The organism is Rhizobium sp. NFR12 (assembly GCF_900108545.1).
Classification (GTDB): Bacteria; Pseudomonadota; Alphaproteobacteria; order Rhizobiales; family Rhizobiaceae; genus Neorhizobium; species Neorhizobium soli.
Genome location: NZ_FNWM01000007.1, coordinates 57,081 through 114,751, shown reverse-complemented (window position 1 = coordinate 114,751; position 57,671 = coordinate 57,081). Strand labels below are relative to the sequence as shown.

Annotated in this window: 50 protein-coding genes (2 of these 50 cut by a window edge); 26 read left to right on the top strand and 24 right to left on the bottom strand. The window is 60.1% G+C overall.

Annotation, left to right across the window (positions count from 1 at the left end):
- The 11 genes from BLW69_RS21635 to trxA all read left to right on the top strand — a co-directional run.
- Nucleotides 1-1,727: the 3' portion of a sensor histidine kinase gene (locus tag BLW69_RS21635; protein ID WP_092665282.1), read on the top strand. 13 nt of this gene lie to the left of the window's left edge; the window shows 1,727 of its 1,740 coding nt (coding positions 14-1,740); its start codon lies off the left edge, out of view; the stop codon is at nt 1,725-1,727.
- Nucleotides 1,724-2,191 (top strand): HPr kinase/phosphorylase, encoded by a 468-nt coding sequence (locus BLW69_RS21630; RefSeq protein WP_062462980.1) that lies wholly within the window; start codon nt 1,724-1,726, stop codon nt 2,189-2,191. Before BLW69_RS21635 ends, BLW69_RS21630 begins: the two co-directional genes overlap by 4 nt.
- Before the next feature lie 127 nt (nt 2,192-2,318).
- The gene (locus tag BLW69_RS21625) at nt 2,319-2,720 is read left to right on the top strand and encodes a PTS sugar transporter subunit IIA (protein WP_062462977.1); all 402 of its coding nucleotides are present in this window, start codon (nt 2,319-2,321) and stop codon (nt 2,718-2,720) included.
- 17 nt (nt 2,721-2,737) lie between these two features.
- Nucleotides 2,738-3,016: an HPr family phosphocarrier protein gene (locus BLW69_RS21620; protein WP_062577136.1), complete on the top strand. Its 279-nt coding sequence runs from the start codon at nt 2,738-2,740 to the stop codon at nt 3,014-3,016.
- Between the two features lie 160 nt (nt 3,017-3,176).
- Nucleotides 3,177-4,577 (top strand): adenosylhomocysteinase, encoded by a 1,401-nt coding sequence (gene ahcY, locus BLW69_RS21615; protein ID WP_062462971.1) that lies wholly within the window; start codon nt 3,177-3,179, stop codon nt 4,575-4,577.
- A gap of 207 nt (nt 4,578-4,784) precedes the next feature.
- A complete protein-coding gene (locus tag BLW69_RS21610) occupies nt 4,785-7,376 on the top strand; it encodes a PAS domain-containing sensor histidine kinase (RefSeq protein WP_062577133.1) in 2,592 nt (863 codons plus the stop codon).
- A complete protein-coding gene (gene tsaE / locus BLW69_RS21605; RefSeq protein WP_092665218.1) occupies nt 7,373-8,890 on the top strand; it encodes a tRNA (adenosine(37)-N6)-threonylcarbamoyltransferase complex ATPase subunit type 1 TsaE in 1,518 nt (505 codons plus the stop codon). Before BLW69_RS21610 ends, tsaE begins: the two co-directional genes overlap by 4 nt.
- 16 nt (nt 8,891-8,906) lie before the next feature.
- Nucleotides 8,907-9,647, top strand: coding sequence for a nucleotidyltransferase family protein (locus BLW69_RS21600; protein ID WP_092665280.1), 741 nt, complete (start codon nt 8,907-8,909; stop codon nt 9,645-9,647).
- Nucleotides 9,648-9,650: 3 nt separating this feature from the next.
- Nucleotides 9,651-12,854: a double-strand break repair protein AddB gene (gene addB / locus BLW69_RS21595; RefSeq protein WP_092665215.1), complete on the top strand. Its 3,204-nt coding sequence runs from the start codon at nt 9,651-9,653 to the stop codon at nt 12,852-12,854.
- The gene (addA, locus tag BLW69_RS21590) at nt 12,847-16,437 is read left to right on the top strand and encodes a double-strand break repair helicase AddA (RefSeq protein WP_092665212.1); all 3,591 of its coding nucleotides are present in this window, start codon (nt 12,847-12,849) and stop codon (nt 16,435-16,437) included. Before addB ends, addA begins: the two co-directional genes overlap by 8 nt.
- A gap of 69 nt (nt 16,438-16,506) precedes the next feature.
- The gene (gene trxA / locus BLW69_RS21585; RefSeq protein WP_062462956.1) at nt 16,507-16,827 is read left to right on the top strand and encodes a thioredoxin; all 321 of its coding nucleotides are present in this window, start codon (nt 16,507-16,509) and stop codon (nt 16,825-16,827) included.
- An 85-nt stretch (nt 16,828-16,912) separates the two neighbouring features.
- Here trxA and BLW69_RS21580 read toward each other — a convergent pair whose 3' ends face one another.
- From BLW69_RS21580 to BLW69_RS21560, 5 genes are read right to left on the bottom strand one after another with little or no spacing between them, the layout of a single operon-like run.
- On the bottom strand, nt 16,913-18,265 hold the full coding sequence (locus BLW69_RS21580) for a bifunctional folylpolyglutamate synthase/dihydrofolate synthase (protein ID WP_244508925.1): 1,353 nt from the start codon (nt 18,263-18,265) through the stop codon (nt 16,913-16,915).
- A 42-nt stretch (nt 18,266-18,307) separates the two neighbouring features.
- Nucleotides 18,308-19,204, bottom strand: a complete 897-nt coding sequence (gene accD / locus BLW69_RS21575; protein ID WP_062462950.1) for an acetyl-CoA carboxylase, carboxyltransferase subunit beta — start codon at nt 19,202-19,204, stop codon at nt 18,308-18,310.
- 44 nt (nt 19,205-19,248) lie between these two features.
- Entirely contained in the window at nt 19,249-20,088 is an 840-nt protein-coding gene (trpA, locus tag BLW69_RS21570) for a tryptophan synthase subunit alpha (RefSeq protein ID WP_062462946.1), read from the bottom strand.
- 2 nt (nt 20,089-20,090) lie between these two features.
- Complete coding sequence (gene trpB, locus BLW69_RS21565; protein WP_092665274.1) at nt 20,091-21,311, bottom strand: tryptophan synthase subunit beta; 1,221 nt, start codon at nt 21,309-21,311, stop codon at nt 20,091-20,093.
- 11 nt (nt 21,312-21,322) lie between these two features.
- Nucleotides 21,323-21,973: a phosphoribosylanthranilate isomerase gene (locus BLW69_RS21560; protein ID WP_062462942.1), complete on the bottom strand. Its 651-nt coding sequence runs from the start codon at nt 21,971-21,973 to the stop codon at nt 21,323-21,325.
- Between the two features lie 306 nt (nt 21,974-22,279).
- Between BLW69_RS21560 and BLW69_RS21555 the strand changes: the two genes are divergently transcribed.
- Entirely contained in the window at nt 22,280-23,257 is a 978-nt protein-coding gene (locus BLW69_RS21555) for a cell wall hydrolase (protein WP_244508923.1), read from the top strand.
- 36 nt (nt 23,258-23,293) lie between these two features.
- On the opposite strand, the gene BLW69_RS21550 is transcribed toward BLW69_RS21555, so the two are convergent.
- The 4 genes from BLW69_RS21550 to BLW69_RS21535 form a co-directional block, all read right to left on the bottom strand.
- Nucleotides 23,294-24,055 (bottom strand): M48 family metallopeptidase, encoded by a 762-nt coding sequence (locus BLW69_RS21550; RefSeq protein ID WP_092665209.1) that lies wholly within the window; start codon nt 24,053-24,055, stop codon nt 23,294-23,296.
- A gap of 98 nt (nt 24,056-24,153) precedes the next feature.
- The gene (locus tag BLW69_RS21545) at nt 24,154-24,594 is read right to left on the bottom strand and encodes a DUF2852 domain-containing protein (RefSeq protein ID WP_092665207.1); all 441 of its coding nucleotides are present in this window, start codon (nt 24,592-24,594) and stop codon (nt 24,154-24,156) included.
- A 163-nt stretch (nt 24,595-24,757) separates the two neighbouring features.
- Nucleotides 24,758-26,050, bottom strand: coding sequence for a polyhydroxyalkanoate depolymerase (gene phaZ / locus BLW69_RS21540; protein WP_092665204.1), 1,293 nt, complete (start codon nt 26,048-26,050; stop codon nt 24,758-24,760).
- Nucleotides 26,051-26,219: 169 nt separating this feature from the next.
- A complete protein-coding gene (locus BLW69_RS21535) occupies nt 26,220-27,062 on the bottom strand; it encodes a fumarylacetoacetate hydrolase family protein (RefSeq protein ID WP_092665201.1) in 843 nt (280 codons plus the stop codon).
- A 140-nt stretch (nt 27,063-27,202) separates the two neighbouring features.
- Between BLW69_RS21535 and BLW69_RS21530 the strand changes: the two genes are divergently transcribed.
- The gene (locus tag BLW69_RS21530) at nt 27,203-27,802 is read left to right on the top strand and encodes a nitroreductase family protein (protein ID WP_092665198.1); all 600 of its coding nucleotides are present in this window, start codon (nt 27,203-27,205) and stop codon (nt 27,800-27,802) included.
- Between the two features lie 113 nt (nt 27,803-27,915).
- Here the strand turns inward: BLW69_RS21530 and gyrB are convergent, their stop codons facing one another.
- From gyrB to BLW69_RS21505, 5 genes are all read right to left on the bottom strand, one after another.
- The gene (gene gyrB / locus BLW69_RS21525) at nt 27,916-30,351 is read right to left on the bottom strand and encodes a DNA topoisomerase (ATP-hydrolyzing) subunit B (RefSeq protein ID WP_062577110.1); all 2,436 of its coding nucleotides are present in this window, start codon (nt 30,349-30,351) and stop codon (nt 27,916-27,918) included.
- A 146-nt stretch (nt 30,352-30,497) separates the two neighbouring features.
- Nucleotides 30,498-30,851: a helix-turn-helix domain-containing protein gene (locus BLW69_RS21520; protein WP_092665195.1), complete on the bottom strand. Its 354-nt coding sequence runs from the start codon at nt 30,849-30,851 to the stop codon at nt 30,498-30,500.
- Nucleotides 30,848-31,429: a Smr/MutS family protein gene (locus BLW69_RS21515; protein WP_082471708.1), complete on the bottom strand. Its 582-nt coding sequence runs from the start codon at nt 31,427-31,429 to the stop codon at nt 30,848-30,850. Before BLW69_RS21515 ends, BLW69_RS21520 begins: the two co-directional genes overlap by 4 nt.
- Before the next feature lie 10 nt (nt 31,430-31,439).
- Nucleotides 31,440-32,576 (bottom strand): murein transglycosylase A, encoded by a 1,137-nt coding sequence (locus BLW69_RS21510; RefSeq protein ID WP_092665192.1) that lies wholly within the window; start codon nt 32,574-32,576, stop codon nt 31,440-31,442.
- Nucleotides 32,573-33,271: a Tim44/TimA family putative adaptor protein gene (locus BLW69_RS21505; RefSeq protein ID WP_062462907.1), complete on the bottom strand. Its 699-nt coding sequence runs from the start codon at nt 33,269-33,271 to the stop codon at nt 32,573-32,575. Before BLW69_RS21505 ends, BLW69_RS21510 begins: the two co-directional genes overlap by 4 nt.
- Before the next feature lie 123 nt (nt 33,272-33,394).
- Here BLW69_RS21505 and BLW69_RS21500 point away from each other — a divergent pair, with 123 nt between their 5' ends.
- Nucleotides 33,395-33,934, top strand: coding sequence for an FxsA family protein (locus tag BLW69_RS21500; RefSeq protein WP_092665268.1), 540 nt, complete (start codon nt 33,395-33,397; stop codon nt 33,932-33,934).
- Between the two features lie 92 nt (nt 33,935-34,026).
- Complete coding sequence (gene secB / locus BLW69_RS21495) at nt 34,027-34,503, top strand: protein-export chaperone SecB (RefSeq protein ID WP_062462904.1); 477 nt, start codon at nt 34,027-34,029, stop codon at nt 34,501-34,503.
- Between the two features lie 71 nt (nt 34,504-34,574).
- Here secB and dnaQ read toward each other — a convergent pair whose 3' ends face one another.
- The 5 genes from dnaQ to BLW69_RS21470 are packed head-to-tail and all read right to left on the bottom strand — an operon-like array spanning nt 34,575 to nt 38,187.
- The gene (dnaQ, locus tag BLW69_RS21490) at nt 34,575-35,279 is read right to left on the bottom strand and encodes a DNA polymerase III subunit epsilon (protein WP_092665189.1); all 705 of its coding nucleotides are present in this window, start codon (nt 35,277-35,279) and stop codon (nt 34,575-34,577) included.
- The gene (coaE, locus tag BLW69_RS21485; RefSeq protein WP_092665186.1) at nt 35,272-35,880 is read right to left on the bottom strand and encodes a dephospho-CoA kinase; all 609 of its coding nucleotides are present in this window, start codon (nt 35,878-35,880) and stop codon (nt 35,272-35,274) included. Before coaE ends, dnaQ begins: the two co-directional genes overlap by 8 nt.
- On the bottom strand, nt 35,877-36,737 hold the full coding sequence (locus BLW69_RS21480; RefSeq protein ID WP_092665183.1) for a shikimate dehydrogenase: 861 nt from the start codon (nt 36,735-36,737) through the stop codon (nt 35,877-35,879). Before BLW69_RS21480 ends, coaE begins: the two co-directional genes overlap by 4 nt.
- The gene (locus BLW69_RS21475; protein WP_092665180.1) at nt 36,730-37,329 is read right to left on the bottom strand and encodes a Maf-like protein; all 600 of its coding nucleotides are present in this window, start codon (nt 37,327-37,329) and stop codon (nt 36,730-36,732) included. The genes BLW69_RS21480 and BLW69_RS21475 overlap by 8 nt, the downstream gene beginning before the upstream one ends.
- Before the next feature lie 36 nt (nt 37,330-37,365).
- Nucleotides 37,366-38,187, bottom strand: coding sequence for a pyruvate, water dikinase regulatory protein (locus BLW69_RS21470; RefSeq protein WP_062462887.1), 822 nt, complete (start codon nt 38,185-38,187; stop codon nt 37,366-37,368).
- A 401-nt stretch (nt 38,188-38,588) separates the two neighbouring features.
- Between BLW69_RS21470 and hemE the strand changes: the two genes are divergently transcribed.
- The 8 genes from hemE to BLW69_RS21430 all read left to right on the top strand — a co-directional run bounded on the left by hemE (nt 38,589) and on the right by BLW69_RS21430 (nt 47,265).
- Nucleotides 38,589-39,623, top strand: a complete 1,035-nt coding sequence (hemE, locus tag BLW69_RS21465; protein WP_092665179.1) for a uroporphyrinogen decarboxylase — start codon at nt 38,589-38,591, stop codon at nt 39,621-39,623.
- Nucleotides 39,620-40,162, top strand: coding sequence for a protoporphyrinogen oxidase HemJ (hemJ, locus tag BLW69_RS21460; protein WP_092665176.1), 543 nt, complete (start codon nt 39,620-39,622; stop codon nt 40,160-40,162). The genes hemE and hemJ overlap by 4 nt, the downstream gene beginning before the upstream one ends.
- A gap of 191 nt (nt 40,163-40,353) precedes the next feature.
- Nucleotides 40,354-41,619 (top strand): transcription termination factor Rho, encoded by a 1,266-nt coding sequence (rho, locus tag BLW69_RS21455; RefSeq protein WP_092665173.1) that lies wholly within the window; start codon nt 40,354-40,356, stop codon nt 41,617-41,619.
- An 88-nt stretch (nt 41,620-41,707) separates the two neighbouring features.
- Complete coding sequence (gene mnmE / locus BLW69_RS21450; protein ID WP_092665170.1) at nt 41,708-43,006, top strand: tRNA uridine-5-carboxymethylaminomethyl(34) synthesis GTPase MnmE; 1,299 nt, start codon at nt 41,708-41,710, stop codon at nt 43,004-43,006.
- A gap of 37 nt (nt 43,007-43,043) precedes the next feature.
- Nucleotides 43,044-44,927: a tRNA uridine-5-carboxymethylaminomethyl(34) synthesis enzyme MnmG gene (gene mnmG, locus BLW69_RS21445; RefSeq protein ID WP_092665266.1), complete on the top strand. Its 1,884-nt coding sequence runs from the start codon at nt 43,044-43,046 to the stop codon at nt 44,925-44,927.
- Nucleotides 44,924-45,541: a 16S rRNA (guanine(527)-N(7))-methyltransferase RsmG gene (rsmG, locus tag BLW69_RS21440; protein WP_092665167.1), complete on the top strand. Its 618-nt coding sequence runs from the start codon at nt 44,924-44,926 to the stop codon at nt 45,539-45,541. The genes mnmG and rsmG overlap by 4 nt, the downstream gene beginning before the upstream one ends.
- 13 nt (nt 45,542-45,554) lie before the next feature.
- Complete coding sequence (locus tag BLW69_RS21435) at nt 45,555-46,346, top strand: ParA family protein (protein WP_092665164.1); 792 nt, start codon at nt 45,555-45,557, stop codon at nt 46,344-46,346.
- A 37-nt stretch (nt 46,347-46,383) separates the two neighbouring features.
- Complete coding sequence (locus BLW69_RS21430; protein ID WP_062462870.1) at nt 46,384-47,265, top strand: ParB/RepB/Spo0J family partition protein; 882 nt, start codon at nt 46,384-46,386, stop codon at nt 47,263-47,265.
- Between the two features lie 18 nt (nt 47,266-47,283).
- Here the strand turns inward: BLW69_RS21430 and holA are convergent, their stop codons facing one another.
- The 3 genes from holA to leuS are packed head-to-tail and all read right to left on the bottom strand — an operon-like array spanning nt 47,284 to nt 51,498.
- Nucleotides 47,284-48,321 carry a DNA polymerase III subunit delta gene (gene holA / locus BLW69_RS21425; protein ID WP_092665161.1) on the bottom strand — a complete coding sequence of 346 codons (1,038 nt, stop codon included), beginning with the start codon at nt 48,319-48,321 and terminating at the stop codon, nt 47,284-47,286.
- Entirely contained in the window at nt 48,309-48,872 is a 564-nt protein-coding gene (locus tag BLW69_RS21420) for a hypothetical protein (RefSeq protein ID WP_092665158.1), read from the bottom strand. Before BLW69_RS21420 ends, holA begins: the two co-directional genes overlap by 13 nt.
- On the bottom strand, nt 48,862-51,498 hold the full coding sequence (gene leuS / locus BLW69_RS21415; RefSeq protein WP_092665263.1) for a leucine--tRNA ligase: 2,637 nt from the start codon (nt 51,496-51,498) through the stop codon (nt 48,862-48,864). Before leuS ends, BLW69_RS21420 begins: the two co-directional genes overlap by 11 nt.
- 179 nt (nt 51,499-51,677) lie before the next feature.
- Between leuS and BLW69_RS21410 the strand changes: the two genes are divergently transcribed.
- Nucleotides 51,678-52,337 carry a YggS family pyridoxal phosphate-dependent enzyme gene (locus BLW69_RS21410; protein ID WP_092665155.1) on the top strand — a complete coding sequence of 220 codons (660 nt, stop codon included), beginning with the start codon at nt 51,678-51,680 and terminating at the stop codon, nt 52,335-52,337.
- 88 nt (nt 52,338-52,425) lie between these two features.
- Nucleotides 52,426-54,363 (top strand): propionyl-CoA synthetase, encoded by a 1,938-nt coding sequence (locus BLW69_RS21405; protein ID WP_092665152.1) that lies wholly within the window; start codon nt 52,426-52,428, stop codon nt 54,361-54,363.
- An 80-nt stretch (nt 54,364-54,443) separates the two neighbouring features.
- Here the strand turns inward: BLW69_RS21405 and BLW69_RS21400 are convergent, their stop codons facing one another.
- Nucleotides 54,444-55,166: a DUF1013 domain-containing protein gene (locus BLW69_RS21400; RefSeq protein WP_062462856.1), complete on the bottom strand. Its 723-nt coding sequence runs from the start codon at nt 55,164-55,166 to the stop codon at nt 54,444-54,446.
- A gap of 183 nt (nt 55,167-55,349) precedes the next feature.
- Between BLW69_RS21400 and acs the strand changes: the two genes are divergently transcribed.
- Nucleotides 55,350-57,302, top strand: a complete 1,953-nt coding sequence (acs, locus tag BLW69_RS21395; protein ID WP_092665149.1) for an acetate--CoA ligase — start codon at nt 55,350-55,352, stop codon at nt 57,300-57,302.
- A 96-nt stretch (nt 57,303-57,398) separates the two neighbouring features.
- Here acs and BLW69_RS21390 read toward each other — a convergent pair whose 3' ends face one another.
- Nucleotides 57,399-57,671, bottom strand: partial view of a thermonuclease family protein gene (locus BLW69_RS21390; RefSeq protein WP_092665147.1) — the 3' portion only. Its footprint extends 171 nt past the window's final position; the window shows 273 of its 444 coding nt (coding positions 172-444); its start codon lies beyond the right edge, outside the window — the gene reads right to left on this strand; the stop codon is at nt 57,399-57,401.

Sequence of the window (57,671 nt, the reverse complement as noted above, 5' to 3'; positions counted from 1 at the left end):
CACGGCGCTTCTGGTCGCGACCGTTCACGCTCATTCGCCGGGTGTTCGGCCACGCGGTGTTTTCCAGCCTCACCCGCCGCATTCTGTTCTTCAACATCGCGGCGACCGTCGTTCTCGTCGCCGGCATCCTCTATCTCAACCAGTTTCGCGAGGGGTTGATCGATGCCCGCGTCGAGAGCCTGCTGACCCAGGGCGAAATCATTGCCGGCGCGATCTCTGCCTCGGCCTCAGTCGATACCAATTCGATCACCATCGATCCGCAGAAGCTTCTCGAACTGCAGGCAGGCCAGAGCATCACGCCGGTGCCGAACGACGAGGACCTCGATTTCCCGATCGACCCCGAGCGGGTCGCGCCCGTGCTGCGGCGGCTGATCTCGCCGACCCGCACCCGCGCCCGACTGTTCGATGCAGACGCAAACCTGCTGCTGGACTCGCGCCACCTCTATTCGCGCGGCCAGGTGCTGCGCTTCGATCTGCCGCCGGTTGAAGATCAGTCGCAGACATGGAGCGAATGGGTTGCCGGCTTGTTCAACCGCATGCTGCAGCCCGGCAACCTGCCGACCTACAAGGAAGCGCCCGGCGGCGATGGCTCGATCTATCCGGAAGTGATGAACGCGCTCACCGGCGTTCGCGGCGCGGTGGTGCGCATTACCGATCGCGGCGAACTGATCGTTTCCGTCGCAGTCCCGGTCCAGCGGTTCCGTGCCGTGCTCGGCGTCCTGCTTCTTTCCACCCAGGCCGGCGATATCGACAAGATCGTGCATGCGGAGCGGCTGGCGATCATGCGCGTCTTCGGTGTGGCGACGCTCGTGAACATTCTCCTGTCGCTGCTTCTGTCCTCCACCATCGCCAATCCGCTGCGCCGGCTTGCGGCCGCTGCCGTTCGGGTGCGTCGCGGCGCCAAGCAGCGTGAAGAGATCCCGGACTTCTCCTACCGCCAGGACGAGATCGGCAACCTTTCGATCGCGGTGCGCGACATGACCAACGCGCTCTACGACCGCATCGACGCGATCGAAAGTTTTGCGGCCGACGTGAGCCACGAGCTGAAGAACCCGCTGACGTCGTTGCGCAGCGCCGTCGAAACGCTGCCGCTCGCCAAGTCCGAGGCCTCGAAACAGAAACTCACCGATATCATTTTCCACGACGTCCGCCGCCTCGACCGGCTGATCAGCGATATCTCCGATGCATCCCGGCTCGACGCGGAGCTTGCCCGGACCGATTCGGCACCTGTCGGCATGGATACGCTGCTGAGCAACCTCGTGGATATTTCCAGACAGATCCGCACCGGCCGCAAACCGGTTGAGATCGATCTGGTCATCGACGCGAAGGGCGGGCAGAAACCAAACTACCTCGTCAACGGCCACGATCTGCGGCTTGGCCAGATCATCACCAACCTTATCGAAAATGCCCGCTCCTTCGTGCCGGAAAAAGGCGGTCGCATTGCCATCCGCCTCGCCCGGGTCAAGGACAAGGTGGTCGTCACCGTGGATGACAACGGTCCGGGCATTCAGGCCGAGAACATCGATCGCATCTTCGAGCGGTTCTACACCGATCGCCCCGATGGCGAGAGCTTCGGCCAGAATTCGGGCCTGGGACTGTCGATCAGCCGTCAGATCGCCGTGGCGCATGGCGGCTCCCTGCAGGCGGAAAACCTTGTCGATCCGCAGACGGAGACGCTTAAGGGCGCGCGCTTCACGCTGTCGCTTCCTTCGGGCGAAGAGCCATGAGCGATACGCAACGGGTCAATATCCATGCCACGGCGATCGTCGTCGGGACCCGCGGCATCCTCTTCACCGGTCCTTCCGGCAGCGGCAAATCCATGCTGGCGTTTGCCTGTCTAAGTGCCGCCAGACGCCAGGGCGTCTTTTCGGCGCTGGTGGCCGACGATCAGGTGTTCGTCTCGCGCGAGAATGATCGCCTCGTCGCACACCGGCCGCAGACGATCGCCGGCCTCATCGAATTGCGCGGCAGTGGCATTATCGAAGTAGACTCCGCCCCGTCAGCTGCCCTCGATCTTGCCGTGCGCGTCCTGTCGTCTCCGAACGACGAACGGTATCCGCCGGACAACGAACGCTTTGCGCTTTTGGGTCTCGGAGACATTCCACTGGTGAGATTATGGTCGCTCTTTCCGGAGCCACTTTCCGCGCTTTCCGGCCTTTTCCCGGCATTTCGAGGGGAGCGACCCTTCTGACCCGATCCGGCTCGCGATTTTTTAACTTGAACTTGATGCGGACATGGCGAAGATGGCTCCCCACCGCTGGACGCCTGTATTGCGTTGCGATATTGGCCGCAAGTTTCCATAGCAGGGGGCAGTTTTCATGATCGGAATTGTGCTTGTCACTCATGGCAAGCTGGCTGAGGAATTTCGACAGGCCGTCGAGCACGTCGTCGGACCTCAGAAATTCATCGAAACCATTTGCATCGGCCCCGAAGACGATATGGACCAGCGGAGGCAGGATATCGTCGATGCGGTCGCCAAGGCCGATGACGGATACGGCGTCATCATCCTCACCGACATGTTCGGCGGTACGCCGTCGAACCTTTCGATCTCAGTGATGGAAAGCGGCAAGACGGAGGTCATCGCCGGCATGAACCTGCCGATGCTGATCAAGCTTGCCGGCGTCCGAAGCGACAACAACATGGAGCGCTCGCTGGTCGAGTCCTCCGAGGCCGGCCGCAAATATATCAACGTCGCAAGCCGCGTGCTCAGCGGAAAATAAGAAAGCACTGCAAACGTATGTCTCCCCTTGCCCCACGGCATTTCACAATCGTCAACAAGCGTGGTCTCCACGCGCGAGCATCGGCCAAGTTCGTGCAGATGGTGGAAAGTTTCGAAGCCGATGTGAGGGTTTCAAGGGATGGATCGACAGTCGGCGGCAATTCCATCATGGGCCTGATGATGCTAGCCGCCAGCACCGGCTGTTCGATCGAGGTTTCCGCAAGCGGCCCGCAGGCTGTTGAAGCGCTCGACGCTCTGGAGGCGCTGGTTGCCAACAAGTTCGGCGAAGAAGCTTGATAACCATAGCAACCGAACGGACATAAACATATAAAGACGTCTTTATGTGTTGGTTGCAAGTCAGCCCCAAGCCTGTTACACCGCTGGCGAGATTTTTCGTCGACGCCCGGATGAACGGAAATCCGTTCCCCTGCCTTCGACACACCACGCGGAGAGCTTTATGAGCACTGACAAGGATTACATCGTCGCGGATATCGAACTTGCTGCCTACGGTCGCAAGGAGCTCGACATCGCCGAAACCGAAATGCCGGGCCTGATGTCGTGCCGCGAGGAATTCGGTGCATCGCAGCCGCTCAAGGGCGCCCGCATCTCCGGTTCGCTGCACATGACGATCCAGACGGCGGTTCTGATCGAGACGCTGAAGGAACTCGGCGCCGACATTCGCTGGGCCTCCTGCAACATCTTCTCGACCCAGGATCATGCCGCTGCTGCAATTGCAGCGTCCGGCATCCCGGTATTTGCCGTGAAGGGTGAATCGCTCACCGAGTACTGGGAATACACCGACAAGATCTTTCAGTGGACCGATGGCGGCTTCTCCAACATGATCCTCGATGATGGTGGCGACGCCACCATGTACATCCTGCTCGGCGCCCGCGCCGAAGCCGGTGAGGACGTTCTTTCCGTGCCCACATCGGAAGAAGAAGAGATCCTGTTCGCGCAGATCAAGAAGCGTCTTGCCGCTTCGCCAGGCTGGTTCACCAAGCAGCGCGATGCGATCAAGGGTGTGACCGAAGAGACCACCACAGGCGTTCACCGCCTTTATGATCTTTCCAAGAAGGGCCTCCTGCCCTTCCCGGCCATCAACGTCAACGACTCCGTCACCAAGTCGAAGTTCGACAACAAATACGGCTGCAAGGAATCGCTGGTCGATGGCATTCGCCGCGGCACCGACGTGATGATGGCCGGCAAGGTCGCCGTCGTCTGCGGTTACGGCGATGTCGGCAAGGGTTCGGCTGCTTCGCTTCAGGGCGCCGGTGCTCGCGTCAAGGTCACGGAAGTCGATCCGATCTGCGCCCTGCAGGCTGCCATGGACGGGTTTGAAGTCGTCGTGCTCGAAGACGTCGTCGCCTCGGCCGATATCTTCATCACCACGACCGGCAACAAGGACGTCATCCGCATCGAGCATATGCGCGAGATGAAGGATATGGCGATCGTCGGCAATATCGGCCATTTCGATAACGAGATCCAGGTTGCGGCGCTCAAGAACCTGAAGTGGACCAACGTGAAGCCACAGGTCGACATGATCGAGTTCCCGAAGGGCAATCGGATGATCCTTCTGTCGGAGGGTCGCCTGCTCAACCTCGGAAATGCTACCGGCCATCCGTCCTTCGTCATGTCCGCCTCGTTCACCAACCAGACGCTGGCCCAGATCGAGTTGTTCACGAAGCAGGGCGAGTACAAGAACGAGGTCTATATCCTGCCCAAGCACCTCGACGAAAAAGTTGCCCGTCTTCACCTCGGAAGGCTCGGCGTGACGCTGACCAAACTTTCTGACGAACAGGCTGCTTATATCGGCGTCTCGTCGCAGGGTCCGTTCAAGGCTGAACACTACCGCTACTGATCCGTAGCCGAACAATCCACAACATCTTGTGGCCGCAGCCTTGACAAAGGCTGCGGCTTCTTTTTTGGCCCCGCGCCTTCCCGCTCTCTGCCGCGGCAGGTATTGTTACAGCTCTTGATTCGTACTCGTTCGAGCCTCCGGCTTCGGGCAAGGTGCGATGTGGTATGTCTTGTCGATAAGCGGCAATTGGACGGAGACAGACCGGTCATGTCGGTAAGAAAAACGAGCCTGCGAAAGCAGGCCGATCTCATTTGTGGCGTGGCGATGAGCTGCGGCCTGGACGCTTGTAAAGAGGCGGCAAATGGGCGGTGGAAGAAAGACCTTGCCCGGCTTGCGCCGGTGAGCTTGGCACGTCCGGCTGCAGCGTTCCTGGCGGGGACGGTGCTCTCAGGCGTGGCTGGGATGGCGCATGCACAGGAGGCCGGCACGGTCGGCCCGCACATGTTCTCGTCGACCCAGGTGATCTGGTCGTCGCTGGTGCTTGGCGCGCTGGGGGCTGCCCTGCTGTCGGCCGTCTGGCTGGTTCGCCAGCGCGGCAACATGGAAGCCGAAACCCAGGATATGCGCAGCGCGCTGTCGGATGCGCAGCAGCGGATTTCCAAGTACGAAGCGCTGATCGCCGACAAGAACCGCCGCATCGTGGTGTGGGAAAGCGGCTACTCCAAACCTGAGTTCCTGGGCCAGCTGCCGGCTGAAACCGGCGCGCCGCAGCAGGATCGCGATTTTCTCGCCTTCGGCCGCTGGCTGCGCTCTTCCTCGGCAATCGAGCTTGAAAAGGCGATCGACGCTCTGCGCGGCGAAGCCCGCAGCTTCGATCTGGTTCTTGAAACCAACCGCGACGAAATCCTTGAGGTGCAGGGCCGCGTTTCGGGCGGAAAGGCGTTTGTCCGCTTTATCGCGCTCAACAACCTGCGCGCCGAGCTTGCCGAACTGAAGATCGAACGCGAACGGCTGACCCACTCCATCTCGCTTTTCCACTCGCTGCTCGACACGATCGAACAGCCGGTCTGGCAGCGCGACGCACAGGGCAGGCTTGCCTGGGTCAACCACGCCTATAGCGATGCCGTCGAAGCCAAGGTTCCGACGCAGGCCGTTGACGAAAGCCGCGAATTCCTGGGCACGATCGCGCGTGAGAAGATCCGCGCCGTCGCAACAGCCAACTCGCCTTTCCACGACCGCATCTCCACTGTCGTGCGGGGCAATCGTACCGTGTTCGACGTTGTCGATGTCGTGGCAACGAACGGTTCCGTCGGCATTGCGATCGATGTGTCGGAAGCCGAATCGGTGCGCGAAGAGCTGAAGCGGACGCTCAACAGCCACGCCGAAACGCTGGACCATCTCGCGACACCCGTCGCGATCTTCGACGGCGAACGGCGGCTGCAATTCTACAACCAGGCCTTCGTCCAGCTGTGGGGCCTTTCCCTGCCCTTCCTCGAATCGCGGCCGGATAATTCCGAACTGCTCGACAAGCTGCGCGCTAACGGCAAGCTGCCGGAAGAGCTCAGCTGGCGCAACTGGAAGGAATCGGCGCTGTCGATCTACCAGGCGCTCGATACCAAGACCGATACCTGGCATCTGCCGAACGGCCAGACGCTGCGCGTCATCGCCACCGCGCACCCTCGCGGCGGCGCCACCTGGGTGTTCGAAAACCTCACCGAACAGGTCGATCTCGAAACCCGTTACAACACGCTGGTTAAGGTTCAGGGCGAAACGATCGACCACCTTGCAGAAGGCGTGGCAGTGTTCGGCCCGGACGGCCGAATCACACTGTCCAACCCCGCTTTCCGTGCGCTCTGGGGCGTGACCGCCGACGAGACCAAGCCGGGCACCCATATCAAGGCGATCGAGAAAGCCTGCGCGCCATCCTATGACGAGCCGGACGGCTGGCGTCATTTCGGGCAGATGCTGACCAATTTCGATGACGAACGGGCCTCGATTCAGGGAACGTTCGAGCTCTATTCCGGCCTGATCCTTGATTATGCCGCGACGCCTTTGCCGAATGCCCAGACGATGTTCACCTTCGTCGACATGACGGCCAGCGCGCGCGCCGAGCGGGCACTCAAGGAAAAGAACGAGGCGCTGCAGAAGGCAGACGAGCTGAAGAACGATTTCGTCCAGCATGTTTCCTACGAGCTGCGCTCGCCGCTGACCAACATCATTGGCTTCACGGATCTCCTGAAGACGCCCGGCATGGGCGAATTGAACGAGCGACAGGCCGAATATATCGACCACATCTCCACGTCCTCGTCGGTGCTTCTCACCATCGTCAACGATATCCTTGATCTTGCGACCGTCGATGCCGGCATCATGCAGCTGAACTATTCGCAGCTGGCCGTGGACGAGCTTTTGGACGACGTGGCGATGCAGATCGCCGACCGGCTCCACGAAAATACGGTGACGCTGGAAATCATTGCGCCGACGGCACTCGGAACCGTGTTTGCCGACGAGCAGCGGCTGAAGCAGATCCTGATCAAGCTTCTGATGAACGCCACCAATTTTGCGCCCGAGGGGTCCGCGATCTCGCTGAATTGCTGGCGCGACGAGGGCAACGTGTTCTTCTCGGTAACTGACAGAGGCCCCGGCATTCCTCCTGACATGCTGAAAACGGTGTTCGACCGGTTCAAGGCAAACGCCAAGGGCGGCAAGCGCAGCGGTGCTGGCCTTGGTCTTTCGATCGTCGAAAGCTTCGTCACCCTCCACAACGGCGACGTCTCGATCGACAGCCGGGCCGGACAGGGAACGGTTGTCACCTGCCGCATTCCGGTTGGATCGCGGGCCCGTTCGGTCGCTGCCGAATGATCGCTGCGCCTGGCGACAGCATTGTCGTGACACTGGCCGACGAGGCAGAGACAATTCTCTTCGGCGAGGATCTGGTGCTGGCGCTGAAGGCCGGCGACTGCCTGGCCCTTTCCGGCGATCTCGGCGCCGGAAAATCGACTCTGGCCCGGGCCTTCCTTCGGGCTATGGCAGACCAGGACGATCTGGAAGTACCGAGCCCCACCTTCACGCTGGCCCAGATATACGACCTGCGCGTTCCCGTGGTGCATTTCGATCTCTACCGGCTGGCCGATCCATCCGAGCTCGACGAGCTTGGTTTCGACGAAGCGCTTTCCTCCGGCATCTGCCTTGTCGAATGGCCGGAAATGGGCGGCGATCTCCTGCCCGCAGATCGCATCACGCTCACGCTCGAGCATGAGACCATTGGCCGGCGGGCGACGATCACGGCACCGGAAGCAGCCTTGGCCCGCATTCGCCGGGTGATCGCCATCCGCGAGTTTCTTCGCGCAAACGGCCACGCCAATGGCCGACGCCGGTTCCTGACCGGCGATGCCTCGATGCGGGCCTATGAAACGGTTCTGAGCGAATCAGGCGAAACGGTGATCCTGATGGACTGGCCGAAGCGGCCCGAGGGTCCGCCGGTTCTCGACGGCAAGCCCTATCCGAAAGTGGCGCATATCGCCGAGGATGCCTATCCGTTCGTGGCGATCTCCGATTACCTGCGCGGCATCGGCCTTTGCGCCCCTGAGGTGCTTGCCGTGGATTACGACCAAGGCATTCTTCTCATCGAGAACCTCGGCCAGGATGGTGTGCTCGACGAAGACGGGCAGCCGATCGGCGAACGCTACCGCGAAAGCGTCGTGGCGCTGGCCTATTTGCACGGCCATGAGATCCGGCAGGACCTTCCCGTCGACGGCTCCCACACGCATCACATCCCGGATTTCGATCCGGTCGCGATGAAGATGGAAGCACGGCTTCTTCTTGACTGGTATCTGCCGTGGAAGCGCGGCGGGCAACCTGGAGCGGACGAGCGAGAGGAGTATCTCTCGATCTGGGACGGGCTGATCGCAGAGCTCGGAAGCGCGGAGAAAAACCTGCTGCTGCGCGATTTTCATTCCCCGAACATCATCTGGCGTAGCCAAGCCTCCGGCGTGCACCAGGTGGGCCTGATCGATTTTCAGGATGCGATGATCGGCCCGACGGCTTACGACCTCGCGTCGCTGGTCCAGGACGCCCGCGTCGATATTCCCAAGGTTCTGGCCGATCAGATGATGATCGACTACCTGACGCTGCGCCGCGCACTGGGCGGATTTGACGAAGCGGGTTTCCTGAAATCCTGGGCGATCATGGCGGCACAGCGCAACTGCAAGCTTGCCGGTCTCTGGGTTCGGCTGCGGGAACGCGACGGCAAGCCGCACTATATGAAGCATATGCCGCGAACATTGCGCCATCTTTCGACGGCACTCGCGCATGAAGCACTCGCGCCCTTGCGCGATTGGTGCCACAGGGCTGGTATAGAGCTTCCCGAATCATAAATACGGTTGCATGGACATGACCAACGCCCCGATCACGCAGGCTATGGTGCTGGCGGCAGGGCTCGGTACCCGGCTTCGCCCGATCACCGATACGATGCCGAAGCCGCTGGTGCCCGTCGCCGGAAAGCCGATGATCGACTACGGGCTCGATGCCCTGGCCGACGTCGGCGTGACCCATGCGGTCGTCAACGTCCATCACTTCGCCGACCGGATGGAAGCGCATCTCGCCGCCTATCCGCGCCTTGAGATCACCGTGTCCGACGAGCGGGCGCAGCTGATGAACTCGGGTGGCGGCTTGAAGCAGGGTCTGTCCCTGCTTCAACCCGGCTTCGTCTTCGTGATGAATGCCGACCTGTTCTGGATCGGCGAAAAGCTGGGCGAGCCCGGCAATCTCAAGCGCCTGGCCGGGTTTTTCGATCCGCAACGCATGGATATGGCGCTGCTCTGCGTGCCGCTGGAGCGCACCACGGGACACAACGGCAAGAAGGATTTCCAGCTGTCGTCCGACGGACGGCTCTCGCGTTACGTCGAGGGCAACGACAACCCGGTCGTCTATGCGGGTGCGATCGTCATGCACACGTCGCTTCTCGACGACGCACCTGACGATGCCTTCAACCTCAACATCTATTTCGACCGTGCGATCCAGAACGATCGGCTGTTCGGCCTTGTGATGGATGGCGAGTGGATCACTGTCGGCACGCCGGAAGCGCTGCCGGAAGCCGAAGCCGTGATCGCCCGCCACAAAGCGGGGGCCTGATCGATGTCGGATGTACGGCCGAACCGCCTCTTCTCCATCCCGTCAGGTGCGCCTTTCCTGAAGACGCTAGCCGCAGCACTCTGCGACGGTCGGCTGAACGAGACGTTTCGCTATAACCCGGACAATCCGCTCTCGCTGGCCGATGTCACCATTTTCGTGCCGACCCGACGTTCGGCCCGCGTGCTGCGCTCGGAATTCGTCGATCTTCTCGGCGGTCGCGCCGCGATCCTGCCGGTCATCCGGCCGCTTGGCGAAACCGACGACGATCAGGGGTTTTTCGATCTCGTGGCGCCCGAGGAAATGGATCTGGCCCTGCCGATCGGCGGCACGGCGCGACTGCTCGAACTCGGCCGGCTGATCCTAGCCTGGCGCAACCAGTTGCCGAAGATCGTGCTGGATGTGCATTCGGAATCGCCGCTTGTCGCGCCCGCAAGTCCTGCGGATGCGATCTGGCTTGCCCGTGCGCTGGCGGAACTGATTGATGCGATCGAAACCGAGGAACGCGACTGGAAGGATCTCGACAATCTCCAGACCGGCGAACATGCGCTGTGGTGGCAGCTGACCGCCGAATTCCTGAAGATCGCCAGCGGCTTCTGGCCGACGCGGCTTGAAGAGCTGAAACGCTCTTCGCCGGCAAAGCATCGCGCTTCGATCCTGCGCGGCGAAGCGCGACGGATTACCGAGCGGGAGCACAAAGGCCCCGTTATCGTTGCCGGCTCCACCGGGTCGGTGCCGGCAGCGGCCGAGCTGATCGCAGCGATCTCCAGGCTTGCCGAAGGTACTGTCGTCCTGCCGGGCCTCGACATGACGATGCCGCAGGACCAGTGGGACATGGTCGGCGAGGAAACCTTCGACGGCAAGCCCGACCCTTCGAGCCGCAGCCATCCGCAATTCGGTTTGTCCCGCCTGTTGAAGAAGATCGGTGCCACGCGCGAGGATGTCACTGTCATCGGCGAGACGCAGGCCGATCTTGCCTTTCGCGCAGAGGCGATCTCGCAGGCGCTGGTGCCTGCAAAGGCGACGGATCGCTGGAGTACGTGGCGCCAGGACGCCGATGCTGAAAGACTGCGCGGCGCCTTTGCCGATGTGGCACTGATCGAAGCTGCAAACGAGCGCGAGGAAGCGGTGGCGATTGCCATCGCCTTGCGGCTGGCGCTGGAAAAACCCGGACGAAACGGTGGCGAGGCCCAGGCAGCGCTGATCACGCCCGACCGCGCGCTTGGCCGCCGCGTCACCGCAGAGCTTGCCCGTTTCGGCATCCTCGCCGACGATTCGGCAGGTTCCGCCCTTTCCGGCACGCCGCAGGGCACGCTGACCCAGCTTCTGCTCGAAGCGACGCTTCGCCCGGGCGACCCTGTGGCAATCGTCGGCCTGCTCAAACATCCGCTGATCCGGCTCGGCCTTCCTCCGGCGGAGTTGCGCGCCGCGATCGATGCGCTGGAAGTGCTGGCACTCCGCGGTGGCGTCGGCGACATGGATATTTCAGCACTCGAGCCGCTTCTCGATGCGCAGCTAACCCTGATCCTTGAAGACCGGCACATGCCGCATTGGCGCAGCTCGTTGCCCGAAGGCGCGGTCGGTCAGGCAAAGGATATCGCAAAGCGGATATCGGCGGCGGTCGAACCGCTGGTCAGCGCCTTTATCCGCCGCCGTCCGGACGGACGCGGGTTGACGGCAAGACTGACGCTGTCCGATTGGGCGACCCGCACGGGGCGCGCGCTCGAAGCGCTGTGCATCGACGAGCGCGGTGATCTCTCGGCGCTCTGGTCGGGTGAGCCGGGCGAACGTCTCTCGGGTCTGCTCGGCGAAGTGATCGAGACCGATGGGCAGATCGAGGCTGACGGGCCGCAGTGGATCGACATCGTCATGGCGCTGACGACAGGCGAAGCGGTCAAGCCACGATCGCTTGCGCATCCTCGGGTGTTTATCTTCGGAACGCTGGAAGCGCGGCTGCAAAGCGTTGATACGATGATCCTCGGCGGTCTCAACGAAGGCTCCTGGCCGGGACAGACAGTCAACAACCCGTTCCTGTCGCGTTCGATGAAGACCGACATGGGTCTGGAACCGCCCGAACGGCGGATCGGCCAGCTGGCGCACGATTTCGAAATGGCCTGCGGCACCCGCAACCTGATCTTTTCCCGCTCCACACGGCAGGGATCGACGCCGACGGTTGCTTCCCGCTGGCTGCAGAGACTGCTGGCACTGGGCGGCAAAAGTTTTGCCGACGAATTGAAGGCGCGCGGCAAGGATATCCTGCATTGGGCATCACTGATCGATCGTGGCGACAACCAGCAGCAGGCCAGGCGCCCTGCCCCCAAACCGCCGGCGGCGCTGCAGCCGGTCAAATATTCGTTCAGCGAAGTCGGACGGCTGCGTCGCGACCCCTATTCGATCTATGCACGGCGTATCCTCAAACTCGATCCGCTGGCGCCGTTCAACGAAGATCCGGGTGCGGCACAGCGCGGCACGCTCTACCACGCCATCATCGATCACTATACGCGCGAAGGACACAAGCCCGGCACACCGGTTTCACGTGAAGCAATGCAGCGCATCACGCGGGAGCTGTTCGACGCCGAACAGCTCCCGCCGCATATCGACCGGGTCTGGCGGCCGCGCTTCGTCGAGGTCGCGCGGGCGTTTCTCGACTGGGAAGAGCGTCGCGCACCGGAAGTCCGCAGCAGCGTTACGGAAGCCGGTGCCGGTTTCGACGTCGAGAGCGCCGGCATCCGGGTCACGGGCATTGCCGACCGGATCGACATCAAGCGGTCCGGCGAGGCCGATATCATCGACTACAAGACCGGCCTCAATCCTTCCATACTGCAGGCCAGGTCGTTACTCGATCCGCAACTTGCCTTGGAGGCAGCGGCGCTGCAGGCAGGCGCCTTCAAGACGATGGGCATCCAGCGGCCCGGCGATCTTCTTTATGTCCGGCTTCGACCCGGCGACCGGTTCAAGGAAGACCGGATCAACAATGAGGGCGCAACCGCGAATGCCAAACGCCAGCCGAAATCGGCGATCGATCTGGCGCAGGAATCGATCGACCAGCTGACCAAGTTCGTCGTCAAGCTGCGTCAGGGCGATGCGGGGTTCGCCTCGCGGCTGGTCCCGTTTGCTCAGGGTGATTTCGGAGGTGAATACGATCACCTCGCCCGCGTTGCCGAGTGGTCGGCCGCGGATGACGACGGAGAGGCAGACGCCGATGAGTGATCTTTTCACGCAACTGCCTGAGAACCCGGCTTCGGATCTGCCAGATGGAGACGACCCGATCCACTGGATCGACTGGACCACGGTTCAGCAATCGCGCGCCTCTGACCCGGCCAGTTCCGCCTGGGTGTCGGCCAATGCCGGCTCCGGCAAGACACATGTTCTGACCCAGCGGGTGATCCGGCTTCTGCTTGCCGGATGCCGCCCCTCCGCCATCCTCTGCCTCACCTATACCAAGGCCGCGGCGTCCGAAATGTCAAACCGTGTGTTTCAGCGGCTGTCGGAATGGACGGTTCTTTCCGACGAGGAGTTGCGCACGCGGATTTCGGCTATCGAGGGTCATGAGCCGGATTCGCTGAAAATTGCCGAGGCGCGGCGGCTGTTTGCGAAGGCGCTGGAAACGCCGGGTGGACTGAAGATCCAGACGATCCACGCCTTCTGCGAAGCCCTGCTGCACCAGTTTCCGCTGGAGGCCAATGTGGCCGGCCATTTCTCCGTGCTCGACGACCGTGCCGCCACTGCTCTCCTCTCAGAGGCGCGGCGTTCGCTGCTGACGGCGACATCTGCTGAAGACGATCCGGATCTGGCGGAAGCCTTTGCCCATGTGCTCGATCTCGGCGACGAGTTCGGGCTGGAGGCGCTGCTGTCCGATATCGTTGCCAGACGCACGGCGATCCGCAAGTTTACCGCGCAGGCGGAGAATAACGGTGGCATCGGCCCGGAACTGAAACGGGTTCTCGGGCTCGACCCAGCCGCTAGCGAAGACAGCATTGCCGCCACCTATTGGCCGCTGCCGCAGCTTTCCGGCATCACGCTCGATCTCTATCTGTCGCTTGCCGACCAGAAAGGCGGCTCGACCGTGCATGAGGTGGCTTATGGTTTGCGCCTGGTCGCCAAGGAGCCGGACGTCTTCAAGCGCGCCGCCTATCTCGATTCCATCTTTCTGACGGCCAAGGGAACGGTGAAGGCGGATCGCAGCCTGATCGCCAGCGCGATGACCAAGATCGCACCGGAGCTTTCCGGCGCGATCGATGCGGCGCGGGAGCATGTTCTGAGCTGCCGCAACCGGTTGCGGCTGTTTCGCCTGTTTGCCGCCACCAAGGCGGCGCTGACGCTCGCCGCACGTCTCACCGACGACTACGAGGATCTGAAAAGGGGCCGCAGCCTGCTCGATTTCGAGGATCTGATCGCTCGCACCGCCGATCTTCTAACTCGCGACGGTGTCGGCGCCTGGGTGCATTACAAGCTCGACCAGGGCATCGATCACATTCTGGTCGACGAGGCGCAGGATACCAGCCCGATCCAGTGGACCGTGATCAAGTCGCTGGCGGAAGATTTTTATTCCGGCAACAGCGCGCGCGATACGCGCCGGACGATGTTTGCGGTCGGTGACGAGAAACAGTCGATCTATTCGTTCCAGGGCGCGCGACCCGAGCGGTTCGCCGAAGAACGCAGCGCGACGCAGCGGCAGGTGGCGGCCAGCGGCCAGCCCTTCCACGCCATCCGTCTGCCGCTCTCCTTCCGGTCGACAGCCGACATTCTTTCTGCCGTCGATCAGGTGTTTTCGATCGAAGAGAACGCCAAGGGCCTGTCTGCGATCGGTGATCCGGTGCAGCACCGTTCTAACCGCATGGGCCATCCCGGCCTAGTCGATCTGTGGGACGTGGTGGCGCCCGAGGTGTCCGAACAGGAAGATGACTGGACCGCGCCGTTCGATTCGACCCCGGACAAGGCACCGGCTGCCATTCTCGCCTCCCGCATCGCTGCCCGGATCGGCGAGATGATCGGCCGCGAGACGGTCATCGAAAAGGGCGTGGAACGGCCGATCGAGCCTGGCGACATTCTCGTTCTCGTGAGAAAGCGCGACGCCTTCGTTAACGCACTGACGCGGGCCCTGAAACGCCGCGACAACATTCCCGTCGCCGGTGCCGACCGGCTGAAGCTGACGAGCCATATCGCGGTGCAGGATCTGCTGGCGCTCGGCCGCTTCCTGCTCCTGCCGCAGGACGACCTGTCGCTCGCGGCGCTGTTGAAAAGCCCGCTATTCGATCTGTCCGAAGAGGATGTCTTCGAGGTTGCGGCGCTCAGATCCGAAGACGACAGCGCCTGGGCGCAGCTCAAGCGTCTTGCCGAGGAACAGCCGCTGCGGTTTCGCGATGCAGCCGAGCGGTTGCAGCATCTGCTGACGCTGTCGCGTTTGCTGAGCCCGCATGATCTCTATGCCCGCATTCTGGGACAATATGGCGGACGGCGGAAGTTTCTCGGACGGCTCGGCACCGAGGCTGGCGATATTCTCGACGAATTCCTGACCTTCGCACTCGATCACGAGACATCCGGCCTGCCCGGCCTGCAGGCTTTCGTATCCACGCTGGAGCTGGAAAGCCCCGAGGTGAAGCGCGAACAGGATGGCGGCCGCAACGAGGTGCGGATCATGACCGTGCATGCCTCCAAGGGGTTGGAAGCGCCGGTCGTGTTTCTGGTCGACAGCAATTCGAAATCCTTCATTCCGTCGCATGTGCCGAAATTCCGGTTGCTGAAGACCGTCCATGGCGATGTTCCGGCCTGGCTTGCAGGCAAGACGCTGTCCAACCCGCTGACGGCAGCGGACGACGAACGGCTGAAGACCTCTGCCGAAGAAGAGTATCGTCGTCTCCTCTATGTGGGCATGACCCGCGCTGCCGATCATTTGGTGATTTGCGGCTATCGCGGCAGCCGCGACAACCCTGATAGCTGGCAGGCGATGATCGCACGTGCCTTGTCGGCGAGCGGTCAGCATTGCAGCCCGGCCACATTCTCCGGCCCCGAGGGCGAGTGGAACGGCCTGTCCTGGCGTCTGCCCGCGGCACCGGGCAAGGCTGCTGCGAAAGCGGACCATACAGGTGCTGGCGGCTCGGAAAGGGAGGCTTCCGCCCCTACCCTGCCCACCGCCCTTTCACGGCCGTTGCCGCCCCGCAAGATTCTGCCGCGGCCACTCAGCCCGTCCGGAGCCGGCACGATGATCGATGACGATGCGGATGATCTGATCGTTACATCGCCGCTGTTCGGCGACAAGGCGACCGGCAGCCTGGCGCTGCAAAAGGGCAAGCTCGTGCATCGGATGCTGCAGATGCTGACCGACTTTCCGGACGGTGAACGCGAGGGTGCAGCCCGGCGTTATGCCGACCGCGCTGCCCGCTTCTGGCCGCCTAGCGAACGCCAGAGCCTGGTTGCAAGTGTCATGTCCGTTCTGTCCCTTCCCGAGCTCGCGCCCGTATTCTCAGCACACAGTCAGTCGGAAGTGTCGATCATGGGGACGCTGACGCTGGAGGACGAGGACTACGCGATTTCCGGTCGGATCGACCGGCTGGTCGAGATGGAGGACCGCGTCGTCATCCTGGATTACAAGACGAACCGCTTTCCGCCCGCGACTGCCGACGACGTGCCATTGACCCATCGCGCGCAGCTTTCCATCTACCGCGAAATCCTCACGCCGCTTTATCCGGGCAAAGCAATAGACTGCGTGCTCGTCTATACGGAGACGGCAAAGGTAATCCCGCTGGGTGTGGAGCTGATGTCCCGTTCGCTTGCAGAACTTAAGACAAAGTGACATGACGGACATTGAAAATAGTGAGTGCCGATCTCACATCTGGGTCAACAAGAATCGAAGGAGAGCCCAATGGCTACCGTGAAAGTCGATACAAACAATTTTCAGGCTGAAGTTCTGGACGCCGTAGAGCCGGTCGTCGTCGATTTCTGGGCCGAATGGTGCGGCCCCTGCAAGATGATCGCTCCGAGCCTTGAAGAAATTTCGACGGAACTCGCTGGCAAGGTGAAAGTCGTCAAGCTGAACATCGACGAGAACCCGGAACTGGCTGCCCAGTTCGGCGTGCGCTCGATCCCGACCCTCGCCATGTTCAAGGGCGGCGAAGTGGCCGACATCAAGGTTGGCGCTGCGCCGAAGACGGCTCTCGCAGCCTGGATCTCCAGCGCCGCTTAAGCGTCTGTTTCACGTGAATCCAAAAACCCGGCTGAGCGATCAGCCGGGTTTTTTGTTATCTGCTGTTGATAGATCCTGTCCGTTATCAGACCGGTGGCGTGCCATTGTCGGCCAGCACATTGCCGGCGAAATAGAGCGAGCCGCCGATCAGGATACGGGGTGGGGGACTGCCGGGCAGCTGGCGGCGGGTGATTTCCTGCAAGGCTTCGATGGTGGAACCCGCGGGCTCGGCCACCAGACCAGCATCGAACGCCGCATTGGCCAGCACGACCGGATCGAGGCCTGCCTCGCTATCGCGGATGCGGACGGTAAAGACGTGTTCGCCGAGATCCGCAAAGGCCCGGAAATAGCCGACGGGATCCTTCGTATTGATCATGCCAGTGACGAGATAGAGCGGCCGGGGCTGGCGTTCCACGAAGGCCGCCATGGCTTCGGCAATCACTTCGCCTCCGGCAGGATTGTGCCCGCCATCGAGCCAGATTTCCGAACCTGGCGGCGCGAATTCGAGCAGTTTGCCTTCGACCAGCTTTTGCAGGCGGGCCGGCCATTCAACCATGCCCATCGCCTTTTCCATGGTCGCATCCGTCACCGTGAAACCGGCGGCCTTGACGGCGCGGATGGCGGCCGCGGCGTTGGCGAACTGGTGGCGGCCAGGAAGGCGCGGCAGCGGCAGGTCCTGCAGGCCGTCTTCGTCCTGGTAGATCAGCCGGCCGAACTCCTCGTGAGCTGAGAAATCCTGGCCATAGATGGAGAGCGGACAGCCCAGCCGTTCGGCAGTCGCAACAAGAACCTCGCGGGCCGCGTCGAATTCCTGGGCGCCGACCACGACCGGGCAGCGGCGTTTCATGATGCCGGCTTTTTCCGCTGCGATCAGTTCGACCTTGTCGCCCAGATAAGCTTGGTGATCGAGCGCGATCGGCATGATCACCGAGACGGCGGGGTCGGTGATGACGTTGGTCGCATCGAAGCGACCGCCTAAGCCCACTTCCAGCACTACGGCATCGGCGGGCTGCTCGGAAAAGATCAGGAAGGTTGCCGCTGTCAGGATCTCGAACACGGTGATCATCTGGCCGGCATTGGCATCGCCGACGCGGCGCAGCGCATCCGCCAGCAGGGCATCGTCGACAAGCTGGCCCCGGCCGCCCTTGACGCCGATGCGAAAGCGTTCGTGCCAGCGCACCAGATGCGGCGATGTGTGGACGTGCACGGCATAGCCACCCGCTTCGAGAAGCGCGCGGCAAAAGGCGGTGCAGGACCCCTTGCCGTTGGTGCCGGCGACATGAATGACCGGCGGCAGTTTCAGATGTGGATTGCCGAGCACCTCAAGGAGGCGGGTAATGCGCTCGAGCGACAGATCGAAACCCTTCGGATGAAGGGTCATCAGCCGCTCGATTTCCTGCTCGGCCGCACTTGCCACGGGCTGGTTCATCGTCGTCATCCCGAAGCTCCGGCTCCGATCACGTTAGGTCAGAACCGGTGTTCAGGCGCTGACGGCGACAGGGGCGGGTAGGAATTCCTGATCGGGCTGTCTCATCAGCATCTTCAGGATCCGCGCCAGCGTTGCCGGGATATCGTGGCGCTTGACGACCATATCCACCATGCCATGCTCAAGCAGGTATTCTGCGGTCTGGAAGCCTTCCGGCAGCTTTTCGCGCAGGGTCTGTTCGATCACGCGCTTGCCGGCAAAGCCGATCTCGGCGCCCGGTTCGGCGATATGGACATCACCCAGCATGGCATAGGAAGCGGTCACGCCGCCGGTGGTCGGGTTGGTCAGCACACAGATATAGGGAAGGCCTGCTTCCTTCAGCATGTCGACGGCAACCGTGGTGCGGGGCAGCTGCATCAGCGACAGGATGCCTTCCTGCATGCGGGCGCCGCCAGAAGCCGGGAAGATCACCAGCGGGCACTTTTCCTTCAGCGCACGCTCGGCCGCCTTGACGATCGCTTCGCCGGCCGCCATGCCGAGCGAACCGCCGATGAAGTTGAATTCGTGCACGACGGCGACGAGTTTAACGCCATGGACGGAACCGAGACCGGCGAGGATAGTGTCCTCCTGATCGGTCTTGATACGGCTGTCCTTCAAGCGGTCAGCATATTTCTTGGAGTCGCGAAACTTGAGCGGATCCTGGGCGACCTTCGGCTGCACCAGCGATTCGAACTCGCCGTCGTCGAACATGTCTCTCAGACGCGCCTTGGCCGGCATCTTCATGTGGAAGCCGGAGGCGGGGATGACCCACTTGTTCTCTTCGAGATCCTTGTGGAAGACCATTTCCCCGGTTTCCGGGCATTTGATCCAGAGATTTTCCGGAACGTCCCGATCGGGACGGCCGAGCATGGAGTTGATGCGCGGCCGGACGTAATTGGTGATCCAGTTCACTGGGCGTACTCCGAGTTTGGACTTGTCAGGCCTATCTGGGCCAGTTATTCGGCGGCAACAAGGCGAGCGGAACGCACGCCGGTGGCCAGGCCGCGGACGAAGGTGGAAACGGCAGATACCGTATCTGGCGTCGCAGCGCCATCCTTGGTGAGGCTGCCGGCAACCTGCGCGACGATCGCGCTGCCGACGACGACACCGTCAGCCGCAGCGCCGATGGCTTGCGCATGGTCAGCGGTCTTGACGCCGAAGCCGACGCAGACCGGCAGGTCGGTATGACCCTTGATACGCGAGACCGCACCCGAGATCAGCGACAGATCCGGCAGAGCGGATCCGGTAATGCCGTTCATCGAGACGTAATAGACGAAGCCCGACGTGTTGTGCAGAACCGTCGGCAGGCGCTTTTCGTCCGTGGTCGGCGTGGTCAGGCGGATGAAGTTGAGCCCCTTGGCGATTGCCGGGATGCAGAGTTCATCATCCATTTCCGGCGGCAGGTCGACGATGATCAGGCCGTCGATGCCGGCTTCCAGCGCGTCATCAACAAACCTGTCGACGCCGTAGATATAGATCGGATTGTAGTAGCCCATCATGACGATCGGCGTCGCGGCATCGGTCTTGCGGAATTCGCGGGCGAGATCCAGCGTCTTGGCGAGCGTCTGGCCGCCCTTCAGCGCGCGCTGCCCGGCCATCTGGATTGCCGGACCATCGGCCATCGGGTCGGAAAAGGGCATGCCGAGTTCGATCACGTCGGCGCCGGCATCCGGCAGGGCCTTCATGATGGCCAGCGACGTGGCAAAATCGGGATCGCCGCCCATGAAGTAGGTGATCAGTGCCGGGCGGCCTTCGGCCTTCAGATCGGCAAAACGCTTGTCCATCCGTGCGGTCATGTTCAGAGCCCCATTCCAAGGATTTTGCCGACAGTGAAGATGTCCTTGTCGCCGCGACCGCACAGGTTCATGACGATAATTTCGTCCTTGGACATCTTTGGTGCGCGCTTCATGACTTCGGCCAGTGCGTGCGAGGGTTCGAGCGCGGGGATGATGCCCTCGGTGCGCGTCAGGAACTGGAAGGCTTCTAGCGCTTCGGTATCCATGATCGGGACGTATTCGACACGTCCCATGTCTTTCAGCCAGGAATGCTCCGGGCCGATGCCGGGATAGTCGAGACCGGCCGAGATCGAATGACCTTCCTTGATCTGGCCATCGCCATCCTGCAGCAGATAGGTGCGGTTGCCATGCAGAACGCCAGGCGAGCCTGCCGTCAGCGAGGCGCAGTGCTCCTCGCCGTTGAGGCCCTTGCCGCCGGCTTCGACGCCGACGATCCTGACGCTGTCATCATCGAGGAACGGATGGAACAGGCCGATCGCATTCGATCCACCGCCAACGGCTGCTACCAGCATGTCGGGCAGACGTCCTTCGGCTTCCAGCATCTGTTCCTTGGTTTCGCGACCGATGACCGACTGGAAGTCGCGGACCATTTCCGGATAGGGATGCGGACCGGCAGCGGTGCCGATCATGTAATAGGTGTCATCGACATTGGTGACCCAGTCGCGCAATGCCTCGTTCATGGCATCCTTGAGCGTGCCGTGGCCTGACGTGACCGGGATCACCTCGGCGCCCAAAAGCTTCATGCGGAAGACATTGGGTGCCTGGCGCTCGACATCTGTCGCGCCCATGTAGACGACGCAGGGCAGGCCGAAGCGGGCAGCGACCGTGGCCGAAGCGACGCCATGCTGGCCAGCACCGGTTTCAGCGATGATGCGGGTCTTGCCCATGCGCTTGGCAAGCAGGATCTGGCCAATGCAGTTGTTGATCTTGTGGGAGCCGGTATGATTGAGCTCGTCGCGCTTGAAATAGATCTTGGCGCCGCCGAGTTCTGCCGTCATGCGCTCGGCGAAATAGAGCGGGCTGGGCCGGCCGACATAGTGTTTGCCGAGATCGGTAAGCTGCTTTTGAAATGCGGGATCGGTCTTCGCCTTTTCCCATTCGCCCTGCAGATCGAGGATCAGGGGCATCAGGGTTTCCGCGACAAAGCGGCCGCCGAAAATACCGAAGAGGCCGTCCTCGTCGGGACCGGAACGGAACGAATTCAGTTTTGGGGTCTCGTTCACTTTCAACTCCTTCAGCGTTTCGTAGCGGCGTCTGCCGCATCGAAGAACGCATCGATCATGCCCAGATCCTTGGCGCCTGGCGCGCTTTCGACACCGGACGATACATCTATGCCGCTTGCCCGCGTCGATGAGAGCGCAGTCGCGACATTATCCTTGTTCAGGCCCCCGGAAAGCATGTAATCCACGCTCTGGTCAAGCGACGCCATGGCCTTCCAGTCGAAGGAAATGCCGTTGCCGCCCGGAAGATCGGAGCCCGCCGGTGCCTTCGCGTCGAACAGAAAACGGTCAGCTACACCTATATAGGCATCGACCCCTGCAAGATCATCCGCGGACTTGACAGAAAACGCCTTCATGACAGGCAGACCGTAGAGCGCCTTGACGTGCAAAATCCGTTCCGGGCTCTCGTGACCGTGGAGCTGAAGCATGTCCGGGCGAAGCAGCGAGACGATATCGTCCAGTTCCTCGTCATCGGCATCCACCGTGACCGCAACGATCTTAGCTCTACCACGCACCCGGTCCGCCAGTTCGCCGGCGATCTCGGGCGCGATGTTACGCGGGCTCTTGGGGAAGAAGATAAAGCCGATATGGGTTGCGCCGCGCGTCACCGCACGATCGACCGCTTCTTCAGTCTTGAGGCCGCAGATCTTGATATCCGGTTTCATGTGCGCGGATTGGCACGAAACGCGCCCGGAGTCGAGCCCTTCAGCGGTTTGGTGGCGTGACAGTTCGGCACGGACTCCTCTTCTCAAGACCTCAGGCAATCTTCCGGGGTGTGATTCGGTTCTCCACCACGATCCTGCACGCGCAAGGACATGCTCGCCGACATCATCACAACCAGAACCTCGGGCAAAAGAGCAGGTTTTTCCGGAAAAATAGACGTTCTCGATTCAGGTTTGATTTATTAGGGTTTTGCCAGTAACTTATTCCACAGCAAATTGTTTCTTGAAATGTTTTCGCAGGGGGTAGTCATGGCGGCAAGAGGTGCGAACTTTGTGCGCGCTGCAATGTGCCTTGCCGCGGTGAGCGCTCTTTCAGCCTGCACTCAGACGACTGCGTCGCTCGATTCCAAGTCTTCGAAGACACGAACTGCCCAGGTCAATATGGGTTCGGCAAAGCAGGTCTACACCTATTCGTCCAGCGACCGCGAATGCCTCAAGCGCGCGATGTATTTCGAATCAAGGCGCAGCAGCCCCGATGGTTTCATGGCTGTCGGCAGCGTCATCATGAACCGCCTGACCTCAGGTCTTTACCCTGAGACGATCTGTGGTGTCGTGGGGCAGGAAAAGCAGTTCGCGCCGGGTGTGATGACCCGCAAGATGGACGAAAACACTGCGCCGCAGCTGAATGAAGCAGCGGAAGCCGTGCTGAAGGGCAAGCGCCACCCCGATGTGAAGGAAGCGATGTTCTTCCACACGAAGGGCCTGCGCTTCCCCTACAAGAACATGCATTACGTGGCTGATGCCGGCGGCAACGTGTTTTACGAAAAGCGCGACGAGGACGGCAACTTGCAGACGCCAGAGCCGAAGCCTGCCGGGGCCTATGTCATGATGGCTGAAGGGACGATCGTACCAACGCCGGGAGCGATGAGCATGATCGCACGGGCCGAGCCTGTTCGTGAACAGACAACAAGCCCCGTTGCCGTTGCGTCCGCAGCAACGCAGCAGCCCTTGCCGGGCGTTGCCGCTGTCACAACGGTTGCCGACACATCTTCCGCCGCTGTCGCAACAGTGCAGCCTGTTTCCCATTCGCCCAGCATGATGCAGGCCTACCAGGCCGGCGCTGGCATGGATGCGGCAAGTGCCGCCATTCTTTCGACTGAAGCCTTGCCCAATAGCGGGCCTCTGCCGAAACGGCGCCCGGCGGGTGCCAAGACCGACACAGCCGGCGACATGGTAATGGTCGCGCCGACTCCGCGTCAGTTCCCGGCTCGCACAGCTACACCTTGATCTCTTCGTCCAGTTTCCGTTTGTTTTAGCTGGGCTTCAGCTGAAATCCAGCGCGTGAAGCTGCGAGCCATTCTGCTTCAGCCATTTGCGCGCCTCTTCCATCCTCGGGCAAAGCTGGTGGCAGAGAGCCCAGAACTTTGGCCCGTGGTTCATTTCCTTCAGATGCGCCACTTCGTGGGCTGCGAGGTAATCGATCACCAGCGGCGGCGCCATGACGATGCGCCAAGAAAAGCTCAGGTTTCCATCCCAGGAACAGGATCCCCACCGGCTTCTCGTGTCTTTCAGCGTGACTGATGCGACCGCCTTGCGGATCGATGCCGCATGGCGAAAAGCCAGCAACTCCATATCTCGACGTGCTTCTTTTTTCAGAAATGTCGCGACCCGACGGCCGAGATGATCCTCCAGCCCGCTTACCCTTACCACCGGCACGCCATCGACCACGGCGATTTCCGTCAGGCCGCGAAGCGTTCCGGTATGGTCGATGCGGTGCTGAACGCCGCGAATCGGCACGAAGCCGCCTGAGCGGATGGGATTGTCGGTGGAGAATTTCGAGAGCTTCGTGAGCAGCCAACCCTGATGGCGCTCGAGAAATTCCTCGATCTCGCTTTTCCGAAGGCCTGCCGGCACAGTGAGATTAAGCGCGCGGCCGCCGGGCTCGATGCGCAGCGTGATACGAGTGGCGCGACTGTTTTCCTTGATCGTCAGCGGCAAAGCGCGGTTTCCGACTTCAAGCGTGCGCTTTACGGTTTCGAGCGGTTTCGAGCGGGCGCGAAGGGGCTTTTTGAGGAGCGCGAACATGTAGCCTTTCTAGCCGATTCGAGAGCACCGTTCTCATGAAAAAGCCGGCGTCGCAAGGACGCCGGCTCGTTACGTTTTCAGAAGATCCGTTTGACCGATCAGACGTCGACGACCGGGTTCTGACCGGAAGCGTTGCTGTTACGGCGCTCGCGCATGAAACGATCGAACTCTTCCTGATCCTTGGCACGGCGAAGCTCGCGGGAATAGTTGTCGAACTCATCGCGCATCTCGTCGAGCTTGCGGCGTTCTTCATCCATGCGGTTGAGTTCGGCCTTGCGCCAATCGTCGAAGGCAACGTTGCCTGTCGAGAAATGCGTGTTGTAGCCAGCGGCGCGGCTTCTGGAAAACCATCGGCTGGTCTTGCCGGCCCATTCGTCGGCGCGATTATTGGCATCGCGCTTGAAGCCGCGAAGCCGATCCCCGAAGATGATATAGGCAAGCATGGCCAAGCCAAGAGGCCAGAAGACCACGAAACCGAGCACCATTAAACCAATGGTGGCCGGCGTCCATTCCGGACGAATCAATGCAGACTGGTTCATGGGTTACACCCTTCAGTTCAATGCGGAGTGGCCTGATGCCAGCCCGATGATATCCGATTTGGTGAGCCTTAGACCCGCCTTCAAGAAGACAGGTCGCTAAATCCAAGAACATGCTGAAATACCTTGGAGAAATCCAGATACCGGCATCGAACCGGATCCACTCTCAGGTCGGCGAATCACCCTTGGTATTACGCTTTCGGGATGCGGGCTTGGCAGTCTTGGTATCGGCAATGGCATGCTTGCGGGTGAATTCGATGATGCGGGGGGCGATTTCACTGCGGAAACGCGAGCCGTTGAAGACGCCGTAATGCCCGACATCGGGCTGCATGTAATGCTGGCGCTTGTCATCCGGGATATTCGGACAAATCGTGTGCGCCGCCTTTGTCTGGCCGACGCCGGAAATATCGTCGTTTTCGCCTTCTACCGTCAGAAGAGCAACGGAACGGATCGCCTTCGTATCGACAGGCATCGCGCGATGCATCATCTCGCCCTTGGGCAAGGAATGACGGATAAACACGGCATCGACGGTCTGCAGATAGAATTCTTCCGTCAGATCCATCACCGCGAGATATTCGTCGTAGAATTCGCGGTGTTTTTCGGCAGGCTCGCCATCGTTCTTGACGAGGTGCTCGTAGAACTCCTTGTGAGCGGTGACGTGGCGGTCAAGATTCATCGACATGAAGCCGGAAAGCTGCAGGAAGCCCGGATAGACACGCCGCATGAAGCCCGGCTGCGGAAACGGTACGCTCATGATGACATTGTCGCGAAACCATTCGAGTGGGTGATCTCCGGCGAGTTTGTTGACGGCCGTCGGATTGCTGCGGGTATCGATCGGTCCACCCATCAGCGTCATCGAGGCGGGCGCCATCCGATCACAGCGGGTCTCCATCACCGCAACGGCGGCAAGCACAGGCACCGACGGCTGGCAGACGCCGACCACGTGGGTGCCGGGACCGATCTGATGCAGCATCTCGATCAGGTAGTCGATGTAATCGTCGAGATCGAAGCTGCCCTCGGTGACCGGAACCATGCGGGCATCGATCCAGTCGGTGATGTAGAGATCCGCATGGGGTAGAAGTGCTTCGACCGTGCCACGCAGCAAGGTGGCATAGTGACCGGACATCGGCGCGACGAGCAGGATCTTCTGGTCGGCCGGGCGCGCGGCGGGCAGATCTCGGCGAAAATGCAGGAGATTGCAAAAGGGCTTTGCCCAGACGATCTCCTCGGTGACCATGACCGGCTTACCGTCGACCACCGTTTCCGGAAGATTGAAGCTTGGCTTCCCATAGCGACGCGTCATCCGCTCGAACACTTCGAGACTGGCCGACATGGAGCGGCCAAGTGCTGTCTGGGCGAACGGGTTCATCGGATTGTCGGACATGAAGCGCATGGCATCCGCGGCGGCCCGGAACGGCGCCATGGCGGCATGGTTCAACTCATAGAGCTGGTAGAACATGAAATCGGGCTCTCCTCATCCCTGGTCCGATATCCGTCAAAGCGGTGGCGGGCAAAACGTTCCGCCATCGGAATGCAGCAAGGCTAGCACTTGTGGAGGGAGTTATGAAAGGGCGGCGGTTTACCACCGCCCTTCCCTCGCTGCAGCACGCCTTGATGCCAGCGATCGATCAGATATCGGCGACGAATGTCTGTTTCTGGGTGCCCAGACCATCGATGCCGAGTTCGACAACGTCGCCGGCTTTCAGGAAGCGCGGGGGCTTGAGGCCAAGGCCGACGCCCGGAGGCGTACCCGTGGAGATGACGTCTCCCGGATGCAGCGACATGAACTGGCTGAGATAAGAGACGAGGAAGGCGACGCCGTAGACCATCGTCTTGGATGAGCCGTTCTGCATCTTTTCACCGTTGACCGTCAGCCACATTCCAAGGTTCTGCGGATCCGCGACCTCGTCCTTGGTGACAAGCCATGGGCCAATCGGTCCGAACGTGTCGCAGGACTTGCCCTTGGTCCACTGGCCCGCGCGTTCTGTCTGGAAGGCGCGCTCGGAGACGTCGTTGGTGAGGCAGTAACCGGCAACGTAATCCAACGCCTCGGCTTCCGACACGTATTTCGCGGTCTTGCCGATGACGACACCGAGTTCAACTTCCCAGTCGGTCTTTTCCGATGTGCGCGGAATGACGACGTCGTCGTTGGGTCCGACGATGGCGGAGGTGGCCTTCATGAAGATGATCGGTTCCGGCGGCACGGTGGCGCCGGTTTCGGCTGCATGGTCGGAATAGTTGAGGCCGATGCAGATGAACTTGCCGGTGCCCGTCACGCAGGCGCCGATCCGATCGCCAGACAGTTCCGGCAATGTCGACGCGTCGATCGCGGCAATCTTCGTCAAACCCTCGGGCGAAATCGCCTCCCCGCCGATATCCGCGACATGGCCAGACAGATCACGGATCTTGCCATCCTGATCGAGCAATGCCGGCTTCTCCTGGCCCACAGGTCCTACACGCATCAATTTCAAGGTCTTATTCCTCCAGTTGTCAGACAAGTGTTTATGCAAAAAAGAGGCGCGATTGTCACCCCTCTTTCTGCCATCTGCGGTTCATTGCAAAGCAGCCCTAACTGCCTAGATTGGGTAAGACCCAAACTTGAGAGGACACTATGACGACCAGCAACAGCCGGACTTCGGAATTTCCAATCGACGCTTTCTTTCTCGATCGCTGGTCGCCGCGGGCCTTCGAGAAGGAAGCCATCGATCGGGAAACGATGCTGACCATTCTGGATGCCGCGCATTGGGCGCCCTCTTCCGGCAACAGCCAGCCTTGGCGCTTTGTCTACGCTTTACATGGTACCGAGGATTTCACCAGACTTGCGGATCTGCTCGTTCCGGGCAATCGGCGCTGGGCAGAAAACGCGGGCGCGCTGGTCTTCTTCGTGTCGAAAACCTATCGCGTTTCCAAGGATGGCGAACGTCGCGAGGGCTATACGCATTCTTTCGACACGGGCGCCGCGTGGTTCTCAATCATCTGCCAGGCGATGAAGCTTGGGTATCATGCGCATGGCATGGAAGGGTTCGACAAGGAAAAGGCTGTTGGCGAACTTGGTTTGCCTGAGGGTTTCAGGGTGGAAGCCGCAGCGGCGATCGGGCGCATGGCAGCCAAGGACACGCTGCCGGAGGACTTGCGCGAGCGTGAGGTTCCAAGCCAGCGCAAGCCTGTATCGGAAGTCGCTTTCGAAGGAAGGTTTGCCGGCGAAGAATAATGTTTCACGTGAATCCTCCATCCACAGGTTAGATTCACGTGAAACAGATTTCTACTGCACAAACAAAAACGGCGGCCGAGAGGCCGCCGTTTTTGCGTTGAGTAGATAATCTCTCAGATATCCAGGTTGGCGACGTTGAGAGCGTTTTCCTGAATGAACTCGCGCCGGGGCTCGACCTCGTCGCCCATCAGACGCGAGAACAGGCCGTCTGCATCCGTCGCATCGGGAACCTTGACCTGAAGCAGCGAGCGAACGTTGGGATCAAGCGTTGTTTCCCACAGCTGCTCGGCATTCATTTCACCAAGTCCCTTATAGCGCTGCATGGACAGGCCCTTGCGTCCCGCCGCAAAGATCGTGTCGAGAAGGGCGCGTGGACCTGAAATATCCTGCTCGCTATCCTTGCGAGCGAGGACTGGCGACGTGCTGTAGATCTCCTGCAGACGCGACGACATCTGGTCGATATGGCGGGCATCGGCAGAGCCGATCAGGGCCACATCGATCACGGCGACTTCCTTGACGCCACGAACCATCCGCTCGAAGCGCATGCCGCCTTCGTCGGTGACGTGACCCGACCAGCCACGCTCGGTTTCCTCGGCGATCATATCGAGACGCTTGGCGACTTCGTTAGCCGTCTGCTGGGCCCGTTCGGGATTGTCCGTCAGATCTGGATGAAGCGCGCCGGCAATGGCTGCCTGCTCGATGATCGAGCGGTTGTAGCGAGAATGCAGTCCCTCGATGATCGAGCGGATGCGCAATGCATCCTGGATGACTTCGCGCATATCCTGGCCGGCACGGACTTCACCGGAGCCGAGGGTCAGGGTCGTATCTTCCAGCCCCATGCCGATCAGATACTCTTCCAGAGCCTGCTCGTTCTTCAGGTACTGGATCGACTTGCCTCGCGTCACCTTATAAAGCGGCGGCTGGGCAATGTAGATGTGGCCACGCTCGATCAGTTCCGGCATCTGACGGAAGAAGAAGGTCAGCAGCAGGGTTCTGATATGGGCGCCATCGACATCGGCGTCCGTCATGATGATGATCTTGTGATAACGCAGCTTGTCAGCGTTGAACTCATCCTTGCCGATCGATGTACCCAGAGCGGTAATCAGCGTGCCGATTTCCTGGCTGGACAGCATCTTGTCGAAACGGGCGCGCTCGACGTTCAGGATCTTGCCGCGGAGCGGTAGGATAGCCTGGGTATCACGCGAACGGCCCTGCTTGGCGGAACCGCCGGCGGAGTCACCCTCGACGAGGAAAACTTCGGACTTGGCCGGATCGCGTTCGGAGCAATCGGCGAGCTTGCCGGGAAGCGAGGCGATATCGAGCACGCCCTTGCGGCGGGTGAGTTCACGAGCCTTGCGGGCCGCTTCGCGGGCAACGGCAGCTTCCACCACCTTGCCGACCAGGATCTTCGCTTCAGCCGGATGTTCTTCAAGCCAGGAGCTCAGCGCTTCGTTGACGAGGCTTTCGACAACCGGGCGCACTTCCGAGGACACGAGTTTGTCCTTGGTCTGCGACGAGAACTTCGGATCCGGCACCTTCACGGAAAGAACTGCGGTCAGGCCTTCTCGGCAGTCGTCACCGGTGAGCGAAACCTTTTCCTTTTTCATGATGCCGGACGAGTCCGCATAGGACGTGATCTGGCGAGTCAGCGCACCACGGAAGCCCGCCATATGCGTGCCGCCATCGCGCTGCGGAATGTTGTTGGTGAAGCAGAGAACGTTCTCGTGGTAGCTGTCATTCCACCACATCGCGACTTCCACCGTCATGCCATCCTTCTCGCCCTTGATGGCGACAGGCTTTTCGACGAGCGGCTTCTTGGAACGGTCGAGATATTTGACGAAAGCCTCGAGGCCGCCGTCATACAGCATTTCCTCTTCCTTCACGTCCGGCTTGCGCCGATCCGTGAGCCGGATTCGAACCCCGGAGTTGAGGAAGGCGAGTTCGCGAAGGCGGTGCTCGAGTGTGCCGTAATCAAACTCAGTCATAGTGAAGGTTTCGGTGCTGGCGAGGAAGGTAACTTCCGTGCCGGAGCGACCTTCATAATCCCCGATGACCTTCAGCGGCGCATCGGCGACGCCGTGCGTGAACGAGATCTCGTGAACCTTGCCTGAGCGACGGATCTTCAGCTTGAGCCAGACCGAAAGTGCATTGACGACCGAGACGCCAACGCCGTGCAGTCCGCCCGAGACCTTGTAGGAATTCTGGTCGAACTTACCGCCAGCGTGGAGCTGGGTCATGATGACCTCAGCTGCCGAGACGCCTTCGCCGGTATGGATATCCGTCGGAATGCCGCGACCGTTGTCGGTGACGCTGACCGAGCCATCCGCATTGAGCGTGACCGTGACGATATCTGCATGGCCGGCCAAGGCTTCGTCGATCGCGTTGTCGACGACCTCGTAGACCATGTGATGCAGACCCGAGCCGTCGTCTGTGTCGCCGATATACATGCCTGGGCGCTTTCGCACCGCATCCAGGCCCTTTAGAACCTTGATGGAATCGGCACCGTATTCGGCACTCGCGCCGTGATCGCTGACGGGTGTGTCGGTCATTCAGTCTCTTCCAGTTGGTTAAAATACCGGCGAGCGAATCACCGGAGTCTCCGCCTTGAATATAGGGAATTCAGGGCGGTTTCTAAAGGTTGGTGCCTCGCAAAATGCCTGGAAAGGCGTGGATGCGCAGAGATTTCCAGGGCAATTCAAGCCTTTTGCAGAAGTCTTCGCATTTCCTCTAGCACGTCCGGCGGCAAAGAGCGAATCCGTGCCGCCAAGGCGTTGGCAAATGCGGTGTATGCAGGCGCCAGGCCTGTCGTGTCGAGGACCACTTTCGGGCGCGAGGCTTCTGCGACCCGAAACAATTCTTCCGCTTCATCCCAGATGATGTTGAAATAGCCGGTGATACGCTGGAGCAGCTCAAATGTGGGCCGGCCCCGTTTGCCATGTTCCAAAGCCGACAGATAGGCAGGCGTAACCCCGATCGCCTCTGCCAGTTGCCTCTGGGTAACTCCCTTTTTGGCGCGCAGCTGTCGAAGCGCTTCACCAAAGGGCGTCACAGGACCGATCCCCGATAATCCGCACGGCTCTTCGAAAGCCGCACGTACATGGCGCCCTCGCCACCATGGTTTTGGGCTGCCCATTCGTAGGACGAGATCAGGAAACGAAATTCGGCCTTCGAGAACCACAGCGGCACCGCACGGCGCAGAACCCCCTCACCGCCGACCGAGCGGCCCTTGCCGGTGATGACGAGAACATGGCGCAGACCGCGATCATGGGCACTGTAGAGAAAATCGAGCAGCAGATCGTGGGCGGCGTCCTGGTAGAGACCATGGAGATCGAGCCGAGCATCGATCGCAAGGCGACCCTTGGCGAGCTTCTTCCGGGTGGGTTTTTCCAGCGGATGATGAATGCCGGCAGGCTTTTTTACCTTCGGCGCGACTGCCGCGAAGGCATCGCTGACACGCTGGGTTGGCGGTACCGGGGGCTTAGAGACTTCATCCTCTGCCGCCAGTCGTGCCGCCATTTCCTCTTCGAAGGCAGCGATCTCTTTCATGCGCCCAGGCAGAGCACGGGCGGATTTCGCCACCTTGCCCCAAAGGATGCGTTCATCTGAACTGAGTTTTCGATCCTTCATGCGCCATATCCTACCCGGCATAACGGCCGGCGGCCGCGTTTGGAACGAGGATATAGAAATCCGCATCGTTTCGCACCGTGCCGGCAAGCTCGCCTGCGTGATAGCCGGAACCGGTGAAGATATCGCCCCTTGCAGCCCCAATAATGGCTGAACCCGTATCGAGCGCCAGCATCAGCCGCGCGAACGGCTTGCCGTCGTCGAGATGTGTCAGCCGTTCCGCACGGATGAAAAAGGGGTAGCCGAATGTGTGAATGGAGCGATCCACGGCGAGCGAGCGTCCCGCGATCAGCGGCACCTTGGCGGCAGCGATAGGACCGAGGTCAGGGTCGCTGACATCGGCCTCACGGAAGAAGATGTAGGACTTGTTGTGCCATAAGACTTCATCAACCTTAGCCGGATTCAACACTAGAGCTTCGGCAAGCCACGCCCGTATGCTCTGCATGGAAATATCTTCGCGAGCGATTTCGCCACGATCGATCAGAAGCTTGCCGATCGGCGAAAACGGATGGCCAGCCTTTGCCGCGTAGGTGATGCGACGGACGCGGCCATCGGGGTAGACCAGCCGAGCTGCGCCCTGAACATGGGCAAAGAAGACGTCGATCCGCGACCGTGCGAAGGCTATCTCCAGCCCCCGGCCGTCGAGACAGCCGCGATCGATTTCACCGCGATCCGGATAAGCGACGATACCATCCGGCGTCTGACGGCCGAACATGTAGCCGGAGTCGAGATCCGCAGGGCGATTGCTTTCGTCGAGATCGACGAGATCGTCAGGCCGGAAATAGAAGGGATGGGTGAAAAGACCTTCGCTCACATCGGAGACGTCGACTTCCGGTTCGTAGAAGGCGGTGACGAATCCTTGTTCGTCATTGTGCTTCAGGATCCGGAAGGGTGTGCAGCGTTGTTCGAAGAAGGTGCGAGCTGCAGAGGCATCGGCAAATGGTGCGGCCTGCTCGAAGAGGTCCGCCAGTTCCATGGCCTCCAGGCCGAGAGAACCCTTGCGATAGGGCTTAACGTTGCGGATATGGGCCGCGCAAGCATGCATCGCCTCATACAGCGGGCTCGGATCGTCGGCAGCCCAACCGGGGAGATCCGCGAAGTCGACCCTCTCGAGGCGGAAGTCAGAGAGGGTCGGAGACGCGGAAATCATTGTTCGGATTCGGTGGCGACCAGCTTCCAGTTCGGGTCGCGGGAGCCGATGTCGCGGGCAAAGGTCCAGATGTCGATGACGTCGGCTACGGTTTCCTGATCGCCGTCGATCAGCGTGCCGGCCTTGTCGAAGGTTGCGGAGATCAACTGGCTGACAATGCGGACGGTAACCTGAGATTCGCCGTCCTTGATCGAAACCTGTGTCATGTCGCATTTGTCGATGCCGACAAAGGTGGACTTGATCACCTCGCCCTTGGCCTCGCGCTCGGCGATCGCCGCTTCGAAGCCGTCATAGACCTCATTGGAGAGAAGCCCCTTCAAGGTCTTCCGATCACCATCGGCAAAAGCCATGACGATCATTTCGTACGCCATCCGCACGCCGTTGAGGAATTCCTTCGGGCGGAACGACGGATCTTCCTTCACGAGGGCACGAAGCGATGCGTTGAGCGGCGTATCAGGCTTTGCGACGGCATCGATATCGGCATTGCGTTGTTCCTCATCGACATTGTCGCGGCGAGGAAGCGTCACTACCTTGCTATCGTCCTCGACGGGACCGCGGGCAACATCGCGAGGGCTGACTGTCTCAGTCGGCGGCTTCTCATGTCCCGTGCGCCGGCCGAGGACGCTGCGCAATTGCAGGAATATCAGCACTGCTGCGACGAGGAAAAACAGTGTTATCAAGTCGTTCGAGCCCATTTTATCCCGCAATTGTCGTTTAAAAGTTCTATGCAGCTTTTCATATAGTCTCCTACCGCCCATCTTCAAATAGCAACGGCGTGAGATGAACCCATATCCGCCAATTAGATACAGGCAATGATTATGCGCTTACCATTCCTTCCGGTTGTTCTCCTGGCTTGGCCGCTGGCCGAAATCGCTGGTTTTGTTTTGGTCGGAAGAGCGATCGGACTTTGGGGAACGCTTGGCCTCGTCCTCGGAACGGGCCTTCTGGGCGCATTGATGATCCGCGGCCAGGGGATGACTATGCTGCGGCGGCTTTCGACAGAAGGGCGCGAAGGTCGGATGCCTGCAGCCGAACTGGTAAGCGGAGCGATGGTCGTGGTGGCTGGCATCCTGCTGATGCTGCCTGGGTTTCTGACCGACATCATTGGTCTCGCGCTGCTTGTGCCCTTTATCCGCAAGCTGATCTGGTCGGCCATCGGCAGCCGCGTGGTTGTCGTGAATTCGGGCGATCGCAGAAGCCCGGGCGGTTTTCGCGCCGGTCCCGGCCCTGGCCCCGGCCCTGAGCCTGTTCATCCGGTTGGATCCGGCCCGGTGGTCGATCTCGATGACGACGATTATCGCCGCGAACCGAACCCGTCCTCGCCTTGGGCGGACAAGGATAAGCGGATCGAACCTTAAGGCTAAGATCTCGCAGGGTTGTAAGCCCCGGAGCGAAATGTTAAGTGCCCCCAACGCTTTTCAGCCACCCTTTCCAGCCTTGAGGAATTTTTATGGCAGACGATAACGAACAGGCTTCCGCCCCCTCGCTCAATATCCTGGCGCAGTACACCAAGGATCTTTCGTTCGAAAATCCCGGCGCGCCGCGCTCGCTGCAGTCGCGCGACAAGGCACCAGCGATCAACATCAGCGTCAACGTCAACGCCAATCCGCTTTCGGAAAACGACTTCGACGTCGTTCTGTCGCTGAGTGCCGAAGCCCGCGAAGACGACAAGATCGTGTTTGCGGCCGAGCTGGTCTACGGCGGCGTTTTCCGCATCACCGGTTTCCCGCAGGAGCACATGCTGCCGCTTCTGTTTATCGAATGCCCGCGTCTTCTCTTCCCGTTCGCACGCCAGATCATTTCCGACGTGACCCGCAACGGTGGCTTCCCGCCGCTGATGATCGATCCGATCGATTTCGGTCAGATGTTCTCGCAGCGTATGGCCGAAGAACAGACCAAGTCGCAGGTTCAGCCGCTCAACAGCTGAGCGAGCAACGGATAGAATATAAAAAGCCCGGTCACAGCCGGGCTTTTTTCATGTCTGGACTTCAGCAGGAATCAGTCGGCTGCATATTTCAGCCAGACGGCCTTATCCTTCAGTCCACTCACCATCGCGGCATGGGCGGCGATGTCGTCTTCGCTAATGCGCGGCGGCAGAGGGCGTGGCCGTGCGGCGATCGCGGTGACCACCACATCCTCGATCTCGATGACATTTCTCGGCTGATCAGCACCGACCAGACCAAGAGCCGCCTGCCGGCCGCCGGTCATTTCGATATAGACTTCCGCCAGGAGTTCGGAGTCGAGCAGCGCGCCGTGCTTGGTGCGATGGCCATTGTCGATGCCGTAGCGACGGCACAGTGCGTCGAGGGAGTTAGGACCCATCGGATGCTTTCGGCGGGCCATCGAAAGCGTATCGACCACGTTTTCCGGTGGGACCGGCGGCAGGCCTATGCGTTCAAATTCGGCATTGATAAAGCCGATATCGAAATTGGCATTGTGGGCGATCCATCGGGCGCCATCGAAGAAGTCGATGATCTGTTGCGCCACCTGGGCGAAGGGCGGCTTGTCTTTCAGCGACTCGTCGGTAATGCCGTGGACAGCCAGCGCATCCGGATGAACCTTGCGATCGCCCGGGTTGATATAGAGGTGCAGCGTTCTTCCCGTCGGGAAGTTGTTGATGAGCTCTATGCCGCCGATTTCGATAATCCGGTCGGCCTTGGATTCAAGGCCCGTGGTTTCGGTATCGAAGATGATTTCACGCATGGGTATTTCCGTTCCTGCTGCCGGCTTTGAGCGTGGCGATGATCTCGCGCACGCTTGATCTGGCTGTCTCCCGTCCGGCGCCGGTGTCGATGACGAAATCGGCACGCGCGCGCTTTTCGGCATCCGGAACCTGCCGCGCCAAGATCATCGACAACTTCTCCTCCGTCATGCCGGGCCGCGCAAGTACCCTCTGGCGCTGCACCTGTGGATCGCAGCTGACGACGACGACAAAATCGACCCTTTTCTCGCCGCCGGTCTCGAACAGCAAGGGAATGTCGAGCACGACGAGCGCTGCGCCGGCGCTTTTGTGTTTATCGAGAAATTCTGCTTCGCGTTTGCGCACCAGCGGGTGGACGATGGATTCCAGCAGTTTGAATTTTTCAGGTGCTACCGAAAGCTGGCGCGACAGTTCCTGTCGGTCGACGACACCGTCTCTGACCGCATTCGGGAACGCCTCCGCGATCGGATCGACCGCTTCACCGTGATAGAGATCGTGGACCACCTGGTCGGCATCGTTGACCGGGATACCCTCTTGCGCAAACATTTCTGCGGTGGTGGATTTTCCCATGCCGATGGAGCCGGTGAGGCCGATAACGATCATCCGTGCATATCCATATCTGCGATGACGAGATCCCGCAGCGTCTGATCGACGACAGGGCGGAGGCCGAACCATTTCTCGAAACCCGGCACGGCCTGATGCAGAAGCATGCCGAGACCATCCACGGTCACGAAGCCCTGCTCCTCCGCCTGTTTCAGAATGTCCGTTTGCAGCGGGATATAAACGATATCGGTAACGACTGCGTTCGTGAGCATGGTCGAGAAGTCGAACTGCGGTATCGGCGCGCCGTCCATGCCGAGCGATGTTGTATTCACAAAGAGACCTGCGCCGGACATGACCTCGCCCAGTGCTTCCATCGCATGCGCGTGCACGTTTTGTCCGAACCGGTCGGCAAGTTCCTGCGCACGCGCCACGGTCCGGTTGACGACGTGGATTTCTCCGACGCCCTGATCCCTGATGGCTTGAATGATAGCACGGCTGGCACCGCCTGCTCCGAGAATGACGGCGCGATCGACATTTCCCCAACCGGGCGACTGTTCGTCGAGGTTGGCGGTAAAGCCGTAGACATCGGAGTTCGAGGCGTGAAGAACACCGTCCTCCATCCACAGCGTATTGGCGGCACCGAGTTCTTCGGCGATCGCATCTGGACGATCAGCGAGCGCAAAAGCCATTTCCTTGTGGGGAATCGTGACATTGCCGCCGCGATAGCCCGATGATCCGTCTTTAAGCTTGCTGATGAAAGCTGGAAAATCCGCAGGTGCCACCGCTTCACGTGTGTAGCGGCCAGCAATACCGAACTTAGCCAGCCAATGACCGTGGACGATCGGCGAACGCGAGTGCTTGATCGGCCACCCCGTTACGAAAGCGTTAACCAAAAGTGTTTCACGTGAATCAGCCATCGATCGCTCCGATCGCGCGCAAGGTGCCGAGAAGCGGCAGCATGGGGAGGCCGAGAATGGTGAAGTAATCTCCCTCGATCCGCGAGAAGAGCTGAATGCCCTCACCTTCCAACTGGTAGGCGCCGACGCTTCCGAACACCGTTTCGCCCACCCTATCCAGATAGCGATCCACGAATATCTCGCTGAGCGGCCTGATGGTAAGGTCGGCGTGCGCGACATGCTCCCACAGGGTTTCGCCATCGCGCACAAGAGCGACGGCGCTGTGCAGCCTATGCGTCCTGTCCGACAGAGAGAGCAGGCTTTCGCGCGCCTCTTCCCGTGATTTCGGCTTGTGATAAACGCGATGATCAAGCGACATGGTCTGATCCGACCCGATGACGATGGCGGAAGGATAGTGTCTGCTGACATCGAGCGCCTTGGCCTTTGCCAAGGTCAGCGCGACGATATCTGGGCTGGCGCCCACCAGTCCCGCCTCGATCTGACGTTCATCGATATCGGCGGCCCGGCTTTCGAAACTCAGCCCTGCATTTTCCATCAACATGCGTCTGAACTTGCTGGATGAGGCCAGTATGAGTGGCCTGGAGTGAGACATTGTCACGGCAGATCTCCGGATGGAATTAGTGCCGAATTACCGTAGCTTCGGGCGGAGCGCAACGATGGCCGCCGCCGTCTCCTCGATCGACCGACGGGTGACGTCGATGACCGGCCAGCCGTGGCGCGAGCAGAGCGCTCGTGCATATTTCAGTTCCTCGTTGATCGTTGCCCGATCCGTATAATGACCGCGATCGAAATTTTGCGTGGTTCCGAGTTCGCGGTGTTCGCGCACCTGTGAAATGCGGTCCGTCGTCGCGACCAGCCCGACGATCAGGGGGCGGGTTGCAGACAGAAGTGCGTGCGGAAGGTCGACGCCCGGCACGATCGGGATATTGGCAGTCTTGATACCGCGGTTGGCGAGATAGATGCTGGTCGGCGTCTTCGAAGTGCGGCTGATCCCTACCAGTACGACATCGGCCTCGTCGTACCCTTCGGGCATCTGGCCATCGTCATGATCCATGGTGAAGTTCAGCGCTTCGATGCGGGCGAAATATTCCGCGTTGAGCGCATGCTGCGCGCCCACGCGGTATTTCGAGGGTGCTCCGAGATAGGTCTGGAATGTCGCCATAACCGGTTCCAGCACGTTGACGCACGGTGTTCCTATCTGACGGCAGCGGTCGTCCAGCAGTTTCGCAAGCTCGCGATCAACGATCGTATAAAGGACGATCCCCGGTTCACGATCGATCGCCTCCAGCACGGCGAGAACCTGCTTGCGGTTTCGCACCAGCGGATAGACGTGCTCGACAGCGAGCGAGGTCTGGAACTGGGCTGCTGCCGCGCGTCCTGTCGAGATCAGGGTCTCGCCCGTGGAGTCAGATATGAGGTGGAGATGGAAGAAGTTTTTTCTGTTCTCCACGTTGTTCTTCGTCCTCTGTTGATAACCGGGGAGAGACTGACCGCCTTTCGAGGGCCGAGCCAGACCCCTGGGATAACCTCCGAGTTGTCCACAATCACGTATTTCGAGGAAGCCGTTTCAGGCCCCCTGTTCAAAGCGGGGATAACCGGATTAACGTATCGCTTGATTCACAAGATATCCACAAGAGAGCTTCACCAAGCGCCCGGCACAAGCAATTGATATCCCTCATCGAAATATGGTTATCCAGAAGCTCTGCCAAGAACGCCCGGAAGTTTTCCTTTTCAACGATAATGAGCGGCAGATCGTCGCGTTTTCTGTGCAGGAGTTTTAATCCTTGCTACTCACCGACTCTAAGAAATAGAAGATCTTAAGAATCTTATTTTCTTTATTTGGAGAACCCATTGGCCGGTCCGACCAGGAAGATCGTTGAGGTGCTGAACGGCAAGACGATCACCCCACCGCCGATATGGCTTATGAGGCAGGCAGGTCGATATCTGCCCGAGTACCGGGAAGTCCGTGCGGCAGCCGGTTCGTTTCTCGATCTCTGTTATACGCCGGATCTGGCTGTCGAAGTGACGCTTCAGCCTATCCGGCGCTACCAGTTCGACGCAGCCATCCTCTTTTCCGATATCCTCGTCATTCCCGATGCCTTGAAGCGCAATGTTCGCTTCGTGCAGGGAGAGGGTCCAAGGATGGATCCGATCGACGAAGCAGGGATTGCAGCGCTCGATGGCAGCACGATGCTTTCCCACCTTGCACCGGTGCTGGAGACGGTTCGGAGGCTTCGGCTGGAGCTACCCCCTGAAACTGCCCTGATCGGCTTCTGCGGGGCTCCCTGGACCGTTGCGACCTATATGATCGCCGGTCAGGGAACACCGGACCAAGCGCCGGCACGTCTGTTCGCCTACCGCTACCCCGAGGCCTTTGAAAAACTGCTGGCTCTGCTGGCGGAGATGTCTGCCGAATATCTGATCGGTCAGATCGATGCGGGCGCAGATGTCGTGCAGATCTTCGATTCCTGGGCCGGCGTGCTCGGGGAGAAGGAATTCGAGGAATTCTCGATCAAGCCCGTGCGGCGGATCATCGATATCATCAAGGCAGCGCGACCTAACGCGAAGGTGATTGCTTTCGCCAAGGGTGCAGGCATGAACCTCAAACACTACCGGGCCCGGACGGGCGCAGATGCAATCGGGCTCGATTGGTCGGTGCCGATGTCGTTTGCGCAGGAGCTGCAGAAGGACGGGCCCGTCCAGGGCAATCTCGATCCAATGCGCGTGGTGGCGGGCGGAAAGTCCCTAGACGACGGGATCGATGCTATCCTCCAGGGGCTTGGACAGGGACCGCTGATCTTCAATCTCGGCCACGGCATCACACCGCAGGCGGATCCGCAGACTGTTGCGCATCTTGTGAAACGGGTCAGAGGATCGGGCGTATGACGCCGGACGACCGCACCGGTGCCGGAAATGGGCGGCGTGTCGCGTTCCGGGCGGCGACGGCGCTTTCGGTTTTCGTCGTCGTGCTGTTTTTTATCTACTGGCTGCGGCCGGATGATTTCCTGCTCTACATCAAGGCGTTTCACGTCATCGCCGTGATTTCCTGGATGGCCGGGCTGCTCTACCTGCCCAGGCTTTTCATCTATCACACGGAAGCCCAGCCGGGTTCTGCCCAGTCGGAAACCTTCAAAGTGATGGAGGGGCGGCTCCTCAAAATCATCATGAACCCGGCGATGATGATCAGCTGGGCGCTTGGGCTTTATCTCGCCTGGGCGGTCTACGGTTTCCAGGGTGGCTGGCTTCATGCCAAGATCCTGTTTGTCCTGCTGCTCACCATGGCGCATATGCGGTTCAGTGCAGCAGTTCGGGCTTTTGCCATAGACGGGCCGCGCAAAACCGCCCGCTACTGGCGGTTGATGAACGAGATCCCGACGGTTTTGATGATCGCCATCGTAATCATGGTCATCGTTAAGCCATTTTGATGGTGTTTTGAGCTTTTTCTTAACTCCGCCTGCCCCTCCCCCTTGCAGGCGTGCTCGTGAACAGCTATTTTCCCAGCCATCTCATCTCGTGGCATGTGTGTAATCGTCTGTCCTACCCGGTTTCTTCCGCGGTAGCGAATTTCACCGACACGCCTGTTTCCCCAAAAAATTCTGAATATGGTCCCCTCTTCATGGCTGAAATGAAGCTTCAAGAACTCAAGAGCAAATCGCCGACCGATTTGCTGACATTCGCCGAATCGCTGGAGGTGGAAAACGCCAGCACCATGCGCAAGCAGGAATTGATGTTTGCGATTCTCAAGATCCTGGCCAGCCAGGATGTCGAGATCATCGGCGAAGGTGTCGTTGAAGTTCTGCAGGATGGCTTCGGATTTCTCCGTTCGGCCAACGCCAATTACCTGCCTGGCCCCGATGATATCTACATCTCTCCCTCGCAGATCCGCCGCTTCTCGCTGAAGACCGGCGACACCGTCGAGGGACCGATCCGCGGGCCGAAGGAAGGCGAGCGCTATTTCGCGCTGCTGAAGGTCAACACGATCAACTTCGACGACCCGGAAAAAATTCGCCACAAGGTGCATTTCGACAATCTGACGCCGCTCTACCCGAATGAGCGCTTCAAGATGGAACTCGACGTCCCGACGTCGAAGGACAATTCGGCGCGCGTGATCGATCTCGTCGCACCGCTCGGCAAGGGCCAGCGCGGCCTGATCGTCGCGCCGCCGCGCACGGGTAAGACCGTTCTCTTGCAGAACATCGCGCATTCGATCACGGCAAATCACCCCGAGTGCTATCTCATCGTTCTCCTGATCGACGAGCGGCCGGAAGAAGTGACGGACATGCAGCGCTCGGTGAAGGGCGAAGTTGTTTCCTCGACCTTCGACGAACCCGCCATCCGCCACGTTCAGGTGGCTGAAATGGTCATCGAAAAGGCGAAACGTCTGGTCGAACACGGGCGCGATGTCGTCATTCTGCTCGACTCCATCACCCGTCTTGGCCGCGCCTACAACACGGTCGTTCCGTCATCCGGCAAGGTTCTGACCGGTGGTGTGGACGCCAACGCCCTGCAGCGCCCGAAGCGCTTCTTCGGTGCCGCTCGTAACATCGAAGAAGGCGGCTCGCTGACCATCATCGCTACGGCGCTGATCGATACGGGCAGCCGTATGGACGAAGTCATCTTCGAAGAGTTCAAGGGGACCGGCAACTCGGAAATCGTGCTCGACCGAAAGGTTGCCGACAAGCGCATCTTCCCAGCCATGGATATTCTGAAATCCGGCACGCGCAAGGAAGACCTTCTCGTCCAGCGCCAGGACCTGCAGAAGATCTTTGTTCTCCGTCGAATTCTCGCGCCGATGGGAACGACGGATGCAATCGAGTTTTTGATCGACAAGCTGAAGCAGACCAAGAGCAACAGCGACTTCTTCGACTCGATGAACACCTGATCCTTAGCCGGATTCACTGCTACCGAGAGGCGCCCGTCGTAAAGACGGGCGCTTTCGAGTTTCTGGGACACAGTCCGAAAGCCGCATCATGAACCCTGATACGATCTTTGCCCTTTCGAGCGGAGCACTGCCCGCAGGTCTCGCCGTTATCAGGCTAAGCGGCAACCAAGCCTTCACTGCGGCTGAGACGCTTGCTGGTCGTTTAGCGACGGACCGTAAAGCATCGCTCAGAACGATTCGCGGCCGAAACGGCGTGATCATAGATCAGGGACTGGTGGTCGGCTTCCCGGGGCCAAACTCGTTTACGGGAGAAGACTGCGTCGAACTGCATGTGCATGGCAGCCGCGCTGTTGTTGCAGCTCTCATCCTAGAGCTCGAGCAAATCGACGGACTGAGGTTGGCCGAGGCGGGAGAGTTTTCAAGGCGAGCTTTTGAGAACGGCAAGCTGGATCTGGTCGAGATTGAAGGTCTTGCGGATCTCATCTCTGCCGAAACGGAAATGCAGCGCCGGCTTGCGGTCGAGCAAAGCTTTGGGGGCCAGTCAGCGCTCTATATCGACTGGGCTGAGCGGCTGACGCGGTCGCGTGCTCTGATCGAGGCCGAACTGGATTTCGCTGACGAGGACGACGTGCCGGGTTCCGTATCGGAGCGGGTCTGGAGCGAGGTGAGCCAGATTTATCTGGAACTTCTGCAGCATCTGGAAACGGCAAAGTCTGGCGAGATCATCCGAGATGGCTACAAGATTGTCATCGCCGGGCCTCCGAATGCGGGCAAAAGCAGCCTTTTGAACGCGCTTGCGAACCGGGATGTGGCGATTGTGACGGAACGTGCGGGAACGACCAGGGATATCCTGCACGTCGATCTCGACATGTCGGGTTATCTGGTCCGGTTCTTCGATACGGCTGGCCTGCGGGAAAGCGACGATATTGTCGAAGTCGAAGGGATCCATCGGGCCCGTGTTGCGATCGAGCAAGCCGACATGATCCTCGCTCTCAACGAGATCGATTCGCCGGCGTTACAATATCATGAGTTCAGTCAGGCTAACGTTCTGACTGTCGGAACGAAGCTGGATGCGCACGCACCTTCGGACGACTTCGACCTTTGCATCTCAACAAAAACTGGCGACGGGCTCGAGCTCCTCAGGGAGGCCATCCTCCGAAAGATCACAGCGTTGTGGACCGGTTCGCTGGTACCGAACAGAGCTCGGCAAGTCGACGCACTGAAAGATGCTTCCAATTTTATCGCAGAGGCGTTAAACGGCACGGAACTTGACTTGAGAGCCGAGAGCCTTCGAGCAGCCGCATCCGCCTTGGGGCGCATTACGGGCCGGGTCGATGTCGAGCAGTTGCTGGATGTTATCTTCTCACAGTTCTGTATCGGAAAATGATTCACGTGAAACACTCGGCTGACGTGGGACAATGAATATGGACCAAAATTTCGATGTCATCATCATTGGTGGTGGTCACGCGGGTTGCGAGGCCGCGAGCGCTGCAGCGCGGATGGGCGCGAGGACGGCCTTAATTACCCACAAACGTGAAACGATTGGTGTCATGTCCTGCAATCCCGCGATTGGCGGGCTGGGCAAAGGTCACCTCGTGCGCGAGGTCGATGCACTTGACGGTTTGATGGGCCGGGTCGCAGACGTTTCCGGAATCCAGTTCCGTTTGCTCAACCGGAAAAAGGGTCCCGCCGTTCGTGGTCCCCGTACGCAGGCCGACCGGCGCCTTTACCGTGAAGCGATGCAGAAGGAAATCTTCAATCACCTGAACCTCACTGTCATCGAGGGTGACGCATTCGACCTCATCACGGACACTGGTCGAGTGTCAGCTGTCATCATGAGGGATGGCCGTCGATTCGGATGCGGAACGGCTGTACTCACGACCGGTACGTTCCTGCGCGGGCTTATTCATATTGGGCATGAAAAGATACCGGCCGGTCGGGTGGGTGAGGAACCATCGCTCGGGCTATCAGCGACGCTTCTTGGACTTGGCGTTGCCTTGGGGCGCCTGAAAACCGGCACACCGGCACGGCTTGATGGGCGGACCATCGCCTGGGACAAGCTTGACAAGCAGGAAGCCGATGAGCAGCCAGTTCCATTCTCGTTCATGACCGATAAAATCGTAACGCCGCAGATCAGCTGTGGAGTGACCCGCACGAACGAGGCGACCCATCGGATCATCTCCGACAACATCCACCTGTCCGCAATGTATTCCGGCCAGATCGAGGGCGTGGGCCCACGTTATTGTCCGTCGATCGAAGACAAGATCGTGCGGTTCGGTGAGCGCGACGGGCACCAGATCTTCCTAGAGCCCGAAGGGCTTGATGATCCAACTGTTTATCCAAACGGAATATCCACGTCCCTGCCCGCATCAGTCCAGGAAGCTTTCATTCGCACTATCCCGGGCCTTGAGCAGGTCGAGATAATTCAGCCCGGCTATGCAATCGAATACGACTATGTTGACCCGCGGGAATTGACACCCACGCTGGAAGTCAAGAAATTGCCAGGGCTGTTCCTGGCTGGCCAGATCAACGGCACGACGGGTTACGAGGAAGCTGCGGCGCAAGGGATGGTCGCCGGACTTTCAGCAGCGATCACGGCTTCGGGCGGCCAGCCGGAGCCGTTCAGTCGTGCCGAATCCTATATCGGTGTCATGGTCGATGACCTCACGTCGAAGGGCGTGACGGAACCTTATCGGATGTTTACATCACGTGCAGAATACCGCCTTTCGCTCCGAGCCGACAATGCCGATATCAGGCTGACTCAAAAGGGCATTGAACTGGGCTGCGTGGGCACTGATCGTGCAGCGAAGTTCGCGGCCTACTCCAAAGCAGTCGACGAAACCCGTGCGATGCTGAAATCGCTCTCGCTGACGCCTAAAAAGGGTGCAGCGCACGGATTGTCCCTCAATCAGGACGGCCAGCGGCGTACGGCGTACGAACTGCTCGCCTACCCCAACCAGTCGATGGCTGATCTGGCCGGTGTCTGGGGAGAACTCCGTGGGGTCAATCCAAAGGTAGCGGAAGCTCTCGAGATCGAATCCACCTACTCTGTCTACATGAATAGACAGGCTGCAGATATTGGCTCAACGATCCGCGATGAGTCAAAAACCATCCCCCTGTCCTTCGATTATTCTACAGTGCCCGGTCTCTCAAACGAGCTACGAATAAAGCTCGCGAAGCATCAGCCCAGCAATATGGCGCAGGCCGCAAAAGTTGACGGTATGACGCCGGCAGCGTTGGCACTTATTCTTGCGCTTGTAAAAAAAGAAGCCGCGGTCTCGGATCGCGTAAAACGAGTCTCGGCATGATGTTGAACGGCAGAAGTGTTTCACGTGAAACGCAGGAGAGGCTTGAGCACTTTGCCACGCTCTTCTCCAAGTGGGCGAAAACAATCAACCTTGTCGCTCCCTCGACCCTGAACGAGATTTGGCAGCGCCATATCGCCGATAGCGCGCAAATCTTTCAACTATCCCCGGAGCCATCGAAATGGATCGATCTTGGCTCGGGCGGTGGCTTTCCAGGAATCGTGACCGCGATATTGCTCGCCGAGCTCGAAGATGGTTGGGTTCACTTGGTCGAAAGCAACCATAAAAAGGCTGCTTTCCTCCGCGTCGCCCTAAACGAAACCGGAGCTCGGGGTTCGGTTCATCCGCTCCGGATCGAGCAGGCGGCACATGAGTTGCCTGAATGCAAGCGTGTTTCCGCTCGCGCTCTGGCTGATCTCGACCATCTTCTATCCTATTCCTCCGGTTGGATGGTCGAGACGGAAGCCAGAGGCTTCTTCCACAAAGGCCGGGATTATCGCCGTGAAGTCAGCGAAGCCCGTAGTCGCTGGGATTTCGATCTGCTAGAACACCAGAGCGTTGTCGAGCAGGACTCTGTTATTCTTGAGATCAGCAACCTCCGACGCAAGGACCCGTAAAGTCAGGTGCGATATGTTCGAAAAGAACCGTATTATTACCATCGCTAATCAAAAAGGCGGCGTCGGTAAGACGACGACAGCGATCAACCTGGCAACGGCGCTCGCCGCAATCGGCGAAAACGTCCTCATCATCGACCTTGATCCTCAGGGAAACGCCAGCACTGGCCTCGGTATTAACCGCAAGGATCGCGTTCATTCGTCTTATGACGTGCTGATGGGTGAAAGCGATATTGGCGAAACTGCCGTTCCGACTGCTGTTCCGAACCTGTCCATCGTTCCCTCCACCATGGATCTTCTCGGTTTCGAGATGGAGATTTCGCAGGCCACGGACCGCGCTTTCCGGTTAAAGCGGGCGCTGGATACTGATGTCGCACGTGCCTACTCTTATATCCTCGTCGACTGCCCACCCTCTTTCAATCTGCTGACGATGAATGCGATGGCCGCGGCGCATTCGGTGCTCGTACCTCTGCAGTGCGAGTTCTTTGCGCTCGAGGGTTTGAGCCAGCTCCTCGAAACGGTTGACCAGGTCCGCCGGACGGTCAATCCGCTGCTCGATATCCAGGGCATCGTTCTGACGATGTTCGATGCGCGCAACAATCTGGCCCAACAGGTTGTCAGCGACGTCAGGACATATCTCGGTGATAAGGTGTACCACACGCTGATTCCGCGCAACGTTCGGGTATCCGAAGCGCCTTCATATGGTAAGCCGGCTATTCTTTATGATCTCAAATGCGCTGGGAGCCAGGCCTACCTTCAGCTCGCCTCTGAGGTGATCCAGCGGGAACGTCGGCGCAAGGCGGCTTGAAACCCTTCTTTGATTACACGAAATAACAGGTGACAGGATGAACGAAGATCCCTCGAAAAGGCGGCTGGGCCGCGGGCTTGCTGCGCTTATCGGTGAGATGGATCAACCTGTGCAGGTCAATACACCTGCGAAAAACGTCAATCCGGACCGCATGGTGCCGATCGAGCATGTTTCGCGCAGTCCGAAAAACCCCAGGCGCCATTTCGATGAGGCCGAGCTGCAGGATCTCGCCAGCTCGATCAGGCAGCATGGCATTGTCCAGCCGGTCGTTGTTCGGACGGTCGACGGTCGCCTTGAGATCATTGCCGGTGAGCGCCGGTGGCGCGCAGCGCAACTGGCGGGACTGACTGAGATCCCGGTCATCGTCCGCGACGTAGACGATCGGACTGCACTTGAAATCGCAATCGTTGAAAACGTTCAGCGGTCCGACCTCAATCCGCTCGAAGAGGCGCTCGGTTACGAGCAGTTGATTGCCGAACATGGCTATACCCAGAACGATCTGGGTGAAATCATCGGCAAGAGCCGCAGTCACGTCGCAAACAGCCTTCGCCTTCTGAAATTGCCGGACCCGGTTCGCGACATGCTGTCTGCCGGAAGCCTTTCAGCTGGTCACGCGCGTGCCTTGATCACCACGTCCGATCCCTCGTCCCTCGCGCGCACGATCGTGTCCAAAGGCATGTCGGTGCGCGATGCAGAGCGGCTTGCGCAAAACGATATCAAGTCCCAGGGGATGCCCCAGCTTGAAACCAAGTCGGTCGAAAAAGATTCCGATACGCTGGCCTTGGAGCGCACGTTGACCGATGCTCTCGGATTGGATGTGAAGATCAATCACCGCGGGGGCAGCGGCCAGGTTCGGATCAACTACCGCAATCTCGAGCAGCTTGAAGAGGTTTGCCGGTTGCTGGAGCGCCGCGGTTAGCGCCTTCCCAGATCGTCATCAGCGATATCGCGACGACTGTATCGCGATTGCCATCAGGCTGTGGAAGGCGATGCTGGGCTCGAGACTTTGTCTTTGCCGGGACTGAAGGACGGCCGCCTGCAGGCGCTCGGTTTCCCGGGCAAGTGCCGGCGCGGTCCAGGATCGCAGCGCCTTTTCGATAATCGGCTTGCGCTTGAAGTGGATATGCCGACCGAGCGTCATCATGACCTGTGCGGCCTGCAGCTTCTTGTCGTCCATTTCCGCCCGCATCACATCCAGCAACTGGAACTGTCTGAGGCAGGATTGCAGGATCAGGAAGATCGGCGTTTTGGATACAAGCACCTTCTGGAAAGCGCGCTGAAGAGACGCCACGTCTCCGGAGAGAATGGCGTCGACGGCCTCGTCCGCGGAGACGCTGCTCGCATCGCCGATGATTTCATCGACGTGATCTTCGGTAACAGTCCCCGCACCGCGACAATAGAGCGCCAGCTTCTTCACTTCGTTGCGGGATGCGATTCGATCGCCGCCGAGAAGCTCCATCAGGCGCTGGCGGGCAGCGCCGCTGATGGTGAGGCCTTCGGCCGACAGTTCGGTATCGATCAGGCCAGCAAGGGCCCGTGCATCGTCCGCATAGCAGGGAATGACGGCGATGGAGCGGACCGGCTCCACCACCTTGCGAAGGCCGCTGCCCTTCTTCAGGTCACCAGCCTCGACGATCAAGATATTGGCGGGAGGCTCATCCTTGGCGAGCGCCTGCATGGCATCCAGCAGCGGCTTCTCGTTCATTGCGCCACGGAGCCAGACCAATTTGGCGCCTCCGAAAAGGCCGAGTGAGTTGACCTCATCAAGGAGACGGCCGGGATCTCCCTGGAGATCGGATACATCAAGCTTGAGCATCGCGAATGGGTCGTCCTGCGCGACACCGGTCTTGGCTGCGATCTGCGCAGCCCGCTCGGAAACGAGCCCGCGATCGGGCCCGTAGATTACGAAGATCTTGTAGAGGCCGACCGACTTGTCAAGAAACCGGTCGAACTCGTGGGATTTTATTTCTGCCATACGGGAGGCGACTGGGGCTCGCGGGCAAGGGCAATGGCGATCTCACCACGCAGGAACTCGGCCGTCTCGCGGGCAGCACGGTTTTCAGCGTCGCGGATTGCCCGCAGTTTTGCAAAGCTCTGTCCCGGGACATCGATCAAGGCGACGACTTCGCGCTTGGCCGATTTCAGGATCTTGCTGTCGCTGATACGGGTCAGCGTATAGGTGACATCCACCTGAACGCGGCCGGCAACAGGGATGTTGCTGACAGAAACGGTGTCATCGTCGCTGGTAAGGTCGAGAATGCTCGAGGCGGAGCTCGTGGCCGTCATTTTCACTTCGTAGAGCGGATGCGCCGTCTCGCCTGCACCATGACCGGTGAGGAAGACGAGATTGTTGCGGATCACCTGCTCGATACGGGTCTTCGGATCCGCAAACTCCACGGATGCGAGCTTCTGACCGGTGCCTTCCTGTTCGGAATAGAGAGGCCGTGCCTGGCATCCCGCCAGAAGGGCAAGGCCGGCGATGCCAAGTGCGATGCCAAAGCGGCGGAATGAACGATCAGGCAACAATGTTCACGATCCTCTGTGGGACGACGATGATCTTCTTCGGTGGCTTGCCACCGAGAGCGGCTTTTACCACGTCGAGTGCGAGGGCTGCAGCCTCGACGGCAGTTTGATCCGCGTCGCGCGCGATTGTCAATTCGGCGCGCTTCTTGCCGTTGATCTGGACCGGCATCGTGACGTCATTTTCAACCACGAGAGCCTGGTCGAACTGTGGCCATGCAGTTGTTGATACCATCTCGCCATTGCCGAGCACGGCCCAGCATTCCTCGGCCAGATGCGGCGTCATTGGCGCGACGATCTGGATCAGGATTTCCGAGGCGTTGCGAACAGCGGCACGGTAGGCGGCGTCGCCCTTGCCGGCGGCAACATCGGTCAGCGGCGCTGCAAGCGCGTTGACCAGTTCGTAGATGCGGGCCACGGCCTTGTTGAAGGACAGCTTGTCGAGATCGCCCTGAACGGCCTGCAGCGTCTTGTGGGCCAGCTGCGAGATTGCCAGTCCATCGCCATCCTTAGCCGGAGTCGGATCAACCATTTTGAGGTTTTCGGCGGCTTCAGAAATCAGGCGCCACAGGCGCTGGGTAAAGCGGTAGGCACCTTCGACACCCGCTTCCGACCAGATCACGTCGCGATCCGGCGGACTATCGGACAGAACGAAGAAGCGGGCCGTATCGGCGCCGTAGGATGCGATGATGTCATCGGGATCGACGACATTCTTTTTCGACTTCGACATTTTTTCGATCGAGCCGATGGTGACGCCGGCGCCGCTTGTCAGCAGCGTCGCGGTACGCTTGCCGTCGATTTCCTCGATACGGATATCGGCGGGGGCGACCCATTCACCGTTTTGGCCGGACTCGCCGAGACGGTAGGTTTCATGCACGACCATGCCTTGCGTGAACAGGCCCTTGAACGGTTCCTTCACGGCCACATGGCCGGTCTCGCGCATGGCACGGGTGAAGAAGCGCGAATAGAGCAGATGCAGGATGGCGTGCTCGATGCCGCCGATATACTGATCGACCGGCAGCCAGTGATCGGCAACGGCCGGGTTTGTCGGCTCGTTCAGCCAAGGGGCTGTGAAGCGTGTGAAATACCAGCTGGAATCGACAAACGTATCCATCGTATCCGTCTCGCGGCGGGCATCGTGGCCGCATTTCGGGCAGCTGACATGGCGCCAGGTCGGGTGGCGATCGAGCGGGTTGCCCGGCAGGTCGAAGGTGACGTCGTCGGGCAACTGCACCGGCAGGTCCTTCTTCGGCACCGGCACGACGCCGCAGACTTCGCAATGGATGACAGGGATTGGGCAACCCCAGTAGCGCTGGCGGGAAATACCCCAGTCGCGCAGGCGGAAGTTCACCTTGCGCTCGCCCTGCGGTGCATTGCCCAGCGTCTGTTCGGACAGCTTGTCGGCAATGATCTGAAACGCTTCGTCGGTGCTCTTGCCGTCCAGGAAGCGGGAATTGATCATCACGCCATCGTCGACGAAGGCGGTGTCGCCGATCTCGAACGTCGCGGCATCGCCATCCTCGGGCATCACGACGGCAACGACCGGCAGATCGTATTTGCGGGCGAAATCCAGGTCGCGCTGGTCGCCGGCCGGGCAGCCGAAGATGGCGCCTGTGCCGTATTCCATCAGCACGAAGTTCGCGACATAGACCGGCAGTTCCCAAGAAGGGTCGAGCGGATGCCTTACGCGGACGCCGGTGTCTATGCCCTTTTTCTCGGCCGTTTCCAGCGCAGCAAGGGATGTGCCCTGACGGCGGCATTCCTCGGCGAAGGCTTCGATCTCAGGGTTGTTCGCAGCCGCGGCCTTCGCCAGCGGATGGTCTGCAGCGATGGCCAGGAACGATGCGCCGAACAGCGTATCGGGACGGGTCGTATAGACCGTCACGTCCTTGTCGACGCCGACAGGTGCGGTGTCCGTGACGATTTCCCAGCGCAGGCTCATGCCTTCCGAGCGGCCGATCCAGTTTTTCTGCATCAGGCGGACCTTTTCAGGCCACTGGTCCAGGTTATCCAGCTCGTCGAGCAGATCCTGACTGAAATCGGTGATCTTGAAGAACCACTGCACGAGCTCGCGCTGCTCGACCAGCGCGCCCGAACGCCAGCCGCGACCGTCGATCACCTGCTCGTTAGCCAGAACCGTCTGGTCGACCGGATCCCAGTTGACCTTGGATTGCTTGCGATAGACCAGGCCCTTTTCCATCATGTCGAGGAAGAGGTGCTGCTGCTGCTGGTAATATTCCACGTCGCAGGTGGCGAACTCGCGCGACCAGTCCAGCGAAAGGCCCATCGCCTTCAGCTGCTTTTTCATGGATTCGATGTTCTGGTAGGTCCAGGCCTTCGGGTGGGTCTTGTTGTCACGCGCGGCGTTTTCTGCCGGCATGCCGAACGCGTCCCAGCCCATCGGGTGCAGAACGTTGAAGCCGCGGGCGCGCTTGTAGCGGGCGACAACGTCACCCATCGCATAATTGCGCACGTGGCCCATGTGAATGCGGCCGGATGGATAGGGGAACATCTCGAGGACGTAATACTTTTCCCGCGGATCGGCATTGTCGGTTTCGAAAACCTTCGCCTCGTTCCAGGTCTGCTGCCAACGGGGCTCGGCATCGCGCGGGTTGTAACGTTCAGTCGCCATCTGGATGATATTCCGGGAAATCAGGATATAGGAGTCGGGCAGACCTTCACCATGAATGGCCGCAAGCGTCAAGTTTTTGAGGCCTGACACGTGCCAAACTTTGATGGGACATGCCCTTGGCAGAGCCTCATATGGGCTTTAATCGCTTGCATCACAAGAATAGCGAAAGGTGACGGACAATGAGCGTCGAACAACGGCTCCAGGAAGTCAGGACAAGGATCGGCAAGGCGGAAGAGACGGCCAATCGCTCCGCGGGCTCTGTCTCGCTCGTCGCGGTCTCCAAGACATTCGATGCCGGTGATATCCGGCCGGTGATTGCAGCCGGCCAGCGTGTGTTCGGCGAAAACCGGGTGCAGGAGAGCCAGGGCAAGTGGCCGGAGCTCAAGGCGGAGACGCCGGGTATCACGCTGCATCTGATCGGTCCGCTGCAATCCAACAAGGCGGCCGATGCGGTGGCTCTGTTCGACGTGATCGAGACGGTGGACCGCGAGAAGATTGCACGAGCCCTGGCAGACGAAATGGCCAAGCAGGGCAAGTCGCCGAAGCTCTATGTGCAGGTGAATACCGGGCTTGAACCGCAAAAGGCCGGCATCGAGCCGAAAGAGACGGCGGCGTTCGTCGCGCTTTGCCGAAACGAACTGGGGCTCGCCGTCGAAGGGCTGATGTGCATTCCGCCGGCGGATGAAAATCCGGGACCGCATTTCGCGCTGCTGGCCAAGCTTGCCAAAGAATGCCGCGTGGAGAAGCTTTCCATGGGCATGTCCGGCGATTTCGAGACGGCGGTGGAATTTGGCGCCACCAGCGTGCGAGTCGGTTCGGCAATCTTCGGCGCGCGCTGAAGTCTAACCCGTTGGTCGGGCTTCCCGCCCGATCGTCCCTCCCCTACACTCGCCCGATCAGGCTATGCGGTTGTGTTGGGAGGTACAGATGCAAAGCCAATATTTCGACGTTTACAGCAGCTGGGAAAACAACCCAGAGGCCTTCTGGAAGTCCGCGTCAGAGGCGATCGACTGGTTCAAAGAACCGGACGCGGTCTTTGATGCCAATGCCGGTGTCTATGGTCGGTGGTTCGTGGGGGGTGAAACCAACACCTGCTACAATTGCCTCGACCGCCACGTCGCGGCAGGCAACGGCGATCGGCTCGCCTTCATCCACGACAGCGCGATGACCGGTGCGCAACGGTCCTTCACCTATGCCGAGGTTCTGGCGGAGGTGAAGGCGATTGCAACTGTCATGCGCGATCTCGGCGTCGGTTACGGCGACCGGGTCGTCATCTACATGCCGATGGTGCCGGAAGCGATCTTTTCGATGCTCGCCTGCGCGCGGATCGGCGCTGTGCATTCCGTGGTGTTCGGCGGTTTCGCGGCACAGGAACTGGCAGCCCGGCTGAACGACTCACAGGCAAAACTGGTGATCTCGGCGAGCTGCGGACTGGAGCCCGGTCGGGTCGTCGCCTACAAGCCGTTGCTCGACAAGGCGATCGACCTCGCGACCGTCAAGCCCGAGCATTGCCTCATCGTGCAGCGGCCGGAACTGGAAGCGCAGCTAAGACATGACAAGGGCGAGCTAGACTTTGCCGATCTGGTCGGCAAGGCGCTTGGGCGGGATCTCGACTGCGTGGCGGTCAAATCAACCGATCCGCTCTACATTCTCTACACATCCGGTACGACGGGAAAGCCAAAGGGCGTGGTGCGCGACAACGGCGGTTACATGGTGGCGCTCGCCTGGAGTATGCCGAATATTTTTGGGATCAAGCCGGGCGAGGTGTTCTGGACCGCGTCCGATATCGGCTGGGTGGTCGGTCACTCCTATATCGTTTACGCGCCGCTGCTTTCCGGCAATACCAGCGTCATCTTCGAGGGAAAGCCCGTCGGAACACCGGATGCAGGGACCTTCTGGCGCGTCATCGCCGACCATGACGTCAAGGTCTTCTTCACGGCGCCAACGGCGTTCCGCGCTATCCGCCGCGAAGACCCAGACGGCGAACTCATGGCGCATTACGATCTCAAGGGTCTGCGTGCTCTTTTTCTGGCGGGCGAAAGGGCGGATCCGGAAACGCTGAAATGGGCGGAGCAGAAACTGAAAGTGCCCGTCATCGACCACTGGTGGCAGACCGAGACCGGCTGGCCGATCGCTGCCAATCCGATGGGGCTGGGGTTGATGCCGTTCAAGCACGGATCTCCGACGCGACCGATGCCCGGCTACGCCATCGATGTTCTCGATGATGCCGGAATGCCGGTGCCGGCGGGCACGCTCGGCAATCTCGCCATCCGGCTGCCGCTGCCGCCCGGATGCCTGCCGACCTTCTGGAGCGCAGATGAGCGTTTCCGCGAGACCTGTCTCAGCACCTTCCCAGGGTACTATACGACCGCAGATGCAGGCGTGATCGACGAGGACGGCTACGTCTTCGTGATGGCGCGCACGGATGACATCATCAACTGCGCCGGGCATCGCCTTTCGACCGGCTCGATGGAAGAGGTCTGTGCGAAACATCCTGATGTGGCGGAATGCGCCGTGATCGGCATCAGCGATACGGTGAAGGGGCAGATCCCCTGCGGCTTCCTTGTCCTAAAGCATAATGTTTCACGGGAAACGGAGAAGATCTCGTCGGAAGTCGCAGAAATGGTGCGCTCGCAGATCGGCCCGGTCGCCGCGTTCAAGACGGTCATGATCGTACCGAAACTGCCAAAGACACGCTCGGGCAAAATCCTGCGGGGAACGATGCAGAAAATCGCGGACGGGATGCCCTGGACCATGCCGGCAACGATCGAGGATCCGGGCGCACTGGATGCGGTGACAGCCGCGCTCACCGCGAAAGGCTATGGAGGGGGCATGCGGGCTGTATCGCGCACAGGCGACACCTAGGCTGGCGACTGAGCGCCCAAATAAAAAGCCCCGGGCTGTGGCCCAGGGCTTTCGTAAAATCGTATCTCGAAGATCAAGGCTTAGAAGCGGCCGTCGTCTTCTTCGTCGTCGTCCTTGCGGGTCGACTTGAGGGAGGAAAGCTTGGCGAACACGGCGTTCGCATCGATTTCCTTTTCCTTCTCTTCTTCGCGTTCGCTGCGGAAACCGCCGAAGCCGATGTTTTCGGCTTCTGCAGCCGGCTGCAGGGATGCACCGAGTTCGGCAGCGGTGGGCAGCGGGCGACCCTTCGAGGCCTTCTCGACTTCAAGGTCGAGATCGATCTGGCTGCAAAGGCCGAGCGTGACCGGGTCCATCGGCGCCAGGTTTGCGGCGTTCCAGTGGGTGCGCTCGCGGATCTGTTCGATGGTCGACTTGGTGGTGCCGACGAGGCGCGAAATCTGCGCGTCCTTCAGTTCTGCGTGATTGCGCACCAGCCAGAGAATGGCGTTGGGGCGATCCTGGCGCTTGGAGACCGGCGTGTAACGCGGGCCGCGGCGCTTGGATTCGGGAACGCGAACCTTCGGCTCGGAAAGCTTGAGCTTGTAGTTGATGTCTTTTTCAGCGCGCTCGATCTCGTCGCGCGACAGCTGGCCGGTGGCGATCGGGTCGAGGCCCTTGATACCCTGCGCTGCTTCGCCGTCTGCAATCGCCTTCACCTCAAGTGGGTGAAGTTTGCAGAACTGGGCGATCTGGTCGAACGAAAGCGCGGTGTTGTCGACGAGCCAGACGGCTGTCGCTTTCGGCATGAGCAGTGTTTGAGCCATAGATATAGTTCCTCTGTCCGTCCGCGCCGGTGTCGCGGGCGTGGGTATCAACCACAATTTCCGGGAATTTATTGCCCTATATTCGATTTGCGTCGGAATTGCAAATCGTCCAGCACCTTACCCTTTGTCTAATTGCGGCCCATGTTCCAAGTGTTAGATATGGGTCAAAGCAGGGAGGAGCACATGTCCGAAAAAATCTATCCGGTCGAAAAAGCCACCAAGGCAAAGGCGCTCATCGACAAGGACAAGTATGACAAGTGGTATGAGGAAAGCATTGAAAACCCGGACAAGTTCTGGGGCAAGCATGGCAAGCGGATCGACTGGTTCAAGCCTTTCACCAAGGTGAAAAACACGTCGTTCAAGGGAAAGGTCTCGATCAAATGGTTCGAGGATGGCCAGACCAACGTTTCCTATAATTGCATCGATCGACACCTGAAGACGCATGGCGAGCGCACTGCGATCATCTGGGAAGGCGATAACCCGTATATCGACAAGAAGATCACCTATAACCAGCTCTACGATCAGGTGTGCCGCATGGCGAACGTGCTGAAGAAGCACGGCGTCAAGAAGGGCGACCGGGTGACGATCTACATGCCGATGATCCCGGAGGCAGCCTATGCTATGCTGGCCTGCGCCCGGATCGGCGCGGTTCATTCGGTCGTGTTCGGCGGATTTTCGCCGGAAGCGCTGGCCGGCCGCATCATCGACTGCCAGTCGACATTCGTGATCACCTGCGACGAGGGCGTGCGCGGCGGCAAACCGGTGCCGCTCAAGGAAAATACCGATACCGCTATCCGCATCGCAGCCAAGCAGTATGTCACGGTCAACAAGGTTCTGGTCGTCCGCCGTACCGGCGGCAAGACGAACTGGGCGCCCGGCCGCGACCTCTGGTATCACCAGGAAATCGCCACCGTGAAAGAGCATTGCGAACCGGTGAAGATGAAGGCGGAAGACCCGCTGTTCATTCTCTACACGTCCGGTTCCACCGGCAAGCCGAAGGGCGTTCTGCACACAACCGGCGGCTATCTCGTCTATGCGGCGATGACGCATGAATACACGTTCGACTACCATGATGGCGACGTCTACTGGTGCACGGCCGATGTGGGCTGGGTGACCGGGCATTCCTACCTGGTCTACGGGCCGCTCGCGAACTGTGCGACAACGCTGATGTTCGAAGGCGTGCCGAATTTCCCCGATCAGGGCCGGTTCTGGGAAATTGTGGACAAGCACAAGGTCAACATCTTCTACACGGCGCCGACAGCCATCCGTTCGCTGATGGGGGCCGGCGACGAGTTCGTGACGCGGTCGTCGCGGGCCAGCCTGCGCTTGCTGGGAACGGTCGGCGAGCCGATCAATCCGGAAGCCTGGAACTGGTACCACGAAGTGGTCGGAAACAAGCGCTGCCCGATCGTCGATACCTGGTGGCAGACGGAGACCGGCGGCCACATGATCACCCCGCTCCCGGGTGCCACAGCGCTCAAGCCGGGTTCGGCGACGAAACCGTTTTTCGGCGTGCAGCCGCAGCTGGTGGATAACGAAGGCAATGTCCTGGAAGGGGCTGCCGACGGCAATCTCTGCATCATCGACAGCTGGCCGGGCCAGATGCGCACGCTCTACGGCGATCATGACCGCTTCGTCGAGGCGTATTTCACCACCTACAAGGGCAAGTACTTTACCGGCGACGGCTGCCGGCGCGACGAGGATGGCTATTACTGGATCACCGGCCGCGTCGACGACGTGCTCAACGTCTCCGGCCATCGTCTCGGCACGGCGGAAGTGGAATCGGCGCTGGTGTCCCACAACCTCGTGTCGGAAGCGGCCGTGGTCGGCTATCCGCACAACATCAAGGGCCAGGGTATCTACTGCTACGTGACGCTGATGGCCGGCAACGAGGGCACGGAAGAGCTTCGCCAGCAACTGGTCAAGCATGTGCGCCAGGAGATCGGCCCGATCGCGGCACCGGACAAGATCCAGTTCTCTCCCGGCCTGCCCAAGACCCGATCCGGCAAGATCATGCGACGCATTCTGCGCAAGATTGCCGAGGACGATTTCGGCGCGCTGGGAGATACGTCGACCCTCGCCGATCCAGGCGTGGTGGACGATCTGATCGCCAACCGCCAGAACAGAGCGGACTGACCCGATAACTCGCGTGGGATGTCAGCGATGGCATCCCACACATTTCTCCGCCGTCAAACGAATATCTGCGTATTAGTCCAAGCGGCCAATACAGGCTCAGTCACTACAGACCGGCACCATTTTGCGCCCGCCGTCATAGGGTTGAACCAATCCGGCCAGAAGCAGGTCCGAGCCGGCGCTGCGGCCATCGGGCAGCACGACGTCAGCGACGATGCGGCCGAAATATTTGTCTCCGGAAATGTTGACGAGCTGGATCGTGCCGGACGCCTGCGTCAGTGCCTCCAGCGCTTGGCGTGCATTGCCACCGGCCTGTCGGACGGAATTGCACTTCGATTTGAGCTCCGGCGCATCGATGCCGCGGATGCGGAC

Coding starts and splice junctions, on each gene's coding strand:
- BLW69_RS21630 (WP_062462980.1), top strand. CDS start 1,724: ATGAGCGATACGCAACGGGTCAATATCCATGCCACGGCGATCGTCGTC.
- BLW69_RS21625 (WP_062462977.1), top strand. CDS start 2,319: ATGATCGGAATTGTGCTTGTCACTCATGGCAAGCTGGCTGAGGAATTT.
- BLW69_RS21620 (WP_062577136.1), top strand. CDS start 2,738: ATGTCTCCCCTTGCCCCACGGCATTTCACAATCGTCAACAAGCGTGGT.
- ahcY (WP_062462971.1), top strand. CDS start 3,177: ATGAGCACTGACAAGGATTACATCGTCGCGGATATCGAACTTGCTGCC.
- BLW69_RS21610 (WP_062577133.1), top strand. CDS start 4,785: ATGTCGGTAAGAAAAACGAGCCTGCGAAAGCAGGCCGATCTCATTTGT.
- tsaE (WP_092665218.1), top strand. CDS start 7,373: ATGATCGCTGCGCCTGGCGACAGCATTGTCGTGACACTGGCCGACGAG.
- BLW69_RS21600 (WP_092665280.1), top strand. CDS start 8,907: ATGACCAACGCCCCGATCACGCAGGCTATGGTGCTGGCGGCAGGGCTC.
- addB (WP_092665215.1), top strand. CDS start 9,651: ATGTCGGATGTACGGCCGAACCGCCTCTTCTCCATCCCGTCAGGTGCG.
- addA (WP_092665212.1), top strand. CDS start 12,847: ATGAGTGATCTTTTCACGCAACTGCCTGAGAACCCGGCTTCGGATCTG.
- trxA (WP_062462956.1), top strand. CDS start 16,507: ATGGCTACCGTGAAAGTCGATACAAACAATTTTCAGGCTGAAGTTCTG.
- BLW69_RS21580 (WP_244508925.1), bottom strand. CDS start 18,265: ATGACGACGATGAACCAGCCCGTGGCAAGTGCGGCCGAGCAGGAAATC.
- trpA (WP_062462946.1), bottom strand. CDS start 20,088: ATGACCGCACGGATGGACAAGCGTTTTGCCGATCTGAAGGCCGAAGGC.
- BLW69_RS21560 (WP_062462942.1), bottom strand. CDS start 21,973: ATGAAACCGGATATCAAGATCTGCGGCCTCAAGACTGAAGAAGCGGTC.
- BLW69_RS21555 (WP_244508923.1), top strand. CDS start 22,280: ATGGCGGCAAGAGGTGCGAACTTTGTGCGCGCTGCAATGTGCCTTGCC.
- BLW69_RS21550 (WP_092665209.1), bottom strand. CDS start 24,055: ATGTTCGCGCTCCTCAAAAAGCCCCTTCGCGCCCGCTCGAAACCGCTC.
- BLW69_RS21545 (WP_092665207.1), bottom strand. CDS start 24,594: ATGAACCAGTCTGCATTGATTCGTCCGGAATGGACGCCGGCCACCATT.
- phaZ (WP_092665204.1), bottom strand. CDS start 26,050: ATGTTCTACCAGCTCTATGAGTTGAACCATGCCGCCATGGCGCCGTTC.
- BLW69_RS21530 (WP_092665198.1), top strand. CDS start 27,203: ATGACGACCAGCAACAGCCGGACTTCGGAATTTCCAATCGACGCTTTC.
- gyrB (WP_062577110.1), bottom strand. CDS start 30,351: ATGACCGACACACCCGTCAGCGATCACGGCGCGAGTGCCGAATACGGT.
- BLW69_RS21515 (WP_082471708.1), bottom strand. CDS start 31,429: ATGAAGGATCGAAAACTCAGTTCAGATGAACGCATCCTTTGGGGCAAG.
- BLW69_RS21510 (WP_092665192.1), bottom strand. CDS start 32,576: ATGATTTCCGCGTCTCCGACCCTCTCTGACTTCCGCCTCGAGAGGGTC.
- BLW69_RS21505 (WP_062462907.1), bottom strand. CDS start 33,271: ATGGGCTCGAACGACTTGATAACACTGTTTTTCCTCGTCGCAGCAGTG.
- BLW69_RS21500 (WP_092665268.1), top strand. CDS start 33,395: ATGCGCTTACCATTCCTTCCGGTTGTTCTCCTGGCTTGGCCGCTGGCC.
- secB (WP_062462904.1), top strand. CDS start 34,027: ATGGCAGACGATAACGAACAGGCTTCCGCCCCCTCGCTCAATATCCTG.
- dnaQ (WP_092665189.1), bottom strand. CDS start 35,279: ATGCGTGAAATCATCTTCGATACCGAAACCACGGGCCTTGAATCCAAG.
- coaE (WP_092665186.1), bottom strand. CDS start 35,880: ATGATCGTTATCGGCCTCACCGGCTCCATCGGCATGGGAAAATCCACC.
- BLW69_RS21480 (WP_092665183.1), bottom strand. CDS start 36,737: ATGGCTGATTCACGTGAAACACTTTTGGTTAACGCTTTCGTAACGGGG.
- BLW69_RS21475 (WP_092665180.1), bottom strand. CDS start 37,329: ATGTCTCACTCCAGGCCACTCATACTGGCCTCATCCAGCAAGTTCAGA.
- hemJ (WP_092665176.1), top strand. CDS start 39,620: ATGACGCCGGACGACCGCACCGGTGCCGGAAATGGGCGGCGTGTCGCG.
- rho (WP_092665173.1), top strand. CDS start 40,354: ATGGCTGAAATGAAGCTTCAAGAACTCAAGAGCAAATCGCCGACCGAT.
- mnmE (WP_092665170.1), top strand. CDS start 41,708: ATGAACCCTGATACGATCTTTGCCCTTTCGAGCGGAGCACTGCCCGCA.
- mnmG (WP_092665266.1), top strand. CDS start 43,044: ATGGACCAAAATTTCGATGTCATCATCATTGGTGGTGGTCACGCGGGT.
- rsmG (WP_092665167.1), top strand. CDS start 44,924: ATGATGTTGAACGGCAGAAGTGTTTCACGTGAAACGCAGGAGAGGCTT.
- BLW69_RS21435 (WP_092665164.1), top strand. CDS start 45,555: ATGTTCGAAAAGAACCGTATTATTACCATCGCTAATCAAAAAGGCGGC.
- BLW69_RS21430 (WP_062462870.1), top strand. CDS start 46,384: ATGAACGAAGATCCCTCGAAAAGGCGGCTGGGCCGCGGGCTTGCTGCG.
- holA (WP_092665161.1), bottom strand. CDS start 48,321: ATGGCAGAAATAAAATCCCACGAGTTCGACCGGTTTCTTGACAAGTCG.
- leuS (WP_092665263.1), bottom strand. CDS start 51,498: ATGGCGACTGAACGTTACAACCCGCGCGATGCCGAGCCCCGTTGGCAG.
- BLW69_RS21410 (WP_092665155.1), top strand. CDS start 51,678: ATGAGCGTCGAACAACGGCTCCAGGAAGTCAGGACAAGGATCGGCAAG.
- BLW69_RS21405 (WP_092665152.1), top strand. CDS start 52,426: ATGCAAAGCCAATATTTCGACGTTTACAGCAGCTGGGAAAACAACCCA.
- BLW69_RS21400 (WP_062462856.1), bottom strand. CDS start 55,166: ATGGCTCAAACACTGCTCATGCCGAAAGCGACAGCCGTCTGGCTCGTC.
- acs (WP_092665149.1), top strand. CDS start 55,350: ATGTCCGAAAAAATCTATCCGGTCGAAAAAGCCACCAAGGCAAAGGCG.